The organism is Thioalkalivibrio versutus (genome assembly GCF_001999325.1).
Taxonomy (GTDB): domain Bacteria; phylum Pseudomonadota; class Gammaproteobacteria; order Ectothiorhodospirales; family Ectothiorhodospiraceae; genus Thioalkalivibrio; species Thioalkalivibrio versutus.
Genome location: NZ_MVAR01000033.1, coordinates 1 through 44,597, shown reverse-complemented (window position 1 = coordinate 44,597; position 44,597 = coordinate 1). Strand labels below are relative to the sequence as shown.

At 65.9% G+C, this 44,597-nt stretch carries 40 protein-coding genes and 1 pseudogene; 21 read left to right on the top strand and 20 right to left on the bottom strand.

Annotated features, from left to right (window positions below; genetic code table 11):
* The 3 genes from B0684_RS11820 to prmC all read left to right on the top strand — a co-directional run.
* Positions 1 to 562, top strand: a 562-nt coding sequence (locus tag B0684_RS11820; protein WP_463606923.1) for a glutamyl-tRNA reductase, incomplete at its 5' end; no start/stop codon positions are given.
* Positions 559 to 1,644, top strand: coding sequence for a peptide chain release factor 1 (gene prfA, locus B0684_RS11815; protein ID WP_018649652.1), 1,086 nt, complete (start codon positions 559 to 561; stop codon positions 1,642 to 1,644). The genes B0684_RS11820 and prfA, both read left to right, overlap by 4 nt.
* Positions 1,644 to 2,516, top strand: a complete 873-nt coding sequence (gene prmC, locus B0684_RS11810) for a peptide chain release factor N(5)-glutamine methyltransferase (protein ID WP_018649651.1) — start codon at positions 1,644 to 1,646, stop codon at positions 2,514 to 2,516. The genes prfA and prmC overlap by 1 nt, the downstream gene beginning before the upstream one ends.
* A 299-nt stretch (positions 2,517 to 2,815) precedes the next feature.
* On the opposite strand, the gene B0684_RS11805 is transcribed toward prmC, so the two are convergent.
* Together B0684_RS11805 and B0684_RS11800 are read right to left on the bottom strand one after the other, a co-directional pair.
* Positions 2,816 to 4,030 (bottom strand): hypothetical protein, encoded by a 1,215-nt coding sequence (locus B0684_RS11805; protein ID WP_231365739.1) that lies wholly within the window; start codon positions 4,028 to 4,030, stop codon positions 2,816 to 2,818.
* A gap of 247 nt (positions 4,031 to 4,277) precedes the next feature.
* Positions 4,278 to 4,628, bottom strand: a complete 351-nt coding sequence (locus tag B0684_RS11800) for a hypothetical protein (protein WP_018649649.1) — start codon at positions 4,626 to 4,628, stop codon at positions 4,278 to 4,280.
* 168 nt (positions 4,629 to 4,796) lie between these two features.
* Between B0684_RS11800 and B0684_RS11795 the strand changes: the two genes are divergently transcribed.
* Complete coding sequence (locus B0684_RS11795) at positions 4,797 to 5,552, top strand: HesA/MoeB/ThiF family protein (RefSeq protein WP_018169030.1); 756 nt, start codon at positions 4,797 to 4,799, stop codon at positions 5,550 to 5,552.
* A 20-nt stretch (positions 5,553 to 5,572) separates the two neighbouring features.
* On the opposite strand, the gene B0684_RS11790 is transcribed toward B0684_RS11795, so the two are convergent.
* The 5 genes from B0684_RS11790 to gatC all read right to left on the bottom strand — a co-directional run bounded on the left by B0684_RS11790 (position 5,573) and on the right by gatC (position 10,332).
* Positions 5,573 to 5,989, bottom strand: coding sequence for a hypothetical protein (locus tag B0684_RS11790; protein WP_018145252.1), 417 nt, complete (start codon positions 5,987 to 5,989; stop codon positions 5,573 to 5,575).
* 166 nt (positions 5,990 to 6,155) lie between these two features.
* Positions 6,156 to 7,052, bottom strand: coding sequence for an Hsp33 family molecular chaperone HslO (gene hslO, locus B0684_RS11785; RefSeq protein WP_018145251.1), 897 nt, complete (start codon positions 7,050 to 7,052; stop codon positions 6,156 to 6,158).
* Between the two features lie 30 nt (positions 7,053 to 7,082).
* Positions 7,083 to 8,516 carry an Asp-tRNA(Asn)/Glu-tRNA(Gln) amidotransferase subunit GatB gene (gene gatB, locus B0684_RS11780; protein WP_018145250.1) on the bottom strand — a complete coding sequence of 478 codons (1,434 nt, stop codon included), beginning with the start codon at positions 8,514 to 8,516 and terminating at the stop codon, positions 7,083 to 7,085.
* Between the two features lie 11 nt (positions 8,517 to 8,527).
* Complete coding sequence (gene gatA / locus B0684_RS11775) at positions 8,528 to 9,982, bottom strand: Asp-tRNA(Asn)/Glu-tRNA(Gln) amidotransferase subunit GatA (protein WP_018649648.1); 1,455 nt, start codon at positions 9,980 to 9,982, stop codon at positions 8,528 to 8,530.
* 62 nt (positions 9,983 to 10,044) lie between these two features.
* Positions 10,045 to 10,332, bottom strand: coding sequence for an Asp-tRNA(Asn)/Glu-tRNA(Gln) amidotransferase subunit GatC (gene gatC, locus B0684_RS11770; protein WP_018169027.1), 288 nt, complete (start codon positions 10,330 to 10,332; stop codon positions 10,045 to 10,047).
* Positions 10,333 to 10,473: 141 nt separating this feature from the next.
* On the opposite strand from gatC, the gene B0684_RS11765 reads away from it, so the two are divergent.
* From B0684_RS11765 to rnd, 5 genes are all read left to right on the top strand, one after another.
* Positions 10,474 to 11,520 (top strand): rod shape-determining protein, encoded by a 1,047-nt coding sequence (locus B0684_RS11765; RefSeq protein WP_018142132.1) that lies wholly within the window; start codon positions 10,474 to 10,476, stop codon positions 11,518 to 11,520.
* Positions 11,521 to 11,631: 111 nt separating this feature from the next.
* Entirely contained in the window at positions 11,632 to 12,579 is a 948-nt protein-coding gene (mreC, locus tag B0684_RS11760; protein WP_018169026.1) for a rod shape-determining protein MreC, read from the top strand.
* On the top strand, positions 12,576 to 13,067 hold the full coding sequence (mreD, locus tag B0684_RS11755; RefSeq protein ID WP_018649647.1) for a rod shape-determining protein MreD: 492 nt from the start codon (positions 12,576 to 12,578) through the stop codon (positions 13,065 to 13,067). The genes mreC and mreD overlap by 4 nt, the downstream gene beginning before the upstream one ends.
* 81 nt (positions 13,068 to 13,148) lie before the next feature.
* Positions 13,149 to 13,451, top strand: coding sequence for a DUF1244 domain-containing protein (locus tag B0684_RS11750; protein WP_018649646.1), 303 nt, complete (start codon positions 13,149 to 13,151; stop codon positions 13,449 to 13,451).
* A complete protein-coding gene (rnd, locus tag B0684_RS11745; RefSeq protein ID WP_018169023.1) occupies positions 13,444 to 14,592 on the top strand; it encodes a ribonuclease D in 1,149 nt (382 codons plus the stop codon). Before B0684_RS11750 ends, rnd begins: the two co-directional genes overlap by 8 nt.
* Positions 14,593 to 14,623: 31 nt before the next feature.
* Here the strand turns inward: rnd and B0684_RS11740 are convergent, their stop codons facing one another.
* Complete coding sequence (locus tag B0684_RS11740; protein WP_018145243.1) at positions 14,624 to 15,064, bottom strand: hypothetical protein; 441 nt, start codon at positions 15,062 to 15,064, stop codon at positions 14,624 to 14,626.
* A gap of 215 nt (positions 15,065 to 15,279) precedes the next feature.
* Between B0684_RS11740 and B0684_RS11735 the strand changes: the two genes are divergently transcribed.
* Complete coding sequence (locus B0684_RS11735) at positions 15,280 to 15,738, top strand: SprT family zinc-dependent metalloprotease (protein ID WP_231365740.1); 459 nt, start codon at positions 15,280 to 15,282, stop codon at positions 15,736 to 15,738.
* On the opposite strand, the gene B0684_RS11730 is transcribed toward B0684_RS11735, so the two are convergent.
* Positions 15,709 to 17,007: a 3-deoxy-D-manno-octulosonic acid transferase gene (locus B0684_RS11730; RefSeq protein WP_018649645.1), complete on the bottom strand. Its 1,299-nt coding sequence runs from the start codon at positions 17,005 to 17,007 to the stop codon at positions 15,709 to 15,711. The two genes, B0684_RS11735 and B0684_RS11730, sit on opposite strands and share 30 nt — an antisense overlap.
* Before the next feature lie 20 nt (positions 17,008 to 17,027).
* Between B0684_RS11730 and lpxL the strand changes: the two genes are divergently transcribed.
* A complete protein-coding gene (gene lpxL, locus B0684_RS11725) occupies positions 17,028 to 17,957 on the top strand; it encodes an LpxL/LpxP family Kdo(2)-lipid IV(A) lauroyl/palmitoleoyl acyltransferase (protein WP_018649644.1) in 930 nt (309 codons plus the stop codon).
* A gap of 13 nt (positions 17,958 to 17,970) precedes the next feature.
* Here the strand turns inward: lpxL and B0684_RS11720 are convergent, their stop codons facing one another.
* Together B0684_RS11720 and B0684_RS11715 are read right to left on the bottom strand one after the other, a co-directional pair.
* Positions 17,971 to 18,930 carry a mitochondrial fission ELM1 family protein gene (locus B0684_RS11720; protein ID WP_018649643.1) on the bottom strand — a complete coding sequence of 320 codons (960 nt, stop codon included), beginning with the start codon at positions 18,928 to 18,930 and terminating at the stop codon, positions 17,971 to 17,973.
* Between the two features lie 28 nt (positions 18,931 to 18,958).
* Positions 18,959 to 19,630 carry a 2OG-Fe(II) oxygenase gene (locus B0684_RS11715; protein WP_018649642.1) on the bottom strand — a complete coding sequence of 224 codons (672 nt, stop codon included), beginning with the start codon at positions 19,628 to 19,630 and terminating at the stop codon, positions 18,959 to 18,961.
* A 267-nt stretch (positions 19,631 to 19,897) separates the two neighbouring features.
* Here B0684_RS11715 and B0684_RS11710 point away from each other — a divergent pair, with 267 nt between their 5' ends.
* Entirely contained in the window at positions 19,898 to 20,608 is a 711-nt protein-coding gene (locus tag B0684_RS11710) for an FkbM family methyltransferase (RefSeq protein WP_018649641.1), read from the top strand.
* Between the two features lie 66 nt (positions 20,609 to 20,674).
* A complete protein-coding gene (locus B0684_RS11705) occupies positions 20,675 to 21,781 on the top strand; it encodes a glycosyltransferase family 4 protein (RefSeq protein ID WP_018649640.1) in 1,107 nt (368 codons plus the stop codon).
* 64 nt (positions 21,782 to 21,845) lie between these two features.
* Here the strand turns inward: B0684_RS11705 and B0684_RS11700 are convergent, their stop codons facing one another.
* Entirely contained in the window at positions 21,846 to 23,093 is a 1,248-nt protein-coding gene (locus B0684_RS11700) for an O-antigen ligase family protein (RefSeq protein ID WP_233123449.1), read from the bottom strand.
* Between the two features lie 251 nt (positions 23,094 to 23,344).
* On the opposite strand from B0684_RS11700, the gene B0684_RS11695 reads away from it, so the two are divergent.
* Positions 23,345 to 24,169, top strand: coding sequence for a hypothetical protein (locus B0684_RS11695; RefSeq protein WP_231376849.1), 825 nt, complete (start codon positions 23,345 to 23,347; stop codon positions 24,167 to 24,169).
* A gap of 54 nt (positions 24,170 to 24,223) precedes the next feature.
* Here the strand turns inward: B0684_RS11695 and B0684_RS11690 are convergent, their stop codons facing one another.
* The 3 genes from B0684_RS11690 to glnE are packed head-to-tail and all read right to left on the bottom strand — an operon-like array spanning position 24,224 to position 28,348.
* On the bottom strand, positions 24,224 to 24,448 hold the full coding sequence (locus B0684_RS11690) for a zinc-finger domain-containing protein (protein ID WP_018145221.1): 225 nt from the start codon (positions 24,446 to 24,448) through the stop codon (positions 24,224 to 24,226).
* Between the two features lie 39 nt (positions 24,449 to 24,487).
* Positions 24,488 to 25,408, bottom strand: a complete 921-nt coding sequence (locus B0684_RS11685; RefSeq protein ID WP_018168999.1) for a branched-chain amino acid transaminase — start codon at positions 25,406 to 25,408, stop codon at positions 24,488 to 24,490.
* A 12-nt stretch (positions 25,409 to 25,420) separates the two neighbouring features.
* Positions 25,421 to 28,348: a bifunctional [glutamate--ammonia ligase]-adenylyl-L-tyrosine phosphorylase/[glutamate--ammonia-ligase] adenylyltransferase gene (gene glnE, locus B0684_RS11680; RefSeq protein WP_018649637.1), complete on the bottom strand. Its 2,928-nt coding sequence runs from the start codon at positions 28,346 to 28,348 to the stop codon at positions 25,421 to 25,423.
* 148 nt (positions 28,349 to 28,496) lie between these two features.
* Here glnE and B0684_RS11675 point away from each other — a divergent pair, with 148 nt between their 5' ends.
* From B0684_RS11675 to B0684_RS11655, 5 genes are all read left to right on the top strand, one after another.
* Positions 28,497 to 29,534, top strand: coding sequence for a Fe(3+) ABC transporter substrate-binding protein (locus B0684_RS11675; RefSeq protein ID WP_018649636.1), 1,038 nt, complete (start codon positions 28,497 to 28,499; stop codon positions 29,532 to 29,534).
* A 203-nt stretch (positions 29,535 to 29,737) separates the two neighbouring features.
* On the top strand, positions 29,738 to 31,504 hold the full coding sequence (locus B0684_RS11670) for an ABC transporter permease (RefSeq protein ID WP_018145217.1): 1,767 nt from the start codon (positions 29,738 to 29,740) through the stop codon (positions 31,502 to 31,504).
* Positions 31,501 to 32,610 (top strand): ABC transporter ATP-binding protein, encoded by a 1,110-nt coding sequence (locus tag B0684_RS11665; RefSeq protein ID WP_018649635.1) that lies wholly within the window; start codon positions 31,501 to 31,503, stop codon positions 32,608 to 32,610. Before B0684_RS11670 ends, B0684_RS11665 begins: the two co-directional genes overlap by 4 nt.
* 75 nt (positions 32,611 to 32,685) lie before the next feature.
* Positions 32,686 to 34,509: an autotransporter assembly complex protein TamA gene (locus B0684_RS11660; protein WP_018649634.1), complete on the top strand. Its 1,824-nt coding sequence runs from the start codon at positions 32,686 to 32,688 to the stop codon at positions 34,507 to 34,509.
* Between the two features lie 8 nt (positions 34,510 to 34,517).
* Positions 34,518 to 38,657: a translocation/assembly module TamB domain-containing protein gene (locus tag B0684_RS11655; protein WP_018649633.1), complete on the top strand. Its 4,140-nt coding sequence runs from the start codon at positions 34,518 to 34,520 to the stop codon at positions 38,655 to 38,657.
* A gap of 343 nt (positions 38,658 to 39,000) precedes the next feature.
* Here the strand turns inward: B0684_RS11655 and B0684_RS11650 are convergent, their stop codons facing one another.
* The 5 genes from B0684_RS11650 to B0684_RS11630 all read right to left on the bottom strand — a co-directional run bounded on the left by B0684_RS11650 (position 39,001) and on the right by B0684_RS11630 (position 43,444).
* Positions 39,001 to 39,510, bottom strand: coding sequence for a thioredoxin family protein (locus B0684_RS11650; RefSeq protein WP_018168993.1), 510 nt, complete (start codon positions 39,508 to 39,510; stop codon positions 39,001 to 39,003).
* A gap of 201 nt (positions 39,511 to 39,711) precedes the next feature.
* A complete protein-coding gene (locus tag B0684_RS11645) occupies positions 39,712 to 40,353 on the bottom strand; it encodes an OmpA family protein (RefSeq protein WP_018168992.1) in 642 nt (213 codons plus the stop codon).
* A 449-nt stretch (positions 40,354 to 40,802) separates the two neighbouring features.
* Positions 40,803 to 42,467: a chaperonin GroEL gene (gene groL, locus B0684_RS11640; protein WP_018175630.1), complete on the bottom strand. Its 1,665-nt coding sequence runs from the start codon at positions 42,465 to 42,467 to the stop codon at positions 40,803 to 40,805.
* A 51-nt stretch (positions 42,468 to 42,518) separates the two neighbouring features.
* Positions 42,519 to 42,809, bottom strand: a complete 291-nt coding sequence (gene groES / locus B0684_RS11635; protein WP_018145210.1) for a co-chaperone GroES — start codon at positions 42,807 to 42,809, stop codon at positions 42,519 to 42,521.
* A gap of 152 nt (positions 42,810 to 42,961) precedes the next feature.
* On the bottom strand, positions 42,962 to 43,444 hold the full coding sequence (locus tag B0684_RS11630) for an FxsA family protein (protein WP_018168990.1): 483 nt from the start codon (positions 43,442 to 43,444) through the stop codon (positions 42,962 to 42,964).
* A 207-nt stretch (positions 43,445 to 43,651) separates the two neighbouring features.
* Between B0684_RS11630 and B0684_RS11625 the strand changes: the two genes are divergently transcribed.
* Positions 43,652 to 44,191, top strand: a complete 540-nt coding sequence (locus tag B0684_RS11625) for a thioredoxin family protein (RefSeq protein ID WP_018145208.1) — start codon at positions 43,652 to 43,654, stop codon at positions 44,189 to 44,191.
* A gap of 36 nt (positions 44,192 to 44,227) precedes the next feature.
* Positions 44,228 to 44,597 (top strand): annotated as a pseudogene (locus B0684_RS11620) (TolC family protein); the annotation flags it as partial.

Genomic DNA, 44,597 nt, shown 5'->3' with positions numbered 1-44,597 from the left:
CTCCACCGCCGCGCCCTTGCCGATCCTGGGCAAGGGCGCGGTGGAACGCGCGCTGCGCAAGCGCCGGCACAAACCGATGTTCATGGTGGACATCGCCGTGCCGCGCGACATCGAGCCCGAGGTCGGCCAGCTCGAGGACGTCTACCTCTACACCGTGGACGACCTGCAGGAGGTCATCGACGAGAACATGGCCTCGCGCCAGGCCGCTGCCGAACAGGCCGAAGAGATCATCACCCAGCGCGCCGGCGAGTTCATGCGCTGGCTGCGTGCCCGCGACTCGGTGGACAGCATCCGCCAGCTGCGCCAGCGCGCCGACAGCGTGAAGGCCGAGGCGCTGGCCAAGGCCGAAGCCATGCTGCGCGCCGGCAAGTCGCCCGAGGAGGCCATGCAGCTGCTGGCGCACAACCTGACCAACAAGCTGATGCATGCCCCCTGCAAGTCGCTGAACACCGCCGCGCACGAGGGCGACGCCCGCCTGCTGGAGGCCGCGCACCGGCTGTTCCAGCTGCCCGCCCCGGAAGACGACCCCGGCGACGATTCCGACTCCGGCACCCGTTCGTGAAGGCCTCGTTCCGCACCAAGCTCGAGGGCCTGACCGAACGCCATGCCGAGATCGCGCAGCTGCTGGCCACCCCCGACGCCGCCGAGGACCCGGACCAGCTGCGCCGCCTGTCACAGGAATACAGCCAGCTGGAACCGGTGGCCGAGGCCTGGAAGGCCTGGCACGACAACCACGCGGCGCTGGAAGAGGCGCGCGCGATGCTCGAGGACGACGACGCCGATCTGCGCGCCATGGCCGAGGCCGAGATCGAATCCCTGACCGAACAGACCGAGGCGCTGGAGGCGGAGCTTTACCGCCACCTGATCCCGAGCGACCCGCACGACAACGCCAACGTGTTCCTGGAGATCCGCGCCGGGACCGGCGGTGACGAGGCCGCAATCTTCGCCGGCGACCTGCTACGCATGTACACCCGCTACGCCGAAAACCAGCGCTGGAAGCTGGAGATCCTCAGCGCCAGCGAGGGCGAGCATGGCGGCTACCGCGAGGTCATCGCGCGCCTGGCAGGGCAAGGCGCCTACTCGCGGCTCAAGTTCGAATCCGGCGCTCATCGCGTGCAGCGCGTCCCCGAGACCGAATCCCAGGGCCGCATCCATACCTCCGCCGCAACGGTCGCCATCCTGCCGGAACTGGAGGAGGTCGAGATGCCGGAGATCAACCCGGCCGACCTGCGGGTGGACACCTTCCGCGCCTCCGGCGCCGGCGGACAGCACATCAACAAGACCGACTCCGCCGTGCGCCTGACCCACCTGCCCACCGGCATCGTGGTCGAGTGCCAGGAAGAACGCTCGCAACACAAGAACCGGGCCAAGGCGCTCACCTACCTGGCGGCGCGCATCTTCGAGACCGAGCGCGAGGCCCAGGCGGCCGCGCAGAGCGCCGAACGCAAGGGTCTGGTCGGCAGCGGCGACCGCTCCGAGCGCATCCGCACCTACAACTTCCCGCAGAGCCGGGTGACCGACCACCGCATCAACCTAACCCTGTACAAGCTGGAACAGGTGATGGCCGGTGACCTCGACCCGGTCATCGACCCGCTGATCCACGAATACCAGGCCGAGCAACTCGCCACCCTCGCGGAGGCGTAATGGAGGCCCCACCCACGCTGGATACCCTGTTGCAGGGCCTGCGCACCCGCCTTCAGGACGCCGGGATTGAAACCCCCGGCCTGGAAGCCCGCATGCTGCTGGGCGCCGCTACCGGTCGGGACACCGCGCAGCTGATCGCACACGGCACCGACCCGGCCACCCCCGAACAGGCCAGCCGCGTGGACGTGCTATGCCGGCGCCGCTGCGCCGGCGAACCGATGGCCCATATCCTCGGCCGGCGCAGCTTCTGGACGCTGGAGCTGGGGGTCTCCCCCGCCTGCCTGATCCCACGCCCCGAGACCGAACTGCTGGTCGAACATGCCCTCACGGCCATTAACGCCTGCAGCCGCGCGCACCCCCGAGTACTGGATCTTGGCACCGGCACTGGCGCGATCATCCTGGCGCTCAAGGCGGAACGCGCGGCCATCGAGGCCGTCGCCTCTGACCACAGCCTGGATGCCCTGCGCCAGGCTCGTGCCAACGCGGACGCCCTCGGGCTGGATGTAGCCTTCCTGCAGGGATCCTGGCTCGCCCCGCTCAAGCCACGGGACACGTTCGACGTGATCGTCAGCAACCCGCCCTACATCGCCCTGGACGACCCGCACCTGACCCGCGGCGACCTGCGCTTCGAGCCGCACTCCGCACTGGTCGCGGCCGATGTCGGCCTGGCGGATCTACGCACCATCATCCAGACCGCCGGCGAGCACCTGGCGCCCTCTGGCCACCTGCTTCTGGAACACGGCTTCGACCAAGCCTGCGCCGTACGCGCAATGCTGGAAGATGCGGGTTACACCGCCATCCGATCACACATCGACACCGCCGGACACGAGCGCATCACGGAGGGTCTCCTGGCACCCGAAGGACCGGCCTGAACGGCCGAGATCGGCAGCCCCAACACCCCTGTCGTGGACCCTAGGCTGAGGGGCCTGCAAGCCCGCCGGTGATAGCTTCGATGTGCACCGCGGACAGCAGCATGGAAGCTCCCTTTACGCGGGGTGAAGCGCACACAAACAAAAAGGCCCCGGCACAAAGCACCGGGGCCAATCGCGTTCAAATGAAAGGTCGCAAACCATCAAACCACTGACCACCAGCCCTCAGTGGCGGGGCCACTGGCACCCACCCGACTAAACGGTCGGGTCATCTACGGCAATCGCTGCGACCGCTGACGTCATCAGCCATCGTTCTTGTCGAAAGCCTCGAACGCGTCCGGGAGTTCATGGCTTCTGAAGGCCCAGCCTCCTGTCACCTTGACCCGTCCCGACGGATGCTGCTCGGCGTCCATGGACGCTATGCCCAGACCACGGCTGAAGGCTACCGCCTTCTCGCCAGTATCAAGGCGCGTTACTGCAATCCGTCGCAGCCCGGCTTCATGACTCACCGCAATCGGGCCCTGCTCGGTCCCAAACCAGTGCAGGCGCCAGAAATAGTGGCCTTCGTTACGACGCCCGGTTCGGGGGTCGTACAAGGATTCAAACGAGTGCATGTTCGCACATTCATTCACGATCGAATTGCGCTGTCGGCATTCAGAATGCACGCTCACCTGGCCACCTTCGGACGAGATGTTGATCGGAACGACCGATTGATCACGGTAGTTGATCAGCGCGTAATCTTCGGCCGAACTCCCTCCTAGCGCATCCCCGAGAGCACGCATCGTGCGCATCATCGACTCGCCACTGCTCCGAGCCCGATTGCGCTCGATCAAAATGTACCCGGTGGAGGCAATATCACCGTTCTGGTGAGCCGCTAGGTGGAAACCATCCGGTACTCCAAGCGTGCTAACACCCTCGCCCGGGGCATAGATAAAGGCGTTCTCGTCTCGCGCGACCGCAAAGCCGCGGGATGTCGGCATCAAGTGCGAACCCCTCAGCGTCTCTCCGGTCACCGTCCGGATGCTCCAGTTCGATCGCCCACGCTCCGCATGCGCAATCGTCACAGGCGCAAGACCATTGGAGGGATTCGCAGTTCTCACCTGGTATTCGCGATCCGCAACCGCCATCAGGTAGGTGACCGCCCCGGTCGTCGTATCGAATCCGTAAGAGGAAATCTCCCCCTGCGGTTCCACATATGCGACACCATCGATCAGGAAACCGTCACGCCGGCGTTCGAACCGAGCACCTTGGTTGTCAGGCGCCCACATAGGCTCCAATCGTTCAGCAACCTCCTCGGGGCCCATCTGCCCGAATCCCGCTACCGCCGCGCCCGATGGCTCCTGCGGATGCCGCTGCTGTGCCGCCCCCATCGCCTCGAGAAGCGCCATGGCACGTTCGTAATCGTCATTCGCGGACGACTCTGCCGGTTCCGCCGGCTGCACCGGACGGGGCTCGGGCGCAGCCAGACAACCTGCAAGCAATACCGAAGCCGCAAGGACACCTAGTCCTTTCTTCATTTGTTGTTCTCCCTGATTAATAAACTCTTCTATACGCACAAAAATACGGCCCCAAGCCGCTCGGAACAAATTGGTACGGAGGTATCGATACCGCCATGGGGAGCCACCCCAAAAAACCCCGCTCTATTGGCGGGGTCTTATATAGTAATGTTTACATAAAATTTGTCGATTTAAAAGGAAGGGCCCCCAACGCAAAAAAAGCCCCGGTGCGTGAGCGCCGGGGCCAACCGTGCGCTGTGGGTACCACCTACAATGGCAGACGCAGGTGCAAGTTGACCGAACCGGCGGGGGAAGACCGGTGGCGGTAGCGGCTCGAACGATGGTCGTAGTAGTGATAGTGATGATGCTCGTGACCACGTGAATGCTTTTGATGGCCACGCCCACGACTCTTCGCACGCTTCGCCTGCTTGTGCCCCCGCGCGCCGGGATGGCCACGGTAGTCCTTGTGCCCGCTCGAATGGCCGTGACGCACGTGCTGCAGGGCACCCGCATCGAAGGTCGAGGCACCCGCCGCCGCGACCGGATGGGCCGCATGCGTCGGGGCGGACAGGGCGAATGCCAGCAGCGCGGCCGGCGCCAGAATGGCGAGTCGTTTCATGATGGATCCCTCCTTCCATCCAGGCCGCCTTGAGAGAGCATCGACGGCCCGGGGTTGTGGCAGGATTGCCAGGATCAAGCGTATGCAGCGTTCCTGAATGGTTCCTAACTGAGCCCGTCCACGAGCGTGACGCCGGTTACAATTTCGGCCTTACCCGGAGATTGCCCCATGGATGACGACCAACTCCTGCGCTACAGCCGCCAGATCATGCTCCCCGGCGTGGGCATCGAAGGGCAGGAATCCCTGCAGCAGGCGCATGCAGTGATCATGGGGCTCGGCGGGCTGGGCTCACCGGTGGCGGCCTACCTGGCCGCAGCCGGGGTGGGCCGGCTGACGCTCGTCGACCCGGATCATGTGGAGGTGACCAACCTGCAGCGCCAGATCCTGCATACCGATGCGGACATCGGCCGCGACAAGGTGGCCTCGGCCGCCGATCGCGTGGCGGCCATGAACCCCCGCTGTCAGGTAGAGACGCGCGCCGAGCGCCTGGATGACGCGGCGATGACCCGGCTGTTCGCCAGCGCCAACGTCGTACTGGACGGGACGGACAACTTCGCCGCGCGCGGGGCCATCAGCCGCGCCGCACTGGCGGCCGGCACACCGCTGGTCTCCGGCGCGGTAATCCGCTTCGAGGGACAACTGACCACCTTCGACTACCGCGATCCGGAGGCGGCCTGCTACCACTGCCTGTACGGCGAGGGGGGCGGCGACGAGGACACCTGCGCCGCCAACGGCGTGCTGGCCAGCCTGCCCGGTGTGGTCGGCAGCCTGCAGGCGACCGAGGCCCTGAAGCTGCTCATGGGTCTGCCGATCCTGAGCGGCCGGCTGCTGATCCTCGACGGGCTCGCCATGCAGTTCCGCGAGATCCGGCTGCGCCGCGACCCCGCCTGCCCGGCGTGCAGCCACGGCCACGCCCCGGCCTGAAGCGAACGGATACGCGCGAATCAGGCGCAGGAGCGGGGATGAAAGGGCAGGACCTTGCCGGGTGATGACGGTGGAGCGACCTCGGAAATCGCCGCGTTCAGCTCCGCCTCCATCGCAGACAGCGTGCGGTTCATCACCATGCTGGCCATCGCATGGAACAGCAACAGCTCGCAGGCCACCGGGCGATGCAGGCTGCGCCGACCACGGGAATGGAAGGCCGTCCAGGCAACCACCGGCATATCGTTCAGCACCCGGTCCACGACGATCCAGGCATCACGCTGGAGGATCAGGTCCAGTTGTTTGAGCCCCGACGGGGACAGGCGGATCTCCGGTCCCAGCCGAGCCAGGGCGCGACGCACCTGGTTGAAATAGCGCGCCTCCACCAGCCAGCCGGGGCGGACATCCAGGGTCGGGATTTCGGTGTGCCGGGAATACATCGCGCCCTCGTCTGCAGACTGCTGCAAGGTCAGTCTGTTCTATAGCAAGGCCGGGGGATGATGGGGACCACGGGTCCCTGCGGCAGAGTTGCCGAAGGTCACGACAGGCTAACGAGGGGAGTCCGGGAAAGGCTTCGGGATCGGGGGGCACCCCGGAAAGCCCTGTCTACTGGCGGGTGTCCGGGATCGGCGGCTGGGCAACCTCGGGCGCACAAAGGGCCTCGGCGTCGACCGGATCGAAGTGGTAATGCGCGTTGCAGAACTCGCAGGTCACCTCCACCGCGCCCTGCTCCTCGATGATGCTGCGAATCTCGTCACGCCCCAGACTGCGCAGGGTTTCGGCGATGCGCTCGCGCGAGCAGGGGCAGTGGAAAGTCACCGGCGTGCCGTCGAACAGGCGCACCCGCTCTTCGGCGAACAGCCGGCCCAGCAGGGCACCAGCGTCCAGCTTCAGCAACTCGTCGGCGGTGGTGGTCTCGGCCAGGATCGTGGCGCGGTTCCACTCCTCCGAATCGCGCGTCACCGCATTGCCACCCTCGGCCGGCAGCGCCTGCAACAGCAGACCGGCGGCGGACTGCGCCCCGCTCGCCAGCCACAACCGGGTCGGCAGCTGTTCCGAGCGCTCGAAGTAGACGTTCATCGCCTCCGCCAGCGAGTCGCCCTCCAGCTCCACGACGCCCTGATAGCGCTCGCTGCCGTCGCCCGGATCCAGCGTCAGCATCAGCCGTGCGTCCTCGCCGGCGCATTCGGCCAGTGTCGCGCCCTCCGGCGGGGTCTCGCGAAAGCGCGCCAGGCCACGCAGCCGCCCCTGGCCATCGGCCTGGGCGACGATCATGTGCACCGGCCCGGGGCCGGTGATCTGCAGGATCAGCGAGCCGTCGAACTTGAGCGTGGCGGCGGTCAGGGCAACGGCCGCATAGGCCTGGCCCAGCAAGTCGCGCACCACGGGCGGGTACTCGTGCAACTCCAGCAGGGCCTGCCAGGAGGCGTCCAGGTGCACCCACTCGCCGCGCACCCCGGCCTCCTCCAGCATGAAGCGGTGGAGGGTATCGGTCTCACGCATGGTGGCAGGACTCCGAAATACGCAACGGCATCAACCGTCCAGCTTGGCCTTGAGGCGCTCGTTGACCTGGGCCGGGTTCGCCTTGCCCTGGGTCGCCTTCATCACCTGGCCGACAAAGAAACCGAACAGCTTGTCCTTGCCGCCGCGATACTGCTCGAGCTGCTGCGGGTTGTTGGCCATCACCTCGTCGATGATGGTATCGATCGCGCTGGTATCGGTGATCTGCTTGAGCCCCTTGGCCTCGATCACGGCGTCGGCGTCGCCTTCGCCGTTCCACATCGCCTCGAAGACTTCCTTGGCGATCTTGCCGGAGATGGTCTCGTCCTGGATGCGCGCGAGCAGGCCGGCCAGACCCTCGGCATTGACCGGGGCATCCGCCAGCTCGACCTCGGAGCGGTTCATCGCGGCGGAGAACTCGCCCATCACCCAGTTGGCGGCCAGCTTGGGCGCGCCGCAACCGGCAGCCACGACCTCGTAGAAATCGCCCATGTCGCGCGCAGCGGTCAGTACGCCGGCGTCGTAGTCGGACAGGCCGTACTGTTCGACAAAGCGCGCCCGCTTGGCATCCGGCAGTTCCGGCAGCTTCTCGCGCACGGAGTCGATGAATGCGTTATCCACGACCAGCGGCAGCAGGTCCGGATCAGGGAAGTAGCGGTAGTCGTTTGCCTCTTCCTTGCTGCGCATGGAGCGCGTCTCATCGCGATCCGGGTCGTACAGGCGGGTCTCCTGCACCACCGAACCGCCGCCTTCGATCAGGTCGATCTGACGCTCGACCTCGAAGTTGATGGCGCGCTCGACGAAGCGGAAGGAGTTCAGGTTCTTCAGCTCCGCGCGGGTGCCGAACTCGGTCTGGCCCTTGGGCCGCACCGAGACGTTGGCGTCACAGCGAAAGCTGCCTTCCTGCATGTTGCCGTCGCAGATATCCAGATAACGCACCAGCGAATGCATCTTCTTCATGTAGGCAACGGCCTCCTTCGCGGAGCGCAGCTCCGGTTCGGAGACGATCTCGATCAGCGGGGTGCCGGCGCGGTTAAGGTCGATACCGGTCATCGCCTCGAAGCCCTCATGCAGGCTCTTGCCGGCGTCCTCCTCGAGGTGCGCGCGGGTCACGCCAACGCGCTTGATGGTGCCGTCTTCCAGTTCGATATCCAGATGCCCCAGGCCCACGATCGGCAGTTCGAACTGCGAAATCTGGTAACCCTTGGGGAGGTCCGGATAGAAGTAGTTCTTGCGCGCGAACACCGAGCGCGGGGTGATCTCGGCATTGATCGCCAGCCCCAGCATCACGGCCCGCTCCACCGCGCCCTGGTTCAGCACCGGCAGTACGCCGGGCATGCCCAGATCCACCGGGCAGGCCTGGCGGTTGGGCTCGGCGCCGTAGGCGGTGGGCGCCCCGGAGAAGATCTTGGAGACGGTATTGAGCTGGGCGTGAATCTCCAGCCCGATGACGGTTTCCCATTCCATGTGCAGGGCCCTCAGGCGAAGGCCGCCGGCACGCGGGCGTGCCAGTCGGTCTCTTGCTGATACTGGTGAGCAACGCCCAGCAGGCGCGCCTCGTCAAAGTAGTTGCCGATCAATTGCAGCCCGACCGGCAGGCCGTCGATCTCGCCGGCCGGCAGCGACATCGCCGGCAGCCCCGCGAGGTTCGCGGCGATGGTGTAGATATCCGACAGGTACATGCTGACCGGGTCGGCCTTGGCACCCAGCGCGAACGGCAGCTCCGGGGTGGTCGGCGCGAGCAGCACGTCGACGTCCTCGAAGGCGCGGCGGAAGTCGTCGGCGATGATGCGCCGGACCTTCTGCGCCTTCAGGTAGTAGGCGTCGTAGTAGCCGGCGGACAGCACGTAGGTGCCGACCATGATGCGGCGCTTCACCTCGTCGCCAAAGCCCTCCCCGCGCGAGCGGGTGTAGAGGTCCATCAGGTCCTCGGGATTCTCGCAGCGGTAGCCGTAGCGCACGCCGTCGAAACGCGCGAGGTTGGAGGAGCACTCGGCCGGGGCGACCACGTAGTAGGCCGGCACCGACAGGTGGCTGTTCGGCAGGCTGACCTCGCGCACCTCGGCGCCGCGGCCCTTGAGCACCTCGATGGCGGCGTCGATCACGCCGCGCACGCGCTCGTCCAGTCCGGCCTCGCCGAAGAATTCCGTCGGCAGGCCGATACGCAGGCCCTTCAGGTCCTGCTCCAGTCCGGCGGTGAAATCCTCTTCCGGGCGCTCGACGCTGGTGGAGTCGCGTTCGTCGAAGCCGGCCATGGCATTCAGCATCCGCCCGCAGTCCTCGGCAGTCGCGGCCATCGGGCCACCCTGGTCGAGACTGGAGGCGAAGGCGATCATGCCGTAGCGCGAGACGCGGCCGTAGGTCGGCTTGAGCCCGGTGATGCCGCAGAATGCGGCCGGCTGGCGGATCGAACCACCGGTGTCGGTACCCGTGGCGCCCGGCACCAGGCGCGCACCCACCGCGGCGGCGGAGCCGCCGGAGGAACCGCCCGGCACGCGCTCGGTGTCCCAGGGGTTGCGCACCGGGCCGTAGAAACTCGTCTCGTTAGACGAGCCCATCGCGAACTCGTCCATGTTGGTCTTGCCCAGCATCACCGCACCGGCGGCATTCATGCGCTCGACGACGGTGGCGTTGTAGGGCGAGACGAACGGATCCAGCATGTGCGAACCGCAGGAGGTGCGCACACCCTCGGTACAGAAGATGTCCTTCTGCGCGACCGGCACGCCCAGCAGCGGGGTCTTTTCACCCTTCGCCAGGCGCGCATCGGCGGCATCGGCCTGCGCCAGCGCCTGCTCGGCGGTCACGGTGATGAAGCTGTTCAACTGCGGATCGAGACGCTCGATCCGGTCCAGATACAGCTGGGTCAATTCGCGCGAGCTGATCTCGCGGGCCTGGAGCTTGCGCACCCAGCCGGACAGGGTTTCCTGGGCCATGGTTTCGGGGACTCTTGCTGGCTAGAAGCGTGACGGGTTCAACAGAACGGCGACGGCGCGGATCATTCGATGACGCGCGGGACCAGGTACAGACCACCCTCGACAGCCGGGGCGATGGCCTGGAAGACCTCGCGCCGATCCGGCTCGGTCACCGCATCCGGGCGCAGGCGCTGCTCGGCGTCCAGCGGGTGGGCCATCGGCTCGACACCCTCGATGGCCGCACCATCCAGTTGTTCGACAAAGTCAAAGATGTCGCTCAGCCCACCCGCGAAATCCCGGGCCTGGTCATCGTTCATGGCCAGACGGGAGAGATGAGCGATGCGCCGGACTTCGGAGGTATCGACGGACATGGCAGGGTGGGTCCTGTAGCGTTCGGATTCATTGGGCGAAACGGAGCGCAAACTTACCACAAAGCCGTTGTTGCCCAAACCCCGGGCGCTTGCTAGAGTCGACGGCTTTCCCGCCCGCCCACTCAAGCAGGTTTCTTCTTCATGTTCAAACGCCTTCTGGGGTTGTTCTCCAACGACATCTCCATCGATCTCGGCACCGCCAACACCCTCATCTATATGCGCGGCCAGGGCATTGTCCTGAACGAACCCTCCGTGGTCGCGATTCGTCAGGACCGCGGCCCGGGCGGCCCGCGCTCCATCGAGGCCGTAGGGATCGAGGCCAAGAAGATGCTCGGCCGCACGCCGGAGCACGTGGTGACGGTGCGCCCGATGAAGGATGGCGTCATCGCCGACTTCACCACGACCGAGAAGATGCTGCAGTACTTCATCAAGAAGGTGCACGAGCGGCGGATCTTCCGCCCCAGCCCGCGCGTGCTGGTCTGCGTGCCCTGCGGCGCCACCCAGGTGGAACGCCGCGCGATCCGCGAATCCGCCTTCGGCGCCGGGGCACGCAAGGTCTACCTGTTGCAGGAGCCCGTGGCCGCAGCCATCGGCGCCGGCATCCCGCTGGACGAGGCGGTCGGCTCCATGGTGCTGGATATCGGCGGCGGGACCTCCGAAGTCGCGGTGCTGTCGATGAACGGCATTGTCTATTCCGAATCCGTGCGCATCGGCGGCGACACCTTCGACGAGGCGATCATGGCCTATGTGCGCCGCAACTACGGCGTACTGATCGGCGAGGCCACCGCCGAACGCATCAAGCACACCGTCGGCTCGGCCTATCCGGGCAAGGAACTGCTCGAGATCGAGGTCAAGGGCCGCAACCTGGCCGAGGGCGTGCCGCGCTCGTTCACCCTGAACTCGAACGAGATCCTGGAAGCCTTGCAGGATCCGCTGTACGGCATCGTCTCTGCCGTACGCACCGCCCTGGAGCAGACCCCGCCGGAACTCGGCGCGGACGTCGCCGAGCGCGGCATTGTGCTGACCGGCGGCTCCGCCCTGCTGCAGCAGCTGGACCGGCTGATCATGGAAGAGACCGGCATCCCGGTGGTCATCGCCGACGACCCGCTGACCTGCGTCGCCCGCGGCGGCGGCCGGGTGCTGGAGATGCTCGACGAGAAACGGGTCGACTTCCTCGCAATGGAATAAGGCCGGACCACCCCGCCCGCGTCGCCACGGCGCGGGTCTGGTTCGGGTTACACTCCGGGCCGCAACAGGTCGGCAAAGCCGCACGGGACGGGGTTCCGCAGCGGCTTTGCCTTGTCGACGCGATCCGGAACCGGAGGTCACGCCATCAGCAAGCCGCTGTTCAGACTGGGTGTCTCGCCCACTCTGCGCCTGCTCGCGGTGATCCTGCTGGGCCTGGCGCTGATGGCGCTGGATCACCGCGTCAACGAACTGCAGTTTGTCCGCGGCGCCCTGGCCACCGTCACCTACCCGCTGCAGGTCGCGGTGGACGCACCGGTCCGCGCGGTCAGCCGGGTGTTCGAGTCGTTCACCAGCCGCGAAGACCTGATCACCGAGAACCGCATCCTGCGCAGCGAGAATGCCGAGCTGCGCGCGCGTCAGCTGCGCTTCGAGGCCCTGCAGCTGGAGAACGACCGCCTGCGCGCCCTGCTGAATACCGCCGAGCAGGCCGAAGAGCGGGTCGAGATCGCCAAGCTGCTGGCCGTGGATCTCGACCCCTTTCGCCAGCAGATCGTGCTCAACAAGGGGCGCAATGACGATGTCTATGCCGGCCAGCCGGTCATCAATGCCGACGGCGTGATCGGTCAGGTTCTGTCGACCCGTCTGACCAGCTCGATCGCTCTGCTGATCTCCGACCCCAGCCACGCGCTGCCGGTACTGAGCGCGCGCACCGGGCTGCGCGGTCTGGTGGTCGGCACCGGCAACCCGCAACGCCTGGAGATGCGCCACGTTCCGCTGCAGGAGGATGTGGAGCCCGGCGACCTGCTGCTGACCTCCGGGCTGGGCGGCCGTTTCCCGGCCGACTACCCAGTGGCCCGGGTCACCTCGGTCGAGCGGCCACAGGGCCAACCATTCCTGAGCATCGAGGCCGAACCGCTGGCAGCCCTGGACCGCTCCCGCGAGGTCCTGTTGCTGTGGACCGACGGCGCCGTTTCAGCGATCGCCCCGCTCAATCTGGACAACGACCTGGAGGCGGCTCCGAACGCGCTCGAATCAGAACCGGCCGAAGGGACACCGTGACCCGTGCCATCGGCATCCCCTGGCCGGTGGCGCTGACCCTGCTGGCAGCTCTGGCCCTCGCCATCGTGCCGGTCCCGGATATCCTGCGCCCGGCGCGCCCGGAGTGGCTGGCGCTCATCCTGATCTACTGGGCCATGGCCTTCCCGTCGCGCATCGGCATCCTGACCGCCTTCGTCGCCGGCCTGTTGCTGGACACCCTGCAGGGCCAGCTGCTGGGACAGAACGCCATCGCCCTGGCCGTGGTCATCTACATCGTGCTGCAGATCCACCCGCGCCTGCGGGTCTATCCGGTCTGGCAACAGATGATGGTGGTCGCCATCCTGATGGCCCTGTTCAAGCTTCTGGCCCTGTGGCCACAGGGCATCACCGGGTTTCCGCCGGGCAGCCTCTGGTACTGGGCGCCGGTCCTCACCAGCGCCCTGGTCTGGCCCCTGGTCTTCTCCCTGCTGCGCGACCTGCGTCGGCGCTGGCTGCTGCACCTCACCTGAGGAAAACGCCGACCCCATCCCGGTCGAAGCAAACCCTGGCTGTCACGCATACTGTGTCCGAACCGAAACAAGGAGCCTTGCATGGACCCGAACAAGCAAACCGAGATCGAAGCCGCCGTGTTGCGCCGCCTGCTGCAGCACCTGGACGAACGCAAGGACGTGCAGAACATTGACCTGATGAACCTGGCCGGCTTCTGCCGCAACTGCCTGTCCAAGTGGTACGTGGCCGCCGCCGAAGAACGCGACGAGTCCATCGACTACGAGGGTGCCCGCGAGATCGTCTACGGCATGCCCTACAGCGAGTGGAAAGAGCGCTACCAGAAGGAGGCGACGCCGGAGCAGAAGGCCGCCTTCGAGGCCAGCCAGAAATCGCCCCATGCATGATCACGGCCTGATCGAGACCCCGGAGGCCCTGCAGGGCTTCCTCGACACCATCGCCGGGACCGACTGGATCGCGCTGGATACGGAGTTCATGCGCGAGAAGACCTACTACCCGCGCCTGTGCCTGATCCAGCTGGCAACTCTGGACCAGATCGCCTGCGTCGACCCGCTGCAACTCGACATCAAGCTGCTGGAACCCCTGCTGTTCGATGCCGGCGTAACCAAGGTCTTCCACTCGGCCTCGCAGGATCTCGAGGTGCTCTATCGCGAACTCGGACGCGTGCCCACCCCGGTGTTCGACACCCAGATCGCTGCCAGCATGCTCGGCCACGGCGAGCAGATCGGCTACGCCAACCTGGTCAAGGCGATCCTCGATCGCGACCTCGACAAGAGCCAGACCCGCACGGACTGGGCACGCCGCCCCCTGAGCAAGGAACAGATCCTTTACGCCGCCGATGACGTACGCTTCCTGGCCACCGTGTTCATGCGCCTGCTGCACGAACTGGAAAGCCATGACCGGATGCACTGGCTGCGCCCGGAGATGGAGGCCCTGAGCGACCCGGCCCTGTACGAACCGAACCCCGAGGCGGCCTGGCAGCGGGTCTCCGGGGCCAAGCGGCTCAAGCCGCGCGAACGCGGCGTACTCAAGGCCGTGGCCGCCTGGCGCGAACGCGCGGCACAGGCGAGCGACCGCCCGCGCCGCTGGATCCTGGCCGACGACATCCTGATCGATATCGCCCGGCGCACGCCGGAGGACGCCGCCGCCCTGCACCAATTGCGCGGCTTCCCCGACGGCATGAAACCGCCACGTCAGGAAGAGCTGCTGGAGGCGATCCGCGAAGGCCAGGCCCTGCCCCGCGAGGAATGGCCACAACTGCCGGACAAGGCGAAGCTGACCGAGGCGGAAGAGGTCCTGGCGGACATCGGCATGGCCCTGCTGCGCGAGTGCGCGCGACGCAACCAGATCACCGCCGGCGCGATTGCGCAGCGCAAGGATGTCATCGAACTCCTGAAGGGCGACGGCACGAGCGGCCGCCTGGGCAGCGGCTGGCGTCACGAGATCGCCGGAAAGACCATCGCTCGCTGGTTTGCGGGCGATGGTGAACTGACACGTACGGAGGAAGGGCTGCAGATCCGCCCGTGATCGTCGCCCGGGCGGATCTGCAGCGGTAGCGTCAGGCGGCCTTGTAGATCCCGCGGCGCGGCGAGGTCAGGCGACCCTGGCGCTTCAGGTAGGCCAGGGTCTGGCTGATGTTCTTGGTATCCAGGCCGGCCTTCTCGGCCTGTGCCTTGATCTCCTTGATGCCCATCTCCGGCTGGGTGGCGACGATATCGCAAAGCTTCTGGCTGATGGACTCGCCACCGGCCCGGCGCCCGCGACGTCCGCCGCCCGCGGTACGACCCACGCGCCCGCCCAGTTCACGGATCTGGCGCTCGAGCTCGCCGAGTTCCTTGCGATGCCGCGCCACCATCTCCTTGCGCTTTTCCATCAGCTTCTCGCGCTTCTCGCGGCGTTCGGCTTCCTTGCCCTCGGCTTCTTCCTTTTCCCGCTGGCGCGCGAGGGCGTACAGTTCTTCGGCCGACAGATCGGAGGCCTTCTTGTTATCCATACTCATGCAGAACTCCCGGGTTCTTAAAACGGATGCGATTACAGGTTAAGACCAAAGGGTTTCCGGCTATTCAGTCTAGCCTCTAACATTTGATCACCATAGAATAGTACCACCCCATGGATAGATGCTGTAACGATCATAATAAGGTGCACACGGCACAAGAGCGACCACACGCACTTTCTGGCGAAAACCGCACACTCATACGAGAAGAGGTCGCCCGATTGTATAACCAGGCCGCGGGCACGCGCACATCCGATCCTCCCGCCGTTCACTTTGACTTGAAAGGCCGGGCGGCCGGCCAGTGGCGCCTGAGAAAGAATACGGAAACCCTGCGCTTCAATCCGGAAGCCTTCAGTCTGGACTGGAATCAACATTTCCCGGAAACAGTGGCACACGAAGTCGCCCACTCTCTGGTATATCGCACCTACGGCGCGCGCAGGGTTCGACCTCACGGCCCTGAATGGCGGGGGTTCATGCAGGCGATGGGGTTTCAAAAGCCCCGGGTCACACATGCGACCGCGCTGACCACACGCAAGATGCGCCAATATCACTACGAGTGCGCCTGCGGCCCTCAACTACTGAGCGCGCGACGGCACTTTCTTATTCGCAAACGCGGCTACCACTACCAGTGCCGCCAATGCGGCGAATGGCTAAAGCGCTCCGACGGCGGAGCGCCCTGAGGAGCCACCATCATTCCGGGGCGTGTGGCTGTTGATATAGTCAACCAGCCGCACGGTTGCCCCCTGATGCTCCGCAATAAAAGCGGCCGAGCGGCGCCGCAAGGCCTCACGCCCGGGTTCATCCATTACCAGCAATGCCCGAATACGGGTAATGGCCTCGTCGGCGTCGGCCGCTCGTCCCAGCACATTCGCAGCCTGCATGCGCTCCACCAGGAGTTCGAAGTTGTCCACGTGCGGACCCATAACAACCGGGCAGTGCCACAACACCGCCTCCAGCGGATTGTGCCCGCCCACCGAAACCAGCGACCCCCCTATGAAGGCCGCATCGGCCAGCCCGAAGAAGCGCTTCAGTTCCCCGAGGGTATCCAGAAGCCAGAAATGGGTGGCGGCGTCCGGCAGACCTTCACTGCGACGCACGAAGGTGTGGCCGGAACGCTCCAGCAAGTCCGCCACTGCGGGAAACCGCTGGGGATGGCGTGGCGCCACAACAACCAAGAGGCGTGGATACTCGGTGCGCAATGCGCGCAGTCCCGAGAACAACTGGGCCTCTTCGTCGGCATGGGTGCTGGCAAGAACGACCACCGGGCGCCCATCAACCACCGAGCGCAGGGACTCGACTTCCTGACGATCGGTTTCCTCGACGCGGATATCGAACTTGATGTCGCCGTTGACCGTCACGCGATCAGGCACGGCCCCGAGCGCGACGAAACGCTCGCGGTCCAGCGGATTGCGACAGGCAATCCAGTCAAATCCGTTCAATGCCGGCGTGATCAGCCGCGGGAGCCGCGCATAACGCCGGGCCGAGCGCCCGGACATACGGGCGTTCGCCAGCACGACCGGGATACCCATCCGTCGGGCCGCCGCCAGCATATTCGGCCAGATCTCGGTCTCCATCACCACGATGCACTGCGGCCGCAGCGCTCGCAGGAAACGCCCCTGTAGCCAGGGCAGATCCAGTGGCATGAAGCGATGCATAACGCGGTCGCCGAGCCGCTCGGTCAGCATCGCGGCGCCGGTCGGCGTCGTCGTGGTTACCAGGATGCGACGCGGGCCGGACGCCAGGAGCCGGCGAATGAGCGGTTCCGCCGCCAGCACTTCACCTACCGAGACCGCATGGATCCAGATCTCCGCCGGCTCCGGCGGAGGGGCCCAGCCCATCACCTCGCCCGGGCGCACACGCACCGATGCCCGACGACTGCGCAGTCCGTGGCGGATCAGCAGCAAGGGGGTCAGCAACGCAAGCAGCGCCGTGTAGACTACGCGGGTCATTCGCAGGGAGACTCCGATCCGTGACGGCCCGCCCCGAACATCCGAGCGCGACCGAACGCCCGCCCCGCGGCCCCGCCACCTGGCCCATGTGGGCGGTGATCGGCCTGGCTCGGCTGGTCATCCAGTTGCCCATCCGCTGGCAACAGGCGCTTGGGCGCGGCATTGGGCGGCTGTTCTACCGTTACGGCCGCAAGCGGCGCGCGATCGCCCGCACCAACCTCGAACTGTGTTTTCCCGGCCAGCCGCCGGAACGGCGCGAACAGTGGCTGCGCGAGCACTTCGAGGCGGCCGGAATGGGTGTCCTGGAAATAGCCATGGCCTGGTGGGGACGCGACGCGCAACTCAAGGGGCATTACACAATCCACGGGCTGGAACATCTGGACAAGGCACTGGAGCAAGGCAAGGGGGCCCTGCTGGTCAGCGCCCATTTCACCACACTCGAGCTTTGCGGGCGCCTGCTGGCGCTGCACCGGGAGTTTGCCGCGATGTACCGCCCCAGCGAACGCCCGCTGATCAACTACCTGTTCAAGGTCAATCGCAACCGCCACACGGCCGGCGTGATCGCACGCGACGACGTCAAGGGACTACTGCGCACCCTGCGCGAGAACATGCCGGTGTGGTATGCACCCGACCAGGCCACCAGCGGGCGCCAGACCGAGCTGGTCCCGTTCTTCGGCGAACCCGCGAACACGCAGACCGCCACGCATCGCATCGCCCGGGTCAGCGGCGCCCCGGTCCTCCCCTTCTTCGGCTACCGGCGCGAAGACGGCCACTACGTCGTGACCATCCACCCCCCGGTAGAGGGCTTCCCCACCGAGGACGCCCACGCCGACACCCTGCGCATCAACCACATCATCGAAAAAGCCGTGATGGATGCCCCGGGGCAGTACTTCTGGACCCACAAGCGCTTCAAGAAACGCACGGGCCTGCCCAACCCTTACACGAGCTGACTCTCGCGCACGATCAGTCTTCCAGACCCAGTTCGCGGCGGATATCTGCCGCCACCTTCGGCGTGTCATTCACTGGCGTGTAGGCCCACTGGTCAAGCGCGCCGGTGAATGGCCGGGTTACCCCTTCCGCCTCCAGAGCGGAATGGAAGGCCTGCAGGCGACGACCGAGTGGCCCCAGGGCCACCGTGTACACCGGCACACCGGTCGCCGCCGCTTCCGAGACCATGGATACAGAATCGGCACTGACCACGATGTGGTCGGCCGTTGCCAGCATCGCCATGAAGGGGTTCTCTCCCTGCCCGCCCCAGACAAACCCCGGGACATCCGCCAACCCCTCCACCAGTCGTCGGGTACTGGCCTCGCCCGTACGCCGCGAAGGGGTCACCAGCACGCTACCCCCAGAGGCTCCGGCCGCCGAACGCAGGTCACGGATCAGGGCATCCAGCCGCTCCTGGCCCAGATCTCCCCGCTGGGTGGCACCCCCGATCAGCACCGCGATCCAGGGCCGGGGAAATGCAGCCCAGGCATCCCCCAGGTCCGCACGCGCCGCCTCCAGCCGCTCGGCCGTCACCCGGTGCAGGGCGCCGCGCGTCGCGATCACGTTCGGGCCGGTCAGCCCATCGTGGCGCGGCGGCACCACCCAATCGAAATGCCGCGGGGCGATCTGTGGATCCTGAATATGCACGGTCATGATGGCACCCCCGCTGGCGCGCCTGAGTGCCACGGCCACCGTGGCACTGCGGCGCCCGCAGGAGATCAAGAGGCGCGGCCAGGGCGGCGCCAGGGAATCGCTATCGGAGGTGAGCCCTCGCAATACGCCGGGCGCGAAGGAACCGCGCATCCAGCGCCAGGGCGGACGCAGCCCCACTGTCTTGTGTTCGTAGGGCAGCCCCACGGCTTCGGCCAGGCCACGGACCTGACTGGTCATCCCGGCCTCGCCGGTCGTCAGTGTCCAGCAGTAAGCCTCGGTCACAATGAAGCGTTCGTCGCCTGGCCTGCGGTCACGCCGGCACGCGGCGCTGCACAGGTGTGTCGGGAGAGGCCAGTTCGTGGCGGTTGCGCCACTCTTCGGTCACATAGTTGATGATCAACGAGCGTCGCACACCTTCCAGGGGGCGAAGGTGGTAGCCATGCCAGGTGTTGTCGGCCGGCACGAACACCAACGCACTGTTGTATGTGCCCGGCGCCGTCTCGTAGTGCGTGTCCGCGTCCACGTACACGTCCGTGCCCCAGCTCTCGTAGCCGGGGTCGGTGGACAGGTACAGCAGCATGGTGAATTTTTTCACGCCAAGATCGGTATGTGGTGCCAGCCAGAAACCCTCGGTATCCAGGCAATGCTCGATGCGCAGGTAGTTGCCGCTGACGTCCACGCCGCACACCTCGTAGATCGCATCCAGCACCTGCGGGCTCTCGAACGCCGCTGCAACGCTTTCGCACACATCGGAGGCCCGCCGGTTCTCGACGTCGAAGAAGCGCCGCGAGCTGTTGTGCGTCTCACGCTTGCCCTCGGTGTCACCAATCGCGGGCGGCTCGAACGGCAGCGCCTCCACCGCGCGCGCCGCCGCCTCGGGCAGTATCGCCTGCGGATACCACCGCCGATACGGATACGCCTCCGACCGCGCGCGCCGAAGCGACGCCTCGACCTGACTTGCTACTTCAGCGGCGGTATCCATTTCTTTTTCCACTAAATTCAACAACGCCGCACAGTGTAGTGCAAACCAGGGGGATTCCACAAAAAACAGCGTTCAAACAGGCTGCTAGACTGGCGACAATTCCGATATCGCACCCCCCAAAGATCCACCGTTACCCAGGCCAACGCCATGACACCTTCAGACGGGCCCTTATCGGACCCTGATACAACCCCGTTTGGCACATATCGCCCCAAGGGGTTTGCCCACGCCTTACTCTGGATCGTGCGTCTAGGGCTGGCACGAGGCACGTTGTCGCGCCAGCTCAGAAGATTCTGGAACAGCCGCCTTCCAACCACCGTCGATATCGAACGACGAGGCATCCGGTATCGGCTCAACGTTCGGGACAATGTCACCGACGCGAAAATACTCCTTTCATCGAAGGTCTACGACCGCGAGGAACTGGAGCATCTCGCGAACGCATGCGATGACGGCACGTTCATCGATATCGGCGCCAACACCGGGTACTACAGCCTGCACGTGGCGGCCGCCGGGGCACGCCAGGTCCTAGCCATTGAGCCCAACCCTCCGACATTCCGTCGACTTCTGTTCAACCTGGAATGCAATCGCTTTGCCGAGGCAATTCAAGCCCTCCCGCTGGCCATTGGCCCAAACGGTACCGCCATGCTGCACTTGGCCGAAGGACTGGGTTCCGCCTCGCTCAATCCGTCGGAACAGTCACGGGGCAACACGGTTGAGGTCCAGACCGAGCCCCTTCTGGATGTACTCACCAATGCCGGAATCGAACGCATCGACGGCCTCAAGATCGACATCGAAGGATACGAGTACCAGGCCCTGGAACCGTTTTTCCGGGACGCGGCTCCATCGCTGCATCCTAGATGCATCGTTATAGAAAGCTGTCACGGGCACATCTGGGAAAAAGACGTCCTGGCCCTGCTTCGGGAGCATGGTTACCAAATCCAGAGCCGCTCACGGTCCAACTCGATCCTGTACCTGAGTTAGACCCGACCTCGGGCACCAGAACAATTAGCGCAAAGAAACGCACTACTCCACGAGGAAGCCAGCCCCATGGCAACTATTCTGCAAGTCTTGCCCGCCCTGGAATCCGGCGGCGTGGAACGCGGTACCCTGGAAATGGCTCGTGCCATCCAGGCTGCAGGAGAACGCTCCCTGGTCATGTCCGGCGGGGGCAGCATGGCTCCTTCGCTGGAAGCCGAAGGGAGCCAGCACTTCACCTGGCCGGTGGGCAAAAAGTCCCTGCGGTCATTGCGCTTGGTGCGCCCGCTGCGCAACTTCATACGCGAACAGGAAGTAGACTTGGTACACGTCCGCTCCCGCGTACCCGCATGGATCGTATGGCGCGCGTTACAGGGCATGCCCCGGACTGAACGCCCGGCCCTGGTCACGACCTTCCACGGGTTTTACAGCCCCGGCCGATACAGCTCGATTATGACCCGCGGGGACCGCGTCATTGCCGTCTCTACGAGCATCTCGGCCTACATTCAGAAGCACTTTCCGGCATGCCCGACAGAACGTATTCGCGTCATCCATCGAGGCGTGGATCCCAGTGAGTTCCCTTATGGCCACAAGCCAGGCGATGACTGGATTGAAGGCTTCTTCCAAACCCTTCCGGCGCACGCCCGCGATCGAGCGCTTATAACGCTCCCCGGTCGCATCACGCGATGGAAGGGGCAACTGGATTTCGTGAAGGTCATGGATTCCCTAATCAAGCAGAACCTCCACGTCCATGGCCTTGTTGTGGGAGGAACGGAAAGACGCCGCCAGCGCTACGAAGCCGAAGTGCGCCAGGAAATCCAAGAACGGGGACTGGAATCCCACATCTCCTGGCTGGGACAGCGTTCCGATCTTCGGGAGATCATGGCAATGTCGTTCGCGGTACTTTCGCTCTCGCGCGAGCCAGAGGCTTTTGGCCGGGTCTCGCTCGAAGCTCTATCCCTGGGGCGACCCGTGATTGCCTACGATCACGGAGGCGTGGGTGAGCAGATGGCCGCTTTATTCGCCGAGGGAACAATCCCGCCATGCAGGCCCGAACTGGCAGCAGACAGGATATCTGATTGGCTGAAAGGCTCCGCCCCGCGGCCAGCGCATCTTAGGGGGTTTACGCTCGACGAGATGCAAGGACAAACCCTCGACGTCTACCGAGAGCTTCTTTAAGACAAGCCGGACTCAGAGGGTGGACATGTTGGTCACACGCGATCACGCCAGTCGGAGGCGCTGCTCATTCTTGGTGGCCACCCGCGCCAGGCCCGGTTCTCTCACCCATCCCCTCGCCGCCGCGCTCAGGCACGGGCCTCTGATTGCTTGATTGAATGAGCGGTGCCAGCGCGAGAGCGACCACCAGCCAGAGAACCGCTGTCGTGTATGAACTGTAGACAGTCCAGTGGACGTTGATGGGGTTAAGAGCCACAAAGATCGCCACACCGGCTACGAGAACATCAGGAGAATCAACGGCCCCATGCTCTCTCGCACGCCGCCACAACGCCGAAAGAATCCCTAGCAATGCCGCGAGGTAGGCGAACAATCCCACAGCCCCGGTCGAGACCAGGACATCAAGAAAATACAGATGGATATGCGCGAATGGCATGTCAGAGTAGCCTCGCGCCTCCGCCACCGGCTCGACCCCTCGCACACCCACGCCAAGGATCGGCTCATCCATCGCCACGCGCCAGGAAGCAAGCCAGATCGTCCCGCGCTTCGCCGTCGCCTGATCCAGACCCTCAAGACTGAACTCGGACATCTTGGAGATGACCACCAGCCGGTCCCGGGTTTCCGGTGACACCCACAGCGCCAACGCGACGCCCAGCACAAGCACCAGGGCGAAGGCTGACACGGTCCTAATTCGCAAGCGGTAGAACCAGATCAGAAAGGCGCCGTAGGCCACCAGCGTGATCAATGTCGCCAGCATGGCAGCCCTGGAACCCGAGAGGAGAATCGCGATGACCACGATCAGGGGCAATACCGCGGCCAGGCGATTGCGAGAAGCCAACCGGCGGGATGCCTCCAGGACGAACGGAAGCAAGTGGGCCAGCACAATGCCAAGGCGCATGTTCGGGTGAAACAGACCGTCGATCCGGCGCCCGTTGTACGGATAGCCCAGCAGGTTTGCACCAGTAACAAACTGAAAAACCCCGTCGAGCGACCAGAATACGGCCAGCGCCAGCACAACGTATAACAGGGGTGTAGCCACATCACGGCGACGCGCAACCCACAGCAGAGGAAGTATCGCAATCGCGAACAATGGATAGGTCAGGGCTGTCCGGAGGGCTCGGTCGAAATCGACCGCCACGGTCAGTGACACCAACTGCGGCACCCAGAGCGCCAACAAGAGCAGCAACGCCCAGCGAATCCAGCGCTCCACCCAGATCGTGCGGGAGTGCCGGGCCGCCAAACCCAATCCCCCGAGCGCCAGAAACACAAGCGGAAGAAAAACCCCCGTTCCAAACGGAAGCGCAAACAATGCAAACATCGTGAGACCTAAGACCGCGAAATATTGACGGTCTAGCTGACCTCGCGCATCTATCCAAACTTGGCCAGCATTCAAGCTCATACCTGACGATACCCGGACATTTAGTGGCGGACGATCATATCTCCCAAGCCGCCGACTTTCCTCATGCCCCTGACACATCGACACGCTTGGGGGACAATCCGGGGAGAAACGACTCCAACGTCGAAAGTCGCGCGAGCCTCCCAGTTTGTCCGAAGGAGCCCCACAGAATTATGGAACGGAATGATCACACCCTCAAAGCCACACCTTCCCCGAAACAAGTGCTGTGCATGAAGTGGGGGACAATGTACGGGCCGGACTACGTCAACCGGCTTTATGCGAGCATCCGCCGGAATACGGCCGGCCCCCTTCGCTTTGTTTGCCTCACAGACGATCCGAATGGCATTCGACCGGAAGTGGAGACCCACCCCTGCCCCTCGATCGACATCCCCGAGCCATGGCGATACGGAACATGGCGAAAAATGGCGCTTTACCTTGATTCCGAATCCCTCTCGGGCCTTGGCGGCGACTGGCTATTTCTGGACCTGGACGTCGTGATCACCGGCAAACTCGACCCGTTTTTCGAGTACGAACCCGAGCACCCCTTCGTCGTGATGCAAAACTGGACCCAGCCCGGGAAAGGGATTGGCAATACGTCCGTGTTCCGATTCCGCATGGGGGTTCATGGCTATCTGCTCGAACGGCTACTGGGGGACTTCGACCGCTTCCGCAGGCAGTATCGCAACGAGCAAACCTACATCAGCCGCGAGATCGATTCCCTGCTGTTCTGGCCGGACGCGTGGTGCGCTTTGTTCAAGGTCCATTGCGTCCCGGCCTGGCCCGCTCGCTTCTGGCGCACGCCGGCGATACCCGACGGAGCCCGTGTGGTCGCATTCCCGGGATCGCCTAACCCTCCGGACGCCTTGGAGGGAAAGTGGCCGGAAAAACGCTGGCGGAAAAGGCTCTACAAGAAGATCCGCCCAACTCCCTGGATCGATACCTATTGGGCGCGAGCCGAAGAGGCCTTGGCAGCGGAAATAGCGAACTCCCGGGACTGACCGAGGTAACTGACAGGGACCGGATCTGGCCCGCGCCCCCCGGTCACGCGGAAATCAGTCGTCGTCTTTCAGGATGAACTGGGTGCCGCAGTAGGGGCACAGGTAGCGGCCGTCGGGGGTCTCGTCGATCGGGAGAAAGACGCGCGGGTGCGAGGACCACAGCGCCATCGTCGGCGTGGGGCAGTGCAACGGCAGGTCCTTGCGCGTGACGGTGATTTCGGTCTGCGCGTTCGCGGTCGGGTACTGATCCTGGTGGTGGGCGGTATCGGGGTTCACCATGGTTTTTCTCGCATCCGGTTGACGGAAAATTTGGGCGTCTCAGACGAAGGTCAGCCAGCCCTCGTGGCGGCTGTCCCGGCCCTGTACCACATCGAAGTAGCGCGACTGCAGGCGCTCGGTGATGGGTCCGCGGGTGCCGGAGCCGATCGGGCGGTCGTCGACCTCGCGGATCGGAGTCACCTCGGCGGCGGTACCGGTAAAGAAGGCCTCGTCGGCGATGTACACCTCGTCGCGGGTGATGCGCTTCTCAATGACGTCCAGGCCCTCCTCGTGCGCCAGCTCGATGACCGTGCGGCGGGTGATGCCGTCCAGCGCGGAGGTCAGGTCCGGGGTGAACAACACGCCGTCGCGCACGATAAAGATGTTCTCGCCGCTGCCTTCGGCCACGTAGCCCTCGGTATCCAGCAGCATGGCCTCGTCGTAGCCACAGCGGGTGGCCTCCTGCAGGGCCATCATGGAGTTCATGTAGTTGCCGTTGGCCTTGGCCTTGCACATGGTCACGTTGACGTGATGCCGGCTGAAAGAGGAGGTGCGAATGCGAATCCCCTTCTCGATGCCCTCGTCGCCCAGGTAGCTGCCCCAGTGCCAGGCCGCAACCATCGCATGCACCAGGAGATTGTCCGCGCGCAGGCCCATCCCTTCGGAACCGAGGAAGCACATCGGACGCAGGTAGGCGCTTTCCAGCCCGTTGTCGCGCACGGACGCGATCTGGGCATCGTTCAGCACCTCGGCGGTATAGGGGATGGTCATGCCGAGAATCTTGGCCGAGTTAAACAGCCGCCGGGTGTGGTCCTGCAGGCGGAAGATCGCCGGGCCGCGCTCGGTCTTGTACGCGCGCACGCCCTCGAACACCCCCATGCCGTAGTGCAGCGTGTGGGTGAGCACGTGGGTCTTCGCCTCGCGCCAGGGCACCATCTGCCCGTCCAGCCAGATCACCCCGTCGCGGTCGGCCATCGACATTGTCTTGTTCCTCTATGTGGTCTCGTTCGCGGCCGATTCCGGCTCGCCGAACAGGTCATTCCAGGCATCGATCACGCCATCGCGCACGGCGCAGAGCTCGTCGTCGGGCTTCTCGACCCGGGCGTCCAAGCCGGCCAGCGTCAGGCGGTGGATGCGGTTGCGCAGATCGCGGTAGGCATCCGCCAGCGCCTCGCTCAACGCCGCGTCGATCACGCCCTCGCGCCCCAGTGCATCCAGCGTGCGGATCTTGTCCGGCCAGTCACACACGGCGGGATGATCGTGAGCGGATACCAAAACCCAGTATTGAACCATGAATTCAATATCAGTGATACCGCCCCGGTCGCGCTTGAGATGGAAGCCGTGGCCCCTCTTCGAGGCGTGCTCGGCCAGCATGCGGTTGCGCATCTCGACCACCTCGGCGCGCAGTGCGTCGGTATCCCTTTCACGAGTCAGCACCTCGCGACGCAGGGCATCGAACTGCTCGCCCAGCTCGGCATCCCCGGTCACGAAGCGCGCACGCACCAGTGCCTGATGCTCCCAGGTCCAGGCCGACTCGTCCTGGTAACGCCGGAACGCCTGCAAACCGCTGACCAGCAGGCCCGCGGTCCCGCTGGGCCGCAACCGGGTATCCACCTCGTACAGGCGACCCGCCGGGGTGAAGGCCCCCAGCAGGTGCACCACCCGCTGGGCGACGCGAGCGAAGAATTCGGTGTTGTCGATCACCTTGGGCCCCGCGGTCTGCGCCTCGTCGCCCTCGCTGTCGTGCAGGAACACCACGTCCAGGTCCGAACCATAGCCCAGCTCGAAACCACCCAGCTTGCCGTACCCGATCACCGCAAAGCGCGCGACGCGGCGCGCATCCGTGGCCCCGCACTGCGGCTCGCCGTGGCGCTCCACCATCTTGTCCCAGGCCAGCTGCAGCACCCGCTCCAGAAGCACCTCGGCCAGCCAGGTCAGATGGTCGGAGATCTTCATCAGCGGCAGGAAGCCCATGATGTCGGCGGCCGCCACGCGCAGCGTCTGCACCTGCTTGAACTGGCGCAGCCGGTCCAGCATCTGCTCGTGGTCCTGCCCGGGGAACTGCGCCAGCTCGGCCTCCAGCTCCTCGCGCAGCCCGTCACGATCGGGCGGCGCGTACAGCGCGCGCGGGTCCAGTAGCTCGTCCAGCAGCACCGGGTGGCGGGTCAACTGCTCGTTGATCCACGGGCTGGCGGCCACCAGCTTGACCAGCTGCGACAGCGCCAGGGGGTTCTCGACCAGCAGCGACAGGTACACCGAGCGCCGGGCAATCGTGCGTACCATCTGCAGCGCCCGCGGCAATACCGCATCCGGTGCGTCCATCTCCGCGATCGCCCCGATCAGCAACGGCATCAGGCGGTCCAGGCGCTGGCGCCCGGTCACGCTCATCGCGCGCACGCCCGGACTCTCGCGCAGATCGGCGATCCCGCGCAGAGCCTCGTCCGCATCCTGAAAGTCCATCGCCTCCAGCACCGCCCGAGCATCCGCCTCCGGCAGCGAGCCCTGCCACAGACGATTGAGCTGCTGCTCGCGCCCGGTCTCGGGCGAGGCCTCCATGGCCTCGCCGTCCGCGCGCTGCGGCGCACTGAATACCTGCTCGAAGTGAGCATGCACCCGCCGCTGCTCGCGCAACAGCGCCATCTCGAAGGCCGCCTCGTCGTCGAACCCCAGCGACAGCGCCAGTCGATGCCGGTCCTGACCATTGGAGGGCAGACGGTGGGTCTGCTGGTCATTCAGCATCTGCAGACGGTTTTCTACCCGACGCAGGAAGCGATAGGAACGTTCCAGCTGCTCGACGGCATAGCCGGGCAGCAGGTCGCGCTCCTGCAATGCCGTCATCACGCCCAGCAGGTCACGCCGCTGTAGCCCCTGGTCGCGCCCCCCGCGGATCAACTGGAACGACTGCGCGATGAACTCGATCTCGCGGATCCCGCCCTCGCCGTGCTTCACGTCCTCGAAGCGACCGCGCCGCGCCGACTCGTCGTTAATCATCTGCTTCAGCTCGCGCAGATTGGCCAGCGTGCCGTAGTCCAGATAGCGCCGGTAGATGAACGGGCGCAGCCGGCGCATCAGGCGCGCCCCGGCCTCCGGGTCGCCCGCCAGCGGACTCGCCTTGATCAGGGCGTAGCGCTCCCACTCGCGGCCGTGGGCCTGGTAGTAGTCCTCCATCGCGTCGAAATGCATCACCAGCGGTCCGGAATCTCCGAATGGGCGCAGGCGCATGTCCACGCGATAGCAAAAGCCGTCCGCAGTCACGTCCGACAGCGCTGCAATCAGCTGGCGCCCCAGGCGCTGGAAGAATTCCTGATTCTCGATCACGCGCTTGCCATCGGTCTCCCCCGCCTCCTCGAAGGCGAAGATCAGATCGATATCCGAGGAGAAGTTGAGCTCGCTGCCACCCAGCTTGCCGAGCCCCAGGACCACCATGGACTGGGCCTCGCCCGCGGGGCTGCGCGGCTGGCCGTAACGCTCCTGCAAATGGCGGTCCAGCCATTGCAGGCCGCCCTCGATGAGGGCGCGGGCCAGACGGCTCAGGTCGTGCATGACCTCGTCGAGGTCGGCGTGACCGGCCAGGTCGCGCCAGGCGATGCGGATCATCTCGCGATGCCGCGTTTCGCGCAGCGCGTGACGCAGCCCGGCATCGTCGGTCACGGCCTCCAGGCGCGCCTGCAGCGTGCGCTCGAAGTCCGCATCGTCACACGCCGGTATTTGGCCGCGTGGATCCAGCGCCTCGAGCAAGTACTCCGGATGCTGACGCACTGTCTGCACCAGGTAGTGGCTGAAGGCGAACGGGGCCGGCGTCGACGCCAGGAAGGTGTCCGGCCAGGCGAGCTTTTCGTCCAGCTCGGCCAGCAGATCGCGGACCTCCTGCTCCAGCGGCGGCGACAGGCGAGCGGGGGATTCGGGCAGGGGCTTGTCCATGTGCCAAGCGTATCAGCGTTGCGGCCCGGGGAGACCACCCCATGGCACGTACCAGCCGCGGGGTATTGACTTGGATGAGAACACAAATAACAATCGTTCTCGTCTACCCGGCTATCCGCCGAATGAATCCACACGAGGATCGCTCGCCATGAACTTTCGCCCGTTTGCCTGGCTGATCGCCACGGCCGCCGCCATCGCCGTCAGCATGCCCCTGGTCGGCTGCAGCCCCGCCGACCAGGACGAGGTCAACCTCTATTCGGCGCGCCAGGAAAACCTGATCAAGCCGCTGCTGGACGACTTCACTGATCAGACCGGCATCCCGGTCAACCTGGTGACCGGCGGGGCGGACAGCCTGCTGCAGCGCCTGCGCCACGAGGGCCGCAACTCACCCGCCGATCTCTTCATCACCGTGGACGCGGCGCGTCTGCACCAGGCCAGCGAGGCCGGCGTGCTGCAGGCGGTCGAATCGGACGTGCTGCGCGAGAATATCCCGGAGCGCTACCGCGACCCGGACGGACAGTGGTTCGGCCTCTCGTCGCGCGCGCGCCCCATCCTCTACCACAAGGACCGCGTGGACCCGGCGGAACTCTCTACCTACGAGGCCCTGACCGACGCGCAATGGGAGGGCCGGATCTGCATCCGCTCCTCCAGCAACGTGTACAACCAGTCTCTGGTGGCCGCGATGATCGCCACCGAGGGCGCCGAGGCCGCCCAGGACTGGGCCGCCGGGATCGTGGCCAACATGGCGCGCCAGCCGCAGGGCGGTGACCGCGATCAGATCCGCGCCGTGGCCGACGGGGTCTGCGACGTCGCGATTGCCAACACCTACTACCTGGGCCTGATGCTGGACGGCGAGGGCCGTGATCGCGAAGTCGCCGGGCAGATCGGGGTGTTCTGGCCCAACCAGGACGGCCGCGGCACCCACGTGAATATCAGTGGCGCCGGCGTCACTGCGCATGCCCCGAACCGGGACAACGCGATTCGCCTGCTGGAATTCCTGTCCTCCACCGAGGCGCAGGAGTGGTACGCCGAGGTCAACCAGGAATACCCGATCCGCGACGACGTACCGGCCAGCGACATCCTCCAGAGTTTCGGCGAATTCCAGTCCGACGACATCGAGCTCTACCGTCTGGGTAACCACAACGCCGAGGCCGTACGCATCATGGACCGCGTCCGCTGGCGCTGATGCTCGTCCACGACACCCCACTCACTCTCGCCCCCGGTCCTCCGGGGGCGTTCTGTTGGGCACCACAGAACGCGGGGAGGGCACAGAGCCGGGCATAAGGCGCGGTGTAGCGACCGGGGTCGCGGCACATGGCCTCGACAATCCGCCAGTCACAAGGCGGCCATAGTGGTATTCGAAACAAGAACCTTTATTATTCGCAATCCATGACCGCCCAGACCACCAACCCGCCCGCGACGCCTGCGAATCCTGCGGTTCGCCAGCGCCTGCCGTTCAGCCCGTGGTCGGCGGTCGCCATCGTCGTAGCGCTGACACTCGCCCTGCCGATCCTGGTCATCTTCGGGCACGTGTTCATCCCCGCCGGCGAGGTCTGGACCCACCTGCGCGAGACAGTCCTCGCGGACTATGTCGTCAACTCCCTGGCCCTGCTGATTGGCGTCGGGATCGGGGTGCTGGTGATCGGGGTGCCGGTTGCCTGGCTGGTCAGCGTGTGCGAGTTCCCCGGCCGTTCGATCTTCCAGTGGGCCTTGATGCTGCCGCTGGCCATGCCGGCCTACATCATTGCCTACACCTACACCGGCATGCTGGATTTCAGCGGTCCGGTACAAAGCCTGATCCGTGAACTCACGGGACTGGGTTACGGCGAGTACTACTTCCCCGAGATCCGCTCGCTGGGCGGCGCCATGGCCATGCTGACGCTGGTGCTCTACCCCTATGTCTACCTGCTCAGCCGCGCCGCCTTCCTCGAGCAGTCGGTCTGCGTGCTGGAGGTCTCCCGCACCCTCGGCGCCGGTCCCTTCGGCGGCTTTCGCCGGGTCGCCCTGCCGCTCGCACGTCCGGCCATCATCGCCGGGTTGACCCTTGCGCTGATGGAAGTGCTGGCCGATTACGGCACGGTCGCCTACTTCGGCGTGAGCACCTTCACCACCGGCATCTTCCGCACCTGGTACGCCCTGGGCGACCCGGCCGCAGCGGCCCAGCTCGCGGCCGTGCTGCTGACCTTCGTATTCGTACTGATCGTGCTGGAACGCTGGTCGCGGGCCAAGGCGCGCTTCCATCACACCAGCCGCCGCTACTCGACCCTGCCGCGTTACCAGCTACGCGGCTGGAAGGCCACCGCGGCCTTCCTCGGCTGCCTGTTTCCGGTCCTGCTGGGCTTCCTGCTGCCGGCCCTCCAGCTCGGACTGTGGACCGTGCAGACCACCGAACAATGGATGAACCCGGCCTTCGGGCGGCTGGTCTTCAACAGCTTCTGGCTGGCCATCGCCGCGGCCGTGATCGCGGTCGTCCTGGCCCTGGTCCTAGCCTATGCGCGGCGCATGGAGGGCGGGCGTTTCACCGCGGCTGCCGTGCGCGTCGCCGGGATGGGCTACGCGGTACCCGGCATCGTGATCGCGATCGGCGTGATGATCCCGTTCGCCGCCTTCGACAACGCCCTGGACGGCTTCATGCGCGACACCTTCGGGGTATCCACCGGCCTGTTGCTGTCGGGCACGCTGTTCGCCCTGCTGTTCGCCTATGCCGTGCGCTTTCTCGCCGTCTCGCTGCAGACGGTCGAGGCCGGGCTGGGCAAGATCCAGCCGAGCATGGACGATGCCGCCCGCTCGCTGGGGATGCGTCCACTGCAGACCCTGACCCGGGTACACCTGCCGATCATGCGCGGCACCCTGCTGACGGCATTGCTGCTGGTATTCGTCGATGTCCTGAAGGAGCTTCCGGCGACGCTCATCCTGCGCCCGTTCGACTTCAACACCCTCGCCGTGCGCGCCTTCGAGCTGGCCAGTGACGAGCGCCTGGCCGAATCCTCCAGCGCCGCCCTGGCCATCGTGCTGGTCGGGCTGGTTCCCGTTATCCTGCTGTCGGTGACCATCGGCCGCTCGCGCCCCGGCCAGCAGGGCCCGACCCGCGCGGCGGACGAAGAATCGCCGCAAAAACCCCTCGCCATGCCCGCAGGCACGACGAATACGCCATGACCCAGCCCATCGAAACCACACTGCAGGTGCCCCATACCCCGCTGATCGCCCTGGATCGAGTGGATATCGGCTATGACGGTACCGCCGTGGTCCACCAGGTATCCCTGGCCCTGCCCAAGGGCCAGATCGGCTGCCTGCTGGGCCCCTCCGGCTGCGGCAAGACCACATTGCTGCGGGCGATCGCAGGCTTCGAGCCCCTGATGGCGGGGAGCATCCAGCTGGACGGGCGCAGCGTCAGCGATGCCCGCAGCACGATCCCGCCGGAGAAGCGCGGGGTCGGCATGGTGTTCCAGGATTTCGCCCTGTTCCCGCACCTGAGCGTGGCCGACAACATTGGCTTCGGCATCCGCCACTGGAGCCGCAAGGATCGTGACGAGCGCATCCGCTCGCTCCTCAAGCTGGTGGGGTTGCCGGGCTATGGCGAGTCCTACCCGCACGCCCTGTCCGGTGGCCAGCAGCAACGCATCGCCCTGGCCCGGGCCCTGGCCCCGCGGCCCAAGCTGCTGTTGCTGGATGAGCCATTTTCCAGCATGGACGTGGAGCTACGCAGCGAACTGGCCCGCGAGGTCCGGCGCATCCTGCGCGCGGAGAACACCACCGCCATCCTGGTGACCCACGACCAGAACGAGGCCTTCGCCTTCGCCGATCGCATCGCGGTGATCCACCAGGGCCGCGTGGCCCAGTGGGACACTGCCTACAACCTCTACCATCGCCCGGCGGATCGTTTCGTCGCAGACTTCGTCGGCGAGGGTACGCTGATCCCCGGCATGGTCTGCGCCGAACACGTGGTCGATACCGCCTTTGGCCAGATCGAGGGCACGCTGTCGGAACAGCTGCCGCCCGGCACCGCCGTGGACGTCCTCGTGCGTCCGGACGACATCGCGATCGACAACGAAGCGGGCACCATCCGCACCGAGATCCTCGACAAGGCCTTCCGCGGGGCGGACTTCCTCTACACCCTGCGCCTGCCGGACGGCCTCAGCGTGCTGTGCATGGCGCCCAGCCACGACAATTTCGTCATCGGCGAGCACGTGCGCCTGCGCCTCGACTTCACCCACCTGGTGGTATTCTCGCGCGGCAGCGGAGTCGACTGCCCGGCCTCCTGACGCTGGCGCGCTCCGCAGCCCGCCAGGGTCGTTGGTGCAGGCCCAGCGGGAACTCGCGTGATTTCGCGCGTTCCGATGTCGACACGCTCCCCTTTCCGCAACCGCTATCATCGTTTCATGACCCACGCCCGCGCCCCTGTTGTCCGCCGCCCGGCCCGCACCGGGCTGGGCGTGGTTGCGATGCTGCTCGTCGCACTGGCGGGCACCCCGGGGGCGGCCGGTGCGGAGGACGGCTCGACCCCCGGCTTGCAGATCGAGGGGGGTACCGACGCTCAGCGCAGCAATATCCGCAACAGCATCAACCTGGCTCGCCACCCCTGCGACTTGCCCGGGTTTCGCGAGGGCCGCGTGTTGCGCGACACCGAGGCGCGCGCCACCGATGCCCTGCGGGCGATCGGTTTCTACGACCCCGAGCTGGATCTCGATTTCGAACGCCACGAGGCCTGCTGGGATATCCGCATCACCCTGGACCCCGGCCCGCCGACCACGGTGGAGCAGGTGGACCTGCAGATCACCGGCGAAGGAGCCGGTGATCTCGGCTTCGAGGCCGTGCTCAGCCAGACCGAGATCCGCGAGGGCGGCACCCTGCGCCATGATCGCTACGAGACCCTGCGCAACCGCATGACGCGGATTGCGTCGGATCGCGGCTATTTCGACGCCGATCTCCACACCCGACGCCTGGAAGTGGACCGCGACACCCGCACCGCGACCATCCGCCTGCACATGGATACCGGCGATCGTTACCGTGTGGGACGGGTCCACATCGACCAGGACATCCTCTCCGAGGACTTCGTCCAGCGCATGGTGCCGTTCGCGGCGGGCGACCCGTACAGCTCGGCGCAGATCATCGCCCTGCAGCGCAATCTGAACGACAGCGGCTACTTTGGCGGCGTCCGTGTACGCCCGCAACGCGACGCGGCAGAGGGACTGCAGGTCCCGATCCTGGTCGAACTGGAACCGCGCAAACGCCACAGCTACGAGGCCGGCATCGGCTACTCCACCGATATCGGCCCGCGTATCCGGCTGCGCTACGAACATCGCTACGCCAACCGGATCGGCCATCGCTACCAGGCCGAGATCGAGGCGTCGCCGGTGCGTTCCGGGATCGGCTACAACTACGAGATCCCGCTGCGCGACCCGCTGCGCGAACGCCTGAACCTGTTCACCACCTATCGCACAGAAGACACCGACACCCAGCAGTCCGATCGCTTCCAGGTCGGCGCCAACCGGGTCCTGCAGCGCCGCAGCGGCTGGCAGACCACCGAGGGGCTGCGCTACGAGTATGAGGACTACACCGCCGGCGAGGACGACAGCGGCCGCAGCAACCTGCTGATCCCGTCCTACCGGATCAGCCGCATGGAAGCGGACGAACCGATGACCCCGCGCCGCGGCTACCGCTTCGAGACCACCGTGCAGGGCGCGCGCGAAGAGATCCTGTCCAGCACCTCGTTCGCCCAGGTCCTGGCCAGCGGCAAGGTGGTCCGCGGCCTCGGCACCGGCCGGGTGCTGGCCCGCGTGGATGCCGGCTTCACCGACGTGGACTCGGTCAGCGACCTCCCCAGCTCTCTGCGCTTCTATGCCGGGGGCGATGCCAGCATCCGTGGCTACGGCTACCAGCGGGTCGGGCCACGCAACGACAGCGGCGACGTGATTGGTGGGCGCCACAAGGTGGTGGGCAGCCTCGAGTACGACTACCCGGTCGTCGGCAACTGGAGTGCCGCGGCCTTCGTCGACGCCGGCAACGTCGTCAACGAGTGGGACGAGTTCGACCCCGTCTACGGCGTCGGGGTCGGTGTACGCTGGCGCTCCCCGGTCGGCCCGCTCCGCGTGGACCTGGCCCACGGGCCGGACTCGGACGATGACTTTCGCATCCACTTCTCCATGGGTCCGGACCTTTGAGACCCCTGTTGCGCGGCACACTGTGGGGGCTCTCCACGGTCCTTACCCTGGTAATCATCCTGCTGGGCACCCTCGGGGCCCTGCTCGCGACCGAATCGGGGACCCGCTGGCTGGTCGAACAGGGCGAGCGCCTGGCCCCCGTCGAATTGCGCATCGACCGGGTCGAGGGGACCTTGTTCACCGAGCTGCACCTGCACGGATTGCACCTCGCGCTGCCCGACGGCCCGGTGATCGACCTGCCCGCCGGGCGCGTCGGGATCAGCGCCCGCAGCCTGCTCCGCGGCGAGCTGAACATCCGGATACTGGCCGCCACCGGGCTGCGCGTGGACCTGCCACCCCCGGACCCGGATGCGCCACCCGCGGACGAACCCTTCGCCCTGCCCGATTCCTTCCGGCTGCCGCTGGCGGTGCGCCTGGGCCAGTTGCAGGTGGAGGACATGGAGATCCTGCAGGCGGGCGAACCGCTGGCCTCGATCACCCGCCTGACGGCCGATGCGCGGGCCAGCGGCTCGCGCATCGAGCTACACGCCCTGGAGCTGGACATGCCGGAGGTCCGGGCCCGACTGGCCGGATCGCTCGAGGCCGATGGCGACTACCCCCTGCATCTGCGGGGCCAATGGCAAGCGCCCCTGCCCGTGGCCCTGGCCGAGGGCCTGGGCACGGACGAGGCGCGTGGCGAACTGGAGATCACCGGGGCCTTGCGCGAACGCGTGCAGCTCGAACATGACCTGCGCGCCGGGATCGAGCTGAACCTGCAGGCCAGCACCCACGAACTGTTCACCACCCCGGCGCTGGAACTGGCGGCGCAGTGGCAACCCTTCACCTACCACCTCGACCCGGAACAGGACATCGCCCTGGAGGGCGGCCGCCTCGACCTGCAGGGGACTCCGGAGGACTGGGCGCTGAGTCTGCAGGCCGCGGCCACCCTGACGCCCTGGCCACGGCTTGTGCTGAACACCCGGGCGCACGGGGACCTCGAATCGCTGGAGATCGAAGCCCTGGATATCGAGTCCGAGGCCGGGCGGGTCACGCTCGCCGGGCCCATTCGCTTTGTCGACACCCTGGACTGGGACCTCACCCTGGAGGCCGAGGACCTGACCACGTCCGGAATGGATTTGGAGTTCGATGCCGCGGTCGAGTGCCTGAAGGGACGGTTGCAGGGCACCCTGCCGCTGGGAACCGACACCCCGCCTTTGGCGGCCCTGGACGCGAGCATCACCCTTGACGAGCTGACCGGGCACTACGAGGGGGAACCCATCACCGGCAGCCTGAACGCCTGGCTGGTCGACGGTCAGGCACGGATCGAGGACACGCACCTGACGATCCGCGATACCGCGCAGCTGGACCTGAACGCTTCGGCCACGGGCCTCGCGGGCGACCTGAGCGACCCCGATCACCGCCTCGTCTTCGACCTCGGACTGGATCTGGAGGCCCCGGATCTGGCGCGCCTGCACTCGGAGCTGGACGGGCAGATCGAGCAACTGCGACTCGTGCTGGACGGCAACTACGCCCCCGCCAGCGGCGCCCTGAGCGCGCAGCTTGGCCTGGACCCATTGCGCGCCCGACTGCGCGGGATCGACATCACGGGCGATGCACTGATCGCGCTGACCGAGACGGGTGGCGAGATCGAGCGGCTGCACCTCGCCACCGACACAGGTGCCCGGCTCGCCCTGAATGGGGATCTCGACTGGTCCGAGGGCCTGCGCTGGGACCTCGCACTGGAAGGCGACGGGCTGGATCCGTCGCTGGTGGTCGCCGAGGCCCCCGGCCAGATCGCCCTCGCCCTGCTCAGCCAGGGGCACCTCGACGCCGACGGCACCCCCCGCGTGCAGGCCCAACTCCAACGGCTGGAGGGTACGCTGCGCGACCAGCCCGTATCCGGTCAGGGCCAACTGCAGCTGGAGGGGGAGCATCTACGAGTGGACCAGCTGGACCTGGCGCTGGGCCGGAACACCCTGACCGCCCACGGCGAATGGACCGAGGCCCTGGACTTCGAGCTGCGCCTGGATGCCCCGGAGCTGGACCGGCTCTGGCCCGACCTCGCCGGCCGACTGGAGCTCGACGCACACATCACCGGAGAACCCGATCGGCCGCGCGTGGCGGCACGCGGAACCGGTGCGGGGTTGCGACTCGCGGATATCACCCTGGAGCAACTGGAGCTGGGGGCCGACGCCGGCCTCGAGGTCGCCGCCCCGGCCGAGATCGACCTGCGCCTGACCGGCCTCGGGCTGGCCGACGGCACACGCGTGGAGACCCTGCGCCTAGGCGCCTCCGGTCGTATCGACGGGCATCGCGTGACACTGGCGGCCGATGCCGGGGATCTGGGCTCGCTGGATCTGGCGCTGCAAGGCGAACTGAACCCCGACACCCTCCACTGGCGCGGCCAGATCGCACGGCTGGATCTGGACCAACCCGCGGGGGGCCCCTGGCAACTGACCGAACCGGTCGCACTGGAAGGCGGGCCGGAAGATGCACGGCTGGAGCGCCTGTGCCTGGCACGCGACGACGGACGGCTGTGCGTCGAGGGGGACTGGGGTACGTCGACAGGGGCCGAGTTCGGCGCCGAGGCCCGGGCGGTGGACCTGGCCTGGCTGGAACCCTTCCTGCCGCCGGAACTCGCTATCGCGGGCCAGCTGAATGCCGACGCCAGCGGCCGTATGGAAGCCGATGGCACCGTGACGGCCGACCTGACCGTGACCCCGACGGATGGCCACCTGGTCGTGCGCGACGAGGACGGAGACCTGGAGGAGGTGCCCTACCGCGATGTGCGGCTGACCGCCCGGGTGCGCGATCGCGACGTGGACGCCTCCCTGCGGCTCGACTTCCTGGAAGGCGGGACGGCGCGCAGCGATATCCAGCTGCGCCCGGACGGCGACGACCTGCGTATTGACGGCGACTTCGAGGCGCACCTCGATAACCTGTCGTGGCTCGCGGCTCTGAGCCCCGAGATCCAGCGCCTGCGTGGCTCGCTCAACGCCCGCCTGGACTTCGGCGGACGACTGGACGCGCCACTGGTGGAGGGCGAAGTGGCGTTCCGCGACGGCGGGGTCCTGATCCCCGAGGCCGGCATCGATATCGTCATTCCCGAGATCACGGCCCGGGTGGTCTCGGCCGAACAGCTGACCCTGACCGGCCGCCTGGAGTCCGGGGACGGCGGCATCGACCTCAACGGTCACGTGGACCTCGCCGACGCCGGGCCCCGTGCCGAGCTGAGCCTGACCGGCGAGGACTTCCTGGTCGTCAACCGCGTAGACGCGGAGGCCCGCATCACGCCGGACCTGCAACTGGTCTTTACCCCCGACGACGGCATTCGTGTGCGCGGCGAGGTCTTCCTGCCCTGGGCGCGCATCCGTCCGCCGGATCTGCCGCCCGGAGCGATCCGCGTCTCCGGCGACGAGATCATCCTCGGGGAGGAGATCACGGAGGCCCAGGGGCTCAAGACCGACATCCGCATTCGGATCCGCCTGGGGGATGACGTGCGCTTCGACGGCTTCGGCCTGACCGCACGCTTCGCCGGCGAGGTGGATGTCGAGGAGGTCACCGGGCAACCGACCCAACTGTTCGGCGAGATCACGATCCCCGAAGGCGAGTACAGCGATTACGGCCAGGACCTGCGGGTGGAACGCGGCAGCCTGGTCTTCCAGGGGCCGGCGGAGAACCCGGAACTGGACCTGCGCGCGGTACGCACCGTGCGCGAATACAACGTGACCGTCGGGCTGGAGATCCGCGGCACGCCGGACAACCTGAGCTCGCGGGTGATCTCGGACCCGCCGATGGACGAGACCGAGGCGATGTCCTACCTGCTGACTGGACGCCCCCTATCCGGCGCCTCGCAATCCGATGGCAACATGATCGCTGCTGCCGCAGCCGCCTACGGGCTGGAACAAGGGGCCGTGATTACCGAACGCATCGGCCGCGAACTGGGCCTGGACGAGGTGGAGCTGGACACCGAGGGCGGGCTGGACGAAAGCGCGCTGACACTGGGCCTGTACCTCTCGCCGCGCCTGCTGCTGCGCTACTCCATCGGGCTGTTCGACAACACATCGAAGGTCCTGCTGCGCTACGAACTGACCCGCAACCTGAGCGTCGAGACCGCCTCCGGGACGACGGAACAGTCGGTAGACCTGATCTATCGATTCGAGCGCTAGGAGGACGCTGCGGACTAAGGATCAAAGGCCTTTTTCACCACGAAGCACACGAAGGTACGAAGAAAAGATCCATGCCGGTTTAACCACAGAGGACACGGAGTTCACGGAGGTGCTCAAACCTGCTCTCGGTGGTGATCGGCGCTCGAATGATCTCACCTTGAAGATCTTCTCAATGCCGGTGCTGGCCCGTCATCGCGAGGCGCGAAGCGCCGTGGCGATCTCCGTGGAATGCAACCCAGCGGACTTTCGGGGTGGCCTCGCTGAGCCCAGAACGACAAACCTGTCATTCCATACCCACACCACTTCTGGCGCGATCGCGAAGTGCGCGTTGACCAGAGTCTCCCTAGCTTGAGGTATCGCGAGCGCCGTTGCGCGCGGCGTCGATGCGCACGCGGATCTGGCTGCGGTAGAGCTGTTCGTTGGGGATGCCCACCAGGGGACGCCCGACCGGCTGGCCCTCGGCATCGAACGCCATGATCGTCGGCACCACCCGCACGCCGTAGGCACGACCCAGCTCACTGCCCAGCTTGGTCGTGCCGTCGAAATCGCGCACCTCTTCGCGATCCAGCATGACCTTGCGGATATTCACACCCTGGAGGGCCGGGTCCGCGGTCATCGGGCCGAGATAGCGCTGTTCGGCACGATCACAGTACGGGCAGCTACTCGACGCGAACATGATCACGGTCGCCTTGCCATCGCCCTGGGTGTTCAGCGCCTGGAGGTCCGTGGCGCGTTCGACGCCGCCCGCCGCGACCGCAGTAGCCAGCAGCATGCCGACCAACAAGGCACCGGAGCGCAGCAGCATCGAGGCGAACGGGGAGCGGGGAAGGTTCGTATTGAGGGTCATGGTCATCATGGATCCTTGGGTGTTTGGAACCAGTCTAGGGCTGCCACATTAACGCAGGCTGAAGAGCCAGCAATCGCGCCCCCGCCTCCGGCCGGCCCGAAGGTCCGCCGAATGGCGCCCGCGAGTTGCCCACAAAAAAGGCCCCGCCGGAGCGGGGCCTGATTCCAACGCGCCGGCGAACCGGCGGTCAGGGTCTTGCCGGCGACCTTAGTCGGCGCGCTTGCGCACGTCGGAGGTCACTTCCACGCGGCGGTTGGCTTCGCGGCCTTCCTGGGTGGAGTTGTCGGCGGTCGGGCGGTCTTCACCGTAGCCGACGGTGCGGATGTCGCTTTCACGCACGCCTTCGCTGGCCAGGAAGTCGGTGACTGCCTGGGCACGACGCTCGGACAGGCCCTGGTTGTAGTCGGCCGGGCCGATGGTGCAGGTGTGGCCTTCGACCAGCACCGAGCTGTACTCGGCGTCGTCGGAGGTCAGGCTGCGGGCCAGATCACGCAGGGCGGAACGACCTTCGGAACGCAGATCAGCGCTGTCGAAGTCGAACAGGGCCTGGGCGCTCAGCGTGGTGGTGGTGAATTCCGGTTCCGGCTCCGGCGCCGGGGCAGCCGCCGGCTCGGGCTCGGGGGCCTCGGCAACTTCTTCGATGTAGCCCGCGCAATGCGGGAACTTCACGTTTTCTTCCGTCCAGGAACGCGTACGCACGCATTCGCCGGAGCGATCGACCACAACCTTGCCGCTACGGTCGGTCACGTTGGCGGCCGGCGGTTCCTGCGCCACAACCTGCCCGGCGGCGCCGAGCACCAGCGAGGCCACGGAAGCGGCCAGAAGATTCTTAACGAGCTTATGATTCATTGCAAAGCCTCCTTGTAAAAACAATAGACGTCGGACCCGGGTTGAACCGCGCGACCACCATGGTACGCGCCGCGACCGCAATCCAAAGCAGCGAGCTCCTTGCGCCAAGCCCCCTACAGTACCCTGATAGTGGCACACAAGTTCGGGTTTTGCACGCATCGGAACGCAAATTATGTGTCGACATCACAACATCGTCACATTCCGTAAATTTCCGAATATCCAGTGACTTTCGACTGCCCTGTTTCGATATTGCAACAGGCGAAACCCGAATCGCACAGACATATTCCGGCAAGCTGTACTCCGGAAGACACACAACCCTGCTAAGGGTTCCTGAAACCGCGGATTTGGCACCCGAACCCGGACCCCAGGAAACGGTACCGGTCAGACAAAAAGACCCCGCCGAAGCGGGGTCCCAAGGTACATCAACGATGCACGGGTAAAGCGGCGAATTACATCATGCCGCCCATGCCACCCATGCCGCCCATGCCACCCATACCGCCCATGTCGTCGCCACCGGCGCCGCCACCGTCATCCTTCTTCGGGATGTCGGCAATCATGGCCTCGGTGGTGATCAGCAGGGCAGCGACCGATGCGGCGTTCTGCAGCGCGGAACGGGTCACCTTGGTCGGGTCCAGGATGCCCATGTCGATCATGTCGCCGAACTCGCCGCTTGCTGCGTTGTAGCCGTAGTTGCCCTTGCCTTCCAGGACCTGGTTGAGGACCACGGACGGCTCGTCGCCGGAGTTGTAGACGATCTGGCGCAGCGGCTCTTCCATCGCACGACGGCAGATGTTGATACCGGCGGTCTGCTCATCGTTGTCACCCTTGAGCTTGGTGATCGCGGCGCAGGCACGCAGCAGGGCCACGCCACCGCCGGGAACCACGCCTTCTTCCACCGCCGCACGCGTGGCGTGCAGGGCGTCTTCGACGCGGGCCTTCTTCTCCTTCATCTCGATCTCGGTGGCAGCACCGACCTTGATCACGGCCACACCGCCGGCCAGCTTGGCCACGCGTTCCTGCAGCTTTTCCTTGTCGTAGTCGGAGCTCGCTTCCTCGATCTGCGCACGGATCTGGTCGACGCGGCCCTTGATGTCCTTGTTGGACCCCATGCCGTCGATGATCGTGGTGTTCTCCTTGGTCACCTGCACCTTCTTGGCGCGGCCCAGGTCTTCCACCGTGGTCTTCTCCAGCGACAGGCCGACTTCTTCCGAGATCACCTGGCCACCGGTCAGCACGGCGATATCCTGCAGCATGGCCTTGCGGCGATCACCGAAGCCCGGGGCCTTCACGGCGGCGACCTTGACGATGCCGCGCATGGAGTTGACGACCAGGGTCGCCAGGGCTTCGCCTTCGATGTCCTCGGCGATGATCAGCAGCGGCTTGTTGGCCTTGGCCACGCCTTCCAGGATCGGCAGCAGATCACGGATGTTCGCGATTTTCTTGTCGAACAGCAGGATGTAGGCATCCTCCAGCTCGGCACTCATGTTCTGCTGGTTGTTGATGAAGTAAGGCGACAGGTAGCCGCGATCGAACTGCATGCCTTCGACGACATCCAGCTCGTTTTCCAGCGAGGAACCTTCCTCGACGGTGATCACGCCTTCCTTGCCGACCTTGTCCATCGCATCGGCAATGATCTCGCCGATCGCGGTGTCGGAGTTCGCGGAGATCGAGCCCACCTGGGCGATCGCCTTGTGCTCGGTGCACGGCTTGGAGAGCTTCTTCAGCTCTTCGGTGGCGGCCTTCACGGCCTTGTCGATGCCGCGCTTGAGGTCCATCGGGTTCATGCCGGCGGTGACCGCCTTCATGCCCTCGCGGACGATGGACTGGGCCAGCACGGTCGCGGTGGTGGTGCCGTCACCGGCGGTGTCGGAGGTCTGCGAGGAGACTTCCTTAACCAGCTGGGCGCCCATGTTCTCGAACTTGTCTTCCAGCTCGATTTCCTTGGCCACGGACACGCCGTCCTTGGTCACGGTCGGGGCACCAAAGGCCTTGTCCAGGACCACGTTGCGGCCCTTCGGACCGAGGGTGACCTTCACGGCGTTGGCCAGGGTGTTCACGCCCTTGGCCATGCGGGTACGGGCGTCGGTACCAAAGCGTACTTCTTTAGAGCTCATGATTCGTTCTACTCCTGAAAATTCGTGTTAGACGGTCGCGGTTCGGGGCGTTCAGCCCTCGATGACGGCCATGATGTCGTCTTCGCGCATCACGAGGACTTCGTTGCCATCGACCTTGACCTCGGTGCCGGAGTACTTGCCGAACAGGACCGTGTCACCAGCCTTCACGTCCAGGGGACGGGCTTCGCCGTTGTCCAGGATCTTGCCGTTGCCTACTGCAACCACTTCGCCACGGATCGGCTTCTCGGCCGCGGAATCCGGGATCACGATGCCGCCGGGGGTGGTGCGTTCTTCTTCCATACGCTTCACGATGACTCGATCGTGCAAAGGACGCAGGTTCATGGCGCGAACTCCTTAATAAAATGTCTCAAACAGGAAAATTGGTTTGTCGGGCAGGCACCCTGTTAGCACCCACCCCTGACGAGTGCTAATAATAGGGGCACACAAGGGCGAGTCAAGAGCGCGCGTTACGAAAGCGGGGCCAGAAACGTGAATCAGCGACGGTCGTCGTGGTCCAGCCGATCGTTCGGCGCCTCGGGGCGATCGTCGTGGTGGCGGAATTCGCCCTCGATGGTACCGCCGCCCGGCGGCCCACCAGGGCCGCCGGTGCGCGTGCGGACCATGCCGCGGCGCAGGATGCCGGCCGCCGCCCAGCGCCGCAGCGGCGGAATCAACAGCACGAAGCCGGCGGCATCGGTAAAGAACCCCGGCAGCAACAGCAACACGGCGGCCGACATCAGCAGCCAGCCCTCGACCAACCCGCGCGCCGGAACCTCCCCCCGCGCCAGGCTTTGTTGCAGCCGCCGCCAATGGTAGAAGCCCTGCAATCGGAACAACATCAGCCCGGCCGCCGCCGTGACGATCACCAGCACCACCGTCATCAGGGCGCCCACGGCATCGCCCACCCAGGCGAAGCCGAAGATCTCGAGCAGCACCAGACCGAGAAAGACAAACAGGGGAAAGAGGGGGTTGCGCATCGAAGGGGTTCCGCAGATCAGGCCTGTTTATTGGAACATGCGCCCCGGGTGGTGTCGATTGGAACCCCGCTGATGCGCGGATACTCCGATATCCAGGCACTCGCGGGTAGCTCGCCCCTTTGTCCTTGCACGACAAAGGGAATTAAGCCAGTCTCCTGCACGTCATTGGTGCATACGGCTATCTACATATTCGGAGAGTGACGGCTCATGTTGCGTAATCCAATCCTGATGCTGGCCCTGCTGGCCTTCCTTGTCCCGGCTCTGGCAACCGCCGCGGTCGAAGACCCGCGCGATCCGACACACCACTTCTTCGACCCGACCTTCGGCGAGTTCCCCGAAGAGCTGGAAGACGCGCGCGCGGCCGGCAAGAAAGGCATCCTGATCTTTTTCGAGATGGCCGACTGCCCGTTCTGCCACCGCATGAAGAACCAGGTGCTGAACCAGCCCGAGGTCCAGGAATACTTCAGCGAGCACTTCCGGGTGTTCAGCGTCGATGTCGAGGGCGCCATCGAGATCGTCACCTTCGAGGGCGAGACCAAGACCCAGATGGACTGGGCCACCCGCGACTACCGGGTACGCGCCACGCCGGTGTTCCAGTTCTTCAACCTGGAGGGCGAACCCATCGCCCGCTTCACCGGGGCCACCCGCGACTCCCGCGAATTCCTGCAACTGGGCGAGTTTGTCGCCGAGGGGCATTACAAGGACCAGAACTTCACGCGCTTCAAGCGCGAGCAAGACGGCCGCTAAACCCCTCTTCTTGCCACTCCCGAGGATCGACGCCTGATGTCGCCGATGCACCCCCGCTCGTCCTGCACCGGACGCCGGCGGCCCCTGGCTCGCCTGCTACTGGCCATTCTGCTCCTGTGGCCCCTGGCCGGGCCGGCGACTGCGCAGGAAGCCGGCGGCGCGACCGGCCTCGGCCCGCTGCCCAACCCAATGCGGGTGGGTGACGCCCTGGAGCGGGTCGACGCCCTGCACCCCCGGGTGCGTCAGGCGCGCGCCGACCGCGAACAGGCCCGCGCCGCCCTGGAGGCGACTCGGGCCGAGCGCGATGTGCGCGTGGACGCGCGGCTCGAGGCCCGCTGGATCGAGCCCAACGACCTGGTCGAAGACCGCACCCGCAACGACTCCCGCGCCGCCATCGTCGCGCGCA

Coding starts and splice junctions, on each gene's coding strand:
- gatC (WP_018169027.1), bottom strand. CDS start 10,332: ATGTCCGTCGATACCTCCGAAGTCCGGCGCATCGCTCATCTCTCCCGT.
- B0684_RS11750 (WP_018649646.1), top strand. CDS start 13,149: ATGGACCCGAACAAGCAAACCGAGATCGAAGCCGCCGTGTTGCGCCGC.
- gatA (WP_018649648.1), bottom strand. CDS start 9,982: ATGGCCCAGGAAACCCTGTCCGGCTGGGTGCGCAAGCTCCAGGCCCGC.
- glnE (WP_018649637.1), bottom strand. CDS start 28,348: ATGGACAAGCCCCTGCCCGAATCCCCCGCTCGCCTGTCGCCGCCGCTG.
- B0684_RS11790 (WP_018145252.1), bottom strand. CDS start 5,989: ATGTATTCCCGGCACACCGAAATCCCGACCCTGGATGTCCGCCCCGGC.
- B0684_RS11685 (WP_018168999.1), bottom strand. CDS start 25,408: ATGTCGATGGCCGACCGCGACGGGGTGATCTGGCTGGACGGGCAGATG.
- prmC (WP_018649651.1), top strand. CDS start 1,644: ATGGAGGCCCCACCCACGCTGGATACCCTGTTGCAGGGCCTGCGCACC.
- B0684_RS11675 (WP_018649636.1), top strand. CDS start 28,497: ATGAACTTTCGCCCGTTTGCCTGGCTGATCGCCACGGCCGCCGCCATC.
- B0684_RS11660 (WP_018649634.1), top strand. CDS start 32,686: ATGTCGACACGCTCCCCTTTCCGCAACCGCTATCATCGTTTCATGACC.
- B0684_RS11765 (WP_018142132.1), top strand. CDS start 10,474: ATGTTCAAACGCCTTCTGGGGTTGTTCTCCAACGACATCTCCATCGAT.
- B0684_RS11665 (WP_018649635.1), top strand. CDS start 31,501: ATGACCCAGCCCATCGAAACCACACTGCAGGTGCCCCATACCCCGCTG.
- B0684_RS11795 (WP_018169030.1), top strand. CDS start 4,797: ATGGATGACGACCAACTCCTGCGCTACAGCCGCCAGATCATGCTCCCC.
- B0684_RS11705 (WP_018649640.1), top strand. CDS start 20,675: ATGGCAACTATTCTGCAAGTCTTGCCCGCCCTGGAATCCGGCGGCGTG.
- B0684_RS11730 (WP_018649645.1), bottom strand. CDS start 17,007: ATGACCCGCGTAGTCTACACGGCGCTGCTTGCGTTGCTGACCCCCTTG.
- B0684_RS11670 (WP_018145217.1), top strand. CDS start 29,738: ATGACCGCCCAGACCACCAACCCGCCCGCGACGCCTGCGAATCCTGCG.
- B0684_RS11695 (WP_231376849.1), top strand. CDS start 23,345: ATGGAACGGAATGATCACACCCTCAAAGCCACACCTTCCCCGAAACAA.
- B0684_RS11715 (WP_018649642.1), bottom strand. CDS start 19,630: ATGGATACCGCCGCTGAAGTAGCAAGTCAGGTCGAGGCGTCGCTTCGG.
- B0684_RS11740 (WP_018145243.1), bottom strand. CDS start 15,064: ATGAGTATGGATAACAAGAAGGCCTCCGATCTGTCGGCCGAAGAACTG.
- groL (WP_018175630.1), bottom strand. CDS start 42,467: ATGAGCTCTAAAGAAGTACGCTTTGGTACCGACGCCCGTACCCGCATG.
- B0684_RS11625 (WP_018145208.1), top strand. CDS start 43,652: ATGTTGCGTAATCCAATCCTGATGCTGGCCCTGCTGGCCTTCCTTGTC.
- B0684_RS11690 (WP_018145221.1), bottom strand. CDS start 24,448: ATGGTGAACCCCGATACCGCCCACCACCAGGATCAGTACCCGACCGCG.
- rnd (WP_018169023.1), top strand. CDS start 13,444: ATGCATGATCACGGCCTGATCGAGACCCCGGAGGCCCTGCAGGGCTTC.
- B0684_RS11805 (WP_231365739.1), bottom strand. CDS start 4,030: ATGAAGAAAGGACTAGGTGTCCTTGCGGCTTCGGTATTGCTTGCAGGT.
- gatB (WP_018145250.1), bottom strand. CDS start 8,516: ATGGAATGGGAAACCGTCATCGGGCTGGAGATTCACGCCCAGCTCAAT.
- B0684_RS11650 (WP_018168993.1), bottom strand. CDS start 39,510: ATGACCATGACCCTCAATACGAACCTTCCCCGCTCCCCGTTCGCCTCG.
- B0684_RS11630 (WP_018168990.1), bottom strand. CDS start 43,444: ATGCGCAACCCCCTCTTTCCCCTGTTTGTCTTTCTCGGTCTGGTGCTG.
- B0684_RS11800 (WP_018649649.1), bottom strand. CDS start 4,628: ATGAAACGACTCGCCATTCTGGCGCCGGCCGCGCTGCTGGCATTCGCC.
- hslO (WP_018145251.1), bottom strand. CDS start 7,052: ATGCGTGAGACCGATACCCTCCACCGCTTCATGCTGGAGGAGGCCGGG.
- B0684_RS11645 (WP_018168992.1), bottom strand. CDS start 40,353: ATGAATCATAAGCTCGTTAAGAATCTTCTGGCCGCTTCCGTGGCCTCG.
- groES (WP_018145210.1), bottom strand. CDS start 42,809: ATGAACCTGCGTCCTTTGCACGATCGAGTCATCGTGAAGCGTATGGAA.
- B0684_RS11700 (WP_233123449.1), bottom strand. CDS start 23,093: ATGTTTGCATTGTTTGCGCTTCCGTTTGGAACGGGGGTTTTTCTTCCG.